The organism is Pseudoalteromonas sp. SG45-2, assembly GCF_014164115.1.
Lineage (GTDB): Bacteria > Pseudomonadota > Gammaproteobacteria > Enterobacterales > Alteromonadaceae > Pseudoalteromonas > Pseudoalteromonas distincta.
The window spans coordinates 1-57,671 of sequence record NZ_JACJEO010000018.1; the positions used below are offsets into that span (position 1 = coordinate 1).

Genomic DNA, 57,671 nt, shown 5'->3' on the forward strand with positions numbered 1-57,671 from the left:
GTTGAAAGTTGAAAGTTGAAGACTAAAAGCCTAATCCCAAGTTTCAATAGTTTTCATTAAGGCAGATATCATTTTTGATAACTGCCTAGACCCTTCTATCCAAGTGCGTACTTTTATCTCAATGCCTTTAACTTTTAAAGCTATGTTTATTTGCTAACGCGCCAGCAAGCAAGGCGCCTACAACAATAACACCGAAAGTATACGGCTGAGTCGTAGGCGTGAAGCTTGCTCACGCGCAAAAAAAGCCTAAACGCGCCAGCAAGCAAGGCGCCTACAACAATAACACCGCAATTATACAGCTGAGCCGTAGGCGTGAAGCTTGCTCACGCACAAAAAACACTAATTTCAACAATAAGCCTTTCACCTAAAAGCTATTATTTTAATCAATCACTACCAAATAAATCGCGTGTATAAACTTTGTCTGCAATATCACTGAGTTCTTCAACCATACGGTTAGACACAACAACGTCAGATATTTGCTTAAACTCATTTAAGTCTTTAATTACGCGAGAGTGGTAAAATTCGCTTTCTTCAAGTACTGGTTCGTAAACTACTACCTCAATACCTTTAGCTTTAATGCGCTTCATAATGCCTTGAATAGCAGAAGCTCTGAAGTTATCAGACCCTGTTTTCATTACTAAACGATATACACCAACCACTTTAGGGCTACGCTTAATTATTGAGTCCGCAATAAAGTCTTTACGTGTCGTATTAGCATCAACAATCGCACCAATAATGTTGTTTGGTACATTTGCATAATTTGCACGTAATTGCTTAGTATCTTTTGGTAAGCAGTAACCGCCATATCCAAATGATGGGTTATTGTAATGATCACCAATACGAGGGTCTAAGCTAACGCCCTGTATAATTTGCTTAGAGTTTAAGCCATGCGCTTCAGCGTAGCTATCAAGCTCATTAAAGTAAGCTACACGCATTGCTAAATAAGTGTTTGAGAACAACTTAATAGCTTCGGCTTCTGTTGAGTCAGTAAAAAGTACTTCAATATCTTCTTTGATAGCGCCTTGCTTAAGTAAGTTAGCAAATACACTTGCACGCTCACTTTGCTCACCAACAACAATACGCGATGGGTATAGGTTATCGTGTAGTGCTTTACCTTCACGTAAAAACTCCGGTGAAAATATTAAGTTACTAACACCTAACGTCTCTTTAATACCTTGCGTAAAACCAACGGGTATAGTCGACTTAATAACCATAACTGCATTTGGGTTATGCGCTATCGCATCTTTAATTACAGCTTCTACTGAGCTTGTATTAAAATAATTGTTTTCTACATCGTAATCGGTTGGTGTAGCAATAATTACAAAATCAGCGTTTTTGTACGCTGCTACTTTATCAGTCGTGGCTGTAAAATTTAAATCACTACGTGTTAAAAATTCACTAATTTCGGTATCAACAATTGGTGACTTTTTATTATTTAAAAGTGCTATTTTGTGTTCGTCTATATCTAATGCGACCACTTCATTGTGTTGTGCTAGCAACATAGCGTTAGAAAGGCCTACATAGCCTGTACCTACTACGGCAATTTTCATATTAATCCTTTAAGATTAGTTAATAATTAATAAAATGATTCTACCAGAGTTATAAATTAGGCTCTAGCTAAAAGACTTTAGCCAAAATGTAATATCAAATGATATTACTAAAGGTTTTTACAGAATAATAAAAATGAGAAAGAAATGAAAATATTGAAATATACACCAATCAATACTCTCTAATTTACTGCGCGGCTATGTAATTTAACATTATAAAAAGCGAGGTATAAAACCTCACCTACGATATATGTCAGCTGTAGGTGCGAATTTACTTCGCGCCCAAATAGTTTTACTTACTCGCAGAATATTGTTTTTCTGGGAGGTCTAACTTACGTCTAAAAAAGTTTATAATTTTACAGTAGTTAATTAGTACAACTAAATAAGCTGCAAAAATAGCTATAAAGCTATAAAACATTAAAAATTCTGGTATTACAAAAATCTCGCCAATTATACCTATAACTGCAAATACAGATGCAATTGAGCATATTAAAATAAGTGTTTGTGTAGGCGAGCAACCTAATCGTTGGCATATATGGTGTAAATGTTCGCGATCGGGCTTAAACGGAGATTTACCTTGCTTAACACGGCGTATCATAATTGCAGCCATATCCATTAATGGTAGTGCAATAAGCCACAATGCGGTTACTGGGCGTATCATAGGATTTCCTGGGGTTTGGCTTGCGCCAATTAATAACCAAATAACAGTAAAGCCAATCATCATACTGCCGGCATCGCCCATAAACACTTTTCGCTCACGACCTATAAGGCCTAGGTTCATAACAATATAAGGGATCATACATACAACCAATAATAAGCATAAATAACTTAAGCTTTGCTCATTAGCCATATTAAGTAAAATACCAATAGCACCAAATGTAACTACTGAAAGGCCACCTAATAGTCCATCAATACCATCAACCATATTAAAGGCATTTATACAGCCTATAACAGCTAATACGGTAATTAGCCCACCTACATAACCATAGCCTAAGCTAATATCACCAAACCCTAATATATCACCAAGCGTAACCAACTCTGCTTTAGCAAAATAAATCATCGCTATAGATATAAGAGTTTGTACCAGCATGCGTATTTTTACACTTAAGTCATACCTGTCATCCAATGCACCAACTATGGTCAAACCAGCAATGCAACACATAAACAAATTAGCATGGTGAATCATACTTGGGTGGGAATATATGTATTGCACTATAGTAATACATATAGCAACTCCTCCAACTAAAGGTATGTTACCTGTATGTACTTTACGGCCAGAAGGTTTATCAACTAAACCAACTTGCCGCGCCACTTTACGCATAAAAAACAACACAGCAAAAGCGATAAAAAAAGTAAAAAGCAGATCTAAAAACATATAAAATCCATATTTTTTAAAACATGCCAATTCTTGCTAACACTATAAGTAAAAACTTGAGTATTTAGCTAACAACTAGCACTTAAACTGCTTACTTTAAATAAGCATATTATTAGTAATATTAAGCAACACTAAAAGTATTATTCGATGCAACTTAAAAGTTCAGTTGTAGTTTAGAGATCTCAATAAGCACTCTCTAAAGTTATAATTTTTTTTCCTATCAAGGGCACTACCGAAAACAAAGTTAGCAAACCTTAAGTATTAGGTATTTTAGCTTTATACTAAACATACAAATAAGCTCAATGATAAAATCAGATTTATCATTGAGCTATATAGTAATAAAAATTAATAGAGCTAACTTTAAACAGATAGTACAAAATCGTTATATCAAAAATCTATTACGACATAAATTCAAGTACGTTTTTGATGAATAATTAGATAAATCAAATAGAATGAGCGGATAAGCTTTAACTACTTTATTATTTTACTTGTTTTAATTTACTTACTAAATTTTTAGCTATAGAAGTAACCGAGAATTCATTTTTAAGTAGCTCATATGCATTACTGCCAACTTTTTTCCTTAAGCTTGCACTTTCATATAAACTTACGGCATCTTTCAATAATTGTTCATCATCACCGTTTATAGTGATATACCCAGCCTGATTTGAGTTAACTAACATTTTTAAGTCATTGCCGCTGTTTACACTACCTAAAATAGGAAGAGACTGAACCATATACCCTAATAGTTTCCCTGGAAAGTTATGAGCAGTGTGTTCAGCCGATAAAGAAAATAACCCTACATCAACTTCAGCTAACACTTTTTTAAATTCATTCTGATTAACTGATGGTAAATAAGTATAGTTTTTTAAATTCCACTGCTCAGCAAGTTGGTTAATAAGTTCCACCTCATCGCCTTGACCTATAAATAAAAAGTGAGCCTGCGTACAGATCTGCATATTTTTGGCTAAGCGCATTAAATTTGCCATATCTTGCGCATGGCCAATGTTACCGCCATAAAAGTAGATAATTTTATTTTGTAATTGTAACTGAGACCGAAAAGAGGTAGCTGAATCCTCAGCGATAACAGGCTTTACATCAGCCCAATTACGCAAAACCTCTATTGGGTATTTATCTCGGTTACTTTGTTTAAATACTTCTATATTTTTTTCTGACATTAAGCCGATTGTATTCGCGACTTTATACGATCGGTGTTCAAAAAACTTAAAATACTTCTCTATCAACGAGCCTTTTTTAATCATCCCTGCATCAATTACCCATTGAGGAAATAAATCCCTCAATACAAGGTATGATGGGCATTTACAGTGCTTTTTAATTTTATTAACCAAACCACCAAAAAAAATAGAAGGCGAATAATAAATGACTCCATCAAATGTGTGCTCGTTAACATTTTCCTTAATAGCTGACCAAGCTTTGAATGAAAGCAAAGTTTCATTTAAAGCCCGAGTTACTTTGCCTACATCTTTGATTGGGCCTGAACTAAAACGCCAAACTCTAACCCCTTCAACACTCTGCTCAGTAACCTTTTTTGCTTGCCCTACAGCAGGCGTAATTACTGTTACATTATGCCCCATTGATATAAGTTCAAGCGCCAAGTCATGAAACATCTTAGCGCCTACTCTTGTGCTATCTGGTAAATAATCATCAATTATTAGCGCTAATTTCATTAATATTTTTTCCAAACCACGCGATTAACATAGTCAGTATAAGAATGAATGATTCTAACCACTTTATCAGCTACATTTGGCATACTGTAATCGTACACTTGGCGTAATAATCGTTGTTCGCCCGCTGGTTGCGACTCAAGTATTTGCAAGCCTTGCATAACACGCTCTACACCTAAACCAACCATCATTACCGAAGCTTCTTCCATTCCCTCAGGTCGCTCATGCGCTTCACGAAGATTCAATGCAGGAAAATTCATTATCGAAGACTCTTCATTAATGGTTCCACTATCAGAAAGTACAGCCTTAGCATTTTTTTGTAAGTTATTATAATCATGAAAACCTAACGGTTTTAATAACCTAATATTTTTATGAAACTCAATTCCTTGTGCTTCTATTCTGTTTCTTGTGCGCGGGTGAGTCGAAATTATTACAGGCATATCATAATGCTCAGCAACTGCATTAAGCGTATTTGCCAAGTTTATAAGCTGCTTTGGAGAATCAACGTTTTCTTCTCGGTGAGCACTCACTACAAAAAACTGGCCTTTTTGTAGCTCCAGCTCTTTTAATACGTTTGATGAATCAATTTGAGGCATATAATGCGTCAGCACTTCAAACATCGGGCTGCCTGTTTTTATGATACGATCAGCAGGTATTCCTTCAGCTAACAAATAGTCTCTCGCAATAGTGCTGTAAGTAAGGTTAATATCAGCAGTATGATCGACTATTTTACGATTAGTTTCTTCAGGGACTCGTTGATCAAAACAACGATTACCAGCTTCCATATGAAATATAGGAACCTTACGGCGCTTTGCTGGTATAGCTGATATACACGAATTTGTATCGCCTAGTACAAGCATGGCCTCGGGCATAACCTCTTCAAGTACTTCATCAACTTTAATGATTACCTGGCCAATTGTTTCAGCTGCATTTTTACCAGCAGCATTTAAAAAATAATCTGGTTTTCTAACACCTAAATCGTTAAAAAAAACTTCGTTAAGCTCAAAATCATAATTTTGACCTGTATGCACTAATATATGTTCACAGTGTTCATCAAGCTTAGCTAGCACTCGAGATAAACGAATTATTTCTGGTCGTGTTCCCACAACTGACATTACTTTTAACTTTTTCATTTTACTCACTTAAAATCTGAAATTTAAAAAAACAGCTTTATAAAGGCATTGCAACAGTGTCTGGTTTGTCTCTGTCAAATATTTCATTTGCCCAAAGCATAACTATCAACTCCTCTGAGCCAACATTCGTTATATCGTGAGTCCAACCTGGTACTGTTTCTACTATTGTACGAACAGCTTCTGAGGTATTAACCTCGTACTCTTCACCAGTAGCAATCTGTTTAAATTTAAATCGAGCTTCACCCTTTAACACTAAAAACTTTTCATTTTTCGAATGATGATAATGCCCACCGCGAGTGATCCCTGGGTGTGCTGTAAAAAATGAAAACTGACCAGAATCAGTTGTTTTAAGCATTTCGCTAAATGAGCCACGTTCGTCAGTGTAACTCGGTACATCGTAAGTAAATTGCTCAGGCTTAAAATAGCTTAAATAAGTAGAATAAAGCGCGCGCTCAAAACCAACGCCTACCTTGTTAGTTATTAAAGAGGTGCGGCTTTGTTTAAAGTCACTCAATAAGCTAACAACTTTACCTACTGTAGTTTTGTAAACTGGCTCCACTTGACTATATTCTTTTGGCTCTGAAGGCGTATTGGTTAGTAAACTGACAAACTCATGGCAAACATCATCTATATAAACAAGACTAAGGGGTGCATCAGCATTGTGTACAGTAATTGGTAAGTTGTTTATTGTGTTATAACAAAAGGTAGCCACTGCAGAATTGTAATTAGGTCTACACCACTTACCAAAAACATTCGGTAATCTGTAAATATAGGCAGCACTACCTGTTTTTTCTCTGTAAGCAGTAATAGCTGATTCTGCGCCCGCTTTACTTACCCCATAAGGATTATTTAATTCAGCTTGAATTGATGACGTAAGTAAAATTGGCGTACTACGCTTGTTGTTAACAAGTGTATTTACTATTTTTTGAGTTAAATCTGTATTGCCTTGTTTAAACTCATCATCATTTTTAGGTCTATTTATACCGGCTAAATGATATATAAAATCAGCATTTTTTACTTTTTCATCAATACTTATGTCGTCATCATCGCGGGTGATTTTTTCAACATCGTCAAACCCTGCTTCTTTTAAATGCACACATAAGTTTCGACCAATAAAACCGTTAGCACCAGTTACTAAAATATTCATTACACACCTTCTGGTACTATTAATTTACCTGCTTCAATATCACGCATAAAATCAAGTTTACGTAGTAGCTGCTTCATCCCTTCAACATCTAAGCGCTCTGTATTATGAGAGTTATAGTCTTCAATAGTAGACAAATCTTTATCGCCTTCGTCTGTATATTGTGCATAATTTAAATCGCGGTTATCTGCAGGAACTCGGTAATATTCGCCTTGATCTTGTGCAACAAACATTTCTTCACGGCTGCACAATGCTTCAAATAACTTCTCACCGTGGCGTGTACCAATAACATTAACTTTATGCTCTGGCTTGCCAATCATTTCAAGTATTGCTTGTGTTAACACTTCAATAGTCGCTGCTGGCGCTTTTTGTACAAAAATATCACCATTAGTGCCATTTTCAAAAGCATGTAGTACTAAATCAACGGCATCATCTAATGTCATCATAAAGCGAGTCATTGAAGGGTCTGTTAATGTAATGGGTGTATTTTCGATTACTTGTCGAATAAACAAAGGAATAACAGAGCCTCGAGAAGCCATTACGTTACCGTAGCGTGTACCCGAAATAACTGTGTTTGTACCTTCTAAATTGCGGCTTTTGGCAACAATCACTTTTTCCATCATTGCCTTAGAAATACCCATTGCGTTAATTGGGTAAACGGCCTTATCGGTACTTAAACATACAACGCGGCTAACACCATGAAAAATAGCCGATTCAAGTACATTTTCAGTACCTAACACGTTAGTTTTAACGGCCTCTAACGGGTAAAACTCACATGAAGGCACTTGCTTTAAAGCTGCAGCATGAAACACATAGTCAACGCCACGCATTGCAGTAGAAATACTTTGTGGATCGCGTACATCACCAATATAAAATTTTAATTTTTCATTATTAAATGCTTTACGCATGTCATCTTGCTTTTTTTCATCGCGAGAAAAAATACGAATTTCTTTAATGTCAGTGCCTAAAAAACGATTTAAAACAGCGTTACCGAAGGAGCCTGTTCCTCCGGTAATAAGTAATACTTTATCTTTAAACATAGTTATTTTTACCTTTTTTTAAATGAAGTAGAAGCTCTTCGATAGTGAATGCTCTTTTTATCTGATCATCACTTAATGATGGAAAAACATAAGTAGCATAATAATCATCTTTACTATCAATAAGAAAAGCAATTGCAGTCGAATTATTGTATAAAGCCTCTAATAAAACGGTAGACTTTCTTGCAATACAAACAGAGTTCGTTAACGACGTATTATAGTCACTCTCAACCTCAATATTTAAATCACTATAATTAGTAATCGAATCGGCAGGGTGTAATTTTACTTTGAACTCAACCCCGTTTTTATTTAATAACGATATAATATTTCTATTGACGTTTATATCTCGCGATTCAGTGAAAAAATATATTTTCTTTTCTTTATTTGATATACCTTTTTCACCACTAGAATAAATCGATTCATTTAAGTCAGCGTCAAATATAAAATTTTTATCGTCATAAATTTGATTGAGGAGTATATAGCTAGCGTAACTTGTACAATAAAATGTATCACCCGCGATTCCGGTAGGGAACTTAAATGAATATTCTAAGCCATGAGGTATACATATTAATTCACAATGTGTTTCAGTTGCTATTTTTTGCTCTACCATTGCAAAACGGTCTTCTTTATTGCCTGTAAAAATCTTTAAATCAGCATTGACCTTCTTTTGCTTTTTTACTACAAAGCAAATCATTAATTCATAAATAGATTTCAATAAAACTCTTTGAGTATAGAATTTCACTACTTTATCAACGCTACTTTCTTTAAAGAAAAAACTTAATTCTCGCCTAATTAGCAATAAATCTTTACATGAAGATAATAATAAATATGGAAATTTTAATACAAAAAAATAAAAAGGAATGCAATTAAATAGTGAAAGCATCGATTCATCTCTAAAAGTAACCCCCTCAGAAATACAAATAAAATCAAATTTATCTTTTACTTTATTAATTTTGCTTGATGTTGCGCGACTTCTTACAAAAGCTATATTCTTAGTTAAAGGTAAAGTGATTTTTTTTGAAAATAGTGACTTTATTACACAAAAACCCATTAAAGCAATAGCTGAGACAACAAGAGAAAAATGCATAAAAAAAGAACTTAAGAATGCTATTTTTTTAGTCTTGTTTTTACTTGCTATATCATTCCAGATTAGGCCATCCATACCTGCCATATCGGTTTCTATTAATTCGTCTTCTTTCTCTACAAGGGTCTCCCATTCTTTCTTTTTTATATAAAAATTGACGAACAACTCATTCGAATAGCAACTACTTAAACTGAAAGACGAGTAATCTTCACCTAGTTTTTTAATAAAACGATTATCCCGTAAACAACTAAAACCTAGTGAAGTATTTGTCTTTAAATCCACTATCTCAGAGAGTGAATTTAAACTTACTTTTCTTTTACTGCTCATATTAAACTAAAACTTCTTAATTATTACTTTTAAAAAACCGATATAAGGAAAAAGTAAGGTTTTTAAAAAACTGTACTTACTTTTAAAATACTTATCCATATATGCTGCATCTCTTTTTGGTTCAGAGCCTATGCGGATACTATCTTTACTAAAAGAATTTCGACTCTCAATATCGGTAACTCTACCGGTTTTGGTATGAGTGCCAACACCTATTCCTACGTTGTGAATATAATTATAAGGTGGAATTATATGCAATTGGCTTTTCTCCCTAAAAATAAGATCGTAAGAATAAGCCCATGAATTAACAATCCTATTAATCATCATATTATGAATACCTTTAACATGCTGTTTTTCACAATAAGATAGGTTACTTAGACACTTAGCAGGGAAGGATTTTTGATATCCAAATTCAATATCATTGTTCAACACTCGGTCTGACCAACTAGCCCATCCCCAACAAAAGAACTTAGATGAAAAAGCGATGTTACCGAGCCCAAAGTCACAAACATCTCTTCTTCCTGCTATAGTTGCTACTCGATTGTCATCTCGATAAGCACTTAACATATACTCTACATAATCAAAAAAAGCAGACGACGGAATACAATCGTCTTCTAAAACTATGCCCTGATCGACATTATTAAAAAACCACTGCACAGCGCTATGTACAGCAAGTTTACACCCCAAGTTTTTATTTAAAAAACGTGTCTCAACCTTACAGTCCCAGTTTATTTTATCGAGTACTAATTGTCTTAAGTCGTCAACAATTAATAACTCTTCTGAATTTCTTGCACCATCACATGCTAAATATATCCTTGTAGGTTTTATGGCTTGCAATGATTCAATTAACTGTATGATTGAGTCTTTTCGATTGAAGAAAAGTAGTAATATAGGTATTTTCATATAATTTGATTAAATATAAATTTAGTTAGAACCCTAGAAACAAAAAATAAATTAGAAATTAGAAAAACAAAATAAACACCAATATTTAAGGGTTTAAAATTTCCAAATTTATCTCTTTCGCAGGCAAAAATTGTAACTATTATAAAGTTGAAAACTACAAATGCATCTGTAATTCTATCAACCCATAAGAATACTGAGAATAGTGCAGTTAGAAATAACCCTAACAAGCATAGCTTGACCAACTCTTTCATCTCATCAAACTCAGTTGTAAACCTTAAGATTAAGAGCATTGTGATTAAATTCATTAAATACCTAGCTGAATAACCTGTATCAAATTTCGCATTTTCTACATAATATAAATATTTGGAAAAAAAACTTATACTTTTTATAATTTCAAAAACTTGAAAAACAAGGAAATCAGTTGCACCACTTATATATAAAACAAAAGATACGAATAATATATAGATCGCTAGATTTCTTTTTATATCCAACTTTAAAATTGGAATAGCTGCAATGGGAAGAACAATACTTTTATGGAAAAGGGGAGCTATAACAAGAAAAAATATAGCTTTAAATTTTTTGCTAGTTACTATTAAACTAAAACAATAAATAAATAGAGATATTGCTAAGCCTACTCTAAGAAAAATAAAATTAAAAGAAAGACCATAATATGAAATATAGGCTATTAGCCCTAATGAAATATTGCACTTCAAGTTTTTAAGAGAACTTCGAATAAGAAAAATATTTATAGAAGTAATAGTAATAAAATAAAAAATAGAACTATCAAAAAAAGCCTTTATCAACTTCCCTAATAAAATAAAACCAAACTCTTGCCCTATATGCTGGTCATCAAATAAAGAATCATTATAACTTTCAAATAAGTAAATATATTCAGGTGTATCAGGCACTGAAATATCTCTAAAACCTGCTGAAATTATAAAAGAAAACATTAATATAATTTGAAATATAAGAGAATCTTTACCAGAAGTAAAAACAAATAAAGCAAGTAATGCTAGAGAGAATGAATACAATAAAAAAAATAAATCTTGCAAATTAACACCTAAGTCATTTTTGACAAGTTAAAGCCTAAGATATAAAAAGATGAAAATTTGATATCATCTCATCCCTACTAAGCTCTTTTTTGGCTAAAATATAACTTTCTGAATCTATTACAATAGAATCAATATCAGAAAGCGTTCTTAACACTTCATGTCTATCAATAGAAGTACAATAACTTCCAACTTTAAATTCATTTATAAAATTAATGACAGTCGATGTCATAGGCCCATGGAATAAAACTTTCAAATCTGATGCGACATAAGACGATACTTTACCAGGAAACGAAGTTTGAACGACATTGCGCTTTGACTTGTCAAACCAATACGGAACATACCCAATGTCACATCCAGACAAAATATTTAAAACTTCATGGTTAGGTAAATAACCAAGAAAGTTGATACGTGAGTCTTTTTTCACACCGAAACGAGGAAGCTTCCCGATACAAATTAGCTCAACCAATTTATTATTGATAATAAAATCAGTTGAAATTAAACTTTCAACTAGGCAATTCCATTCTTTTTTAGCGTAAATAGAGCCTGCGAATACTATTTTTATGCTTTTTTTACTTTTAATTTTAATTTTTTCAATATTAGACTCAGGGAAATCTATACCATTTCTGATTATATGTATTTTCGAATGGAGATTATTGGGTAAAAAGAGTTTCATCCCTTCATCAATTACTGATACTTTCTTACTTTCAAGTAGTACTTCATTAAACTTTTTTTGTATATATTTAGATAGAAAGTAATTAATATTATTGTTTTTTAATAAATACTCAGGAATATCCCAAATAGTACTGTATAGGTCTATCTGGGCTTGTTTAAAAAGTTCTTTTGCTATTAATATCAACTCTGGACTCGAAAGTGTTATCCAAACTTTTTCGATATTGTTTTCTTTTATTATATCGACTATTTCATTTGCTACACTGGTAGAATATTTGTTGTTAAATTTAATCAATTTATATGATGATAAAAATGGTAGATGAGTTTTATCTACCCTTATTACATGAGACTTCATACCACACCAAGTCTGCGGGTATTGCTCTTCACTATTTTTGATAACAGAAACGCGCATGATATTTTCAGATGAAATATCTTTAATTGCATTTTCTAGGAATATATCACCAACACCTTTATGGTTTGGTGGAGTACTAGTTATAATTAATATTTTTTTCATGGAGTGTTATCTTTATGAAGCGTTTAACCTGTATAAATTCAAAAAGGCTAAAAAACAAAATGAAAATTAAGAATGGGTTTACCTCTATATTTAAAAAAGTAAATATAAAAATAGCTGATATTGAACAGAGAGATTTCACTAAAAAAACATGTGACAGATACTCTACTTTTCCAAAAGCAGATAATATACAGTAACTATAATTACTCCATACAAGTGTAGCGAAGTAAATAGAAGCAACTCCAACAAAATAGTAGTTGTATTCTATATTTTCATTAAATAACTTTGTAAGTATATAATTTGCAAAAGTCCATCCAATAGCCGCGGCTATAAAAATAATAAGCAAACAATATTTTCGCAATCTAGAAATAGCAACGTTCAACCATTTCGTATCTTTTTTTACAATAGAGCTTCTTAGCGCTGGAATTAAAGGTAAGCAAAGCATTGATACCAAGCTGCTTGCTAACACAATGAAACTGTTAATACTCACATATTGAGAAGAAAAACTTTCTGAGTATGCTTTACCAATGATGACTACAGGAAGCACGTGCAATAAAAAATTAGTTAAACTCCCAGCTTTAAAAAAGCGCAAACCATTTTTCACTAAAATTTTCATCTTAATTATTTTATATTGATTAATAACCAACAATTTATTCTTAATTAAAAATATACTCCCCAAAATAAACCTAACTGCAATACTGGGAATAAATACTACAAGTACAAAGTCACTAGGAGAGGTTAATTGCGCACTAAATATATACAAATAACCTATTGAAAATATAGCAGAACAAGAAACAGATAAGTTAGTAACATATTGTTTTTGTTCTGATAGTATAATTGCATCTGAAACGATACTTAAGCACTGTAAGAAAAAACCCGCTGAAATTATTATAAATGCTAATTGTATATCATTACTAAAACTACTATTTACGTACCCAAGTAACGCACCTAAATCAAAAGCGGCGCTAAAAAAAACACTTATTATAGCAACGACAGCACCTATTAAAAAAAACAAAAAGTAGCCACTGGCTATCCAAGAGCGCTTTCTAGCTATTGAGTTTATGCCAGACAATTTCACCATAACAGCCGGTGATAAACCAGCTGTAGATAATAAAAGCCATGAGTTAATGCTGAGCAACATAGCATACAAAACAAATCCACTTTGCCCTAACTGCTCGACAACTATAGGCATAGCTAACACTTGCAAGCTTAAAGTTAATACTTTACTAATAAAAGAGCTTGCGAGTGATAATTTTAACCGAGCATTCTTATCCATTATGCCTCAATCGACTAAGAACTTTTTCAACATCCTCTGGAACATCAATTGCAATTGAAGATGCTTCTACCTCAATCATTTGCACCGCAATATCACTCTCTAAAAATCTTAATATTTCAATATCTTCTATCTGTTCTATTTCAGTTTTAGCACTGTGTGCAGCAAAAAACTCAAGGTGACGTTTTGAAAACGCATAAATACATACTTGTTTATATGCAAAATGAAACTGATTAGCTTTGCTAAGAGGAATCGCAGAGCGACTCATGTATAGTAGTTTATTCGATTTACTAACTACAACCTTAGGAACTGTAAATGAGCGAAACTCTTCTTCGCTTTCAATTTTACACATAGCATTGACTATAGTATTTGGCTCTTTTTTATAAGCCTCTATAACTTTACAAATATCATCTGGCTCAATTAGAGGCTCATCCCCTTGGACGTTAATGATGAAGTCAGCATTTAATTTTTTATTAGCCTCAGCTAATCGATCTGTACCCGTCATGCAGCTTGACGATGTCATGATCACTTGACCGCCAAAACCAGTACATACCTCTTCAATTATTTCGCTATCTGTAGCAATGTAAACAAGCTCTTGACCTACAGCTAAACAGCATCGCTCCCAGACATGCTGTATCATAGATTTACCATTTAAATCGATTAATGGCTTCCCTGGAAAACGGCTTGACTGGTACCGAGCCGGAATAACAACAGCATACTTCATATTTTATCCTCTGAGAGCTCTGACCATGTTTTTATTACTTTGAAATTAGCCATCTGACTTCTTTTAGCTAGTTCAATAGGCACATTAGAAAAAGGAATATAAGCAATAAATTCGATATTATTAACTTGTGAGGCCTCTAAATCAGATATAGCATCACCAAACATAGCTGCATTTAGGCTATTATTTGATTTAAGTATACCCGCTACTAAATCAGACTTTTTGGTTGGAGAGCCGTAAATTTCATCAAAATATACATTCAACCCTCTCGCTTTAAATACATCTCGTAACTCTTGCTGCTCAGAACCACTTGCAATATATTTTTTTCCACTTAATTGATTAATAAATTCGATAAACCCAGGTGTTATATCTGATTGTAAATAAAGGGATTTACACTGGGCTGAATACTCTTTAAGAATATTTTCTTTAGCTTCATTCTCAGTTACTTTATCAAGCTCTAAAAACTGCTCAATAAATACATCTACATGATGAAAACGAGAACGCCCAAAATTATTACGAAAATAATCAACACATGCCTTAACTTTATCTAAATCACTAATAGTAGATTCTAGCGCACGCTGCATTGCATCTATTTTTAGTTGATTAGAGTCTAAAATCACTCCATCACAATCAAATATATATATATTGAATTTAGAGATCTGGTGCATACACAGACCCTTTAGTTAGCGGATATGTTGTTGGTGTTAAAGAGGTAATATCTAAACTTGATTCATGCTTAGTATATAAATCTAAAATTTTAATCATTTCTTGCTGACGAGAATCATTTTTATCATAACCGTCAAAACCAATGGATTTAATCGACCGTGGCTTTGACTCCATCAATATAGCTAGCACGTAAGCTGCTGTTATATCTGAAGGAACTATCGCATGTATTTTATTAGCTGATAACTCTCCATTTTTAACTTCTAAACCATAATCAAGCAACTCAAGGTTATTAATGAGCGTAAGCTCATTTTCAGTAAAACGGTGTATTGGTAGTATTACTGGTTTATTTAATACTTTATAACGGTGTGCATCAGCTAAAAATTTAGAGTTATGGGAAATCACATAATAATCAATTAAATCAGCTGGAATAACTTCGCTGATATTAATTGATATAACCACTGGTTTATAATTTTTAATATAAAGTTTTATCGCATTTAAATATTTTTTTGTGCTTGGCCCATTGGCAATAATAAGTACATTTTTATTATTAAATATCCCACTTACAGATTCAGTACCTGAAATTTCAGCATTACTTGCATTAAACGATAACGCAGTATTTAACACCGCACCATTATATGAAGTCGTACTTTCTAATTTACTCAAGTAATCAATCGCACCTACAATTTCATCTGTACCGTAATGAGTATTAGATAATAAGTTTTGAATGTAGGTAGGGTGTACGTTGTTTTGAGCCCCTAAGAAGTACAGTAAATTACTACCCCAACCATATTTTTTTTGCATTGGCTCAAAATGGCGTATTACTAATTCGTAAACAGGCTTTGATTTATATACAGAGGTTTCTTTATCAAGAACAGCTAATAAGCTTTCTGTTGGTGTATTACCTGCACCTCGGCCCATACCTGTTATGGTAGTATCAAGCCATGTAACTCCTAATGCTTTAGCAGTAAGCGTATTATCAAGGCCTTTACCCATATTGTTATGAGTGTGTATACCTAACGGACCATCCCACTGCGTACGCAATGCATTAACTATACGCGTTACTTCGTCTCCGTCCATATTACCTAATGAATCAGCAAAGTATAACGAGTCTAACACTCCCCACTCTTTTGCTTGGCGTGCTTTTTCAGCAATTACATCATCAGCCTTACCGCCTGCTTGCATTAGATTATAGCCTACTAAGTAGCCTAATTTTTTTAGCTGCTTAACTATTAAACCTGACTCTTCAACTTCATGGAAGTGGGCTGCAATACGTACAAGACCAATTTTACTCTCACTAGCTGGCACAAATAATTTACTGACTGCATTTTCAATGCTAAGACCTGATTCTAAAATAGTTTTAGCGTCAACCATCACACCATAAACAGGCCCTTGTGGCAGGTCTAAGGAGTTAATATGCGACTCGGTTGTATAAGCATACGCACCTAAAAAACCTTCTTTAGGAAAATTGCGCAAACCAAGTTCAACGTAGTCTATATTTGCGCCACTGACTGCATTTAAATATGCCTCTACAACTTCAGACTCAAAATCCCAATTATTGTAATAGCCACCATCTCTTAATGTGCAATCGAGAATTTTCATGAATTTCCTTTATTTATCCGATTTATATTCATAATTGTAATAACCGTAATACCCATAAGCATTACTCGCTTTTTTAACAACACCGTTAAATACTACGCCTTTAACGTCTATGCCGTTTTGTTCAAAGCGATTGCGGGTTAGGTCGATTTCGCGTAAGTGGTTTTGCCCAAAACGTGCCACAAGTAATGTGGTGCCCGTATGTGCACTTACTATTGCAGGGTCAGTCACTGCAAGTATTGGAGGGGTGTCGATAATTATAATGTCGTAAGCAGCGCTTACCTCTTCAACTAATTTGCTAAAGTTGCTATGCATTAATAGCTCAGAAGGATTGGGCGGTATTTGACCACGCGTAATAACGCTTAATCCTTCTACTTTGGTTGATTTAGTAACTTGCTCTAGGTTTAAACGGCCCGATAGATAATCACTTAATCCATCGTCCCACTTTAAACCAAACTGTGTTTGTAAGTAGCCTTTGCGCATATCGGCATCAATAATAAGTACCTTTTTACCGCTTTGCGCAAGTACTGATGCTAAGTTAACCGATATAAATGACTTACCCACACTTGGGCTTGGGCCCGATATAGCAATAATGTTGTTTTTAGCTTCCATCATCGCAAAGTGCAAACTAGTACGTAAGCTACGTAGTGCCTCAATTGCTAAGTCGGCTGGGTTATCGAGCGCTAATATACTTTTAGGCTTACTTGTTTTATTTTTAAGGGCTCGCTCGGCAAAGCCACTTAGTTTATCTTGATAATCTGAGTGCGGTACACTCGCGTATACAGGTATGCCTAGCGCTTCAATTTCGCTTGGGTCTTCAACCCCTTTGTGCATTGCTTTTTGTATAAGCACAATTGCCACAGCTAACATACCACCCAGCATAGTAGCCATTACTACAATTAATGCTTTTTTAGGTTTAACTGGCTTGCTGGTATTTACCTCGGCGTAGTCAATAATACGTACATTACCTACGGTGCCTGCGCGTACTATATCTAGCTCTTGCGTTTTACTAAGCAATAGTGTGTAAATTTGGTTACTTACCTCAACATCGCGCTTTAAGCGTAGTAGCTCTTGTTGAGTTTCTGGTAGGTTACCTACCTCACCAACAAGCTCTTGTTTTTGGTTTTCAACCGCTTCTATTTGCTCAAGTATACCTTGGTATGCTGGATGATCTTTTTTAAACTTTCGGCCAATATCTAAACGTTTTAAATTTAGCTCTTGTAACTTGGTTTCAAGCTTTACAACTTGCTCAAGCACGCCTTGCGTTTCTAGCGTTATATTTATTGATTGGCGTTTTATTTGGTAGTCGTTAAAGCGTTGCTCTGCGTATTCAAGCTGTTTTTTAATTTCAGGTAATTGTACTTCTAAAAACTCCAGCGACTTTTGCGCCTCAGCACTATTGCGCTCAACATTACGGCGTACGTAAATAGCGGCTACTTTATCAAGTACTTTTTCAGCGTAGCTTGGTTTAATACTTTGTAAGCTTAAGTTAATTATGCCTGAGTCTTTACCTTTTTCGCTTGCACCAATTGCAGTTTGAAGATCTAAAATAGTATTAAGGCGATCTTTACGGGTAATTGTAAACTCTGTACCAGGGCGTGCGTTTAAAGTACGTATTGTTAGGTTAAATTTACCGTTAGTGAGCTCTTCGCCTACTTTACCTGATAATATTTGCTCGCCATCTGCATTTAAAAGCATAAGGCTATTATTAGCTTGTGCTACCAATGTAAATTCTTTATTAATTGCAAAGCGTGGTACATCAAACCTAAATACATTTATGCTCTCACCGCCCCATGCGTAGCTTTTAGCGCCAAAACTTGGCTCTGCTAAATCGCCATCTTCTATTGGGGTAAAAGTACGGTAGGCCCGGCTACCTACAAACGGGAATAACTTAGGCTCTGCTATTATATCAAGCTTTAAAGTGTCTACTGCCTCACCTATTATACTGCGCGACTTCAGTAATTCTATTTCGGTTACTGCGGCCGATGTACTTTCGAACATGCCTGCCATATCGTCAAAGCCTGGGACTGATGCGCCGCCGTCTTCAACTTGTATCATGGCTGTTGCTTGGTAAACAGGGGTACTTAATACTGCATAAATAACACCTACAAACATAAACAGCGCAGTTATGGCTACTATAAAATATTTACGATCGAGCAGTGCGCCTATTAGCGCCATTAAATCAATTTCTTGCGTTGGTTGCGTATTATTAGTGCTTTTACTATTCGCGCTACTAGCGCTGTTATTCGGCTGGGTATTCATTAAATTAGCCATTCCTTATAAATACTTTTGCCAAGCGCTACACGCGCTGTCGATTAATGTATATACGTGTTCAAAAGCCTCTTGGCTTTGGCGGTAAGGATCGGGTATTTCGGCGTTATTAATCCACTTACCGAGTAAAAACGTTTTACCGCGCGCCTCTGGGTAGCGAGCATGTACATCGTTTAAATGGCGTTCTTCCATTACGAGTATTACGCTGTTTTGCGCTACTAAGCTTGATGTAAGCTGTTGCCCTTGGTGGGCATCCATATTAACGCCATGTGCGAGTGCTATTTGCTTTGCTTTTGCATCTGCTGGTTTTCCTTCAAGTGCAGTTAAACCAGCAGACGATACTTTAATATTTTTGCCTTCAAGCTTTTGCTTTAAAACATACTCACCTGTTGGGCTACGACAAATGTTGCCTGCACACACGACTAAAACTGAATCAAACATTTTTAAAACTCCTTAGTTTGCAGTTATATCGTCAACACTATCTACAGTAGCAATAGACGGTAATAGTAAGCTAATTACACGGTTCCAACGGGCAAGCGGTGCCGATGTTACATATACAATATCGCGCGGTTGTAGCTCAAACTGCTCAGCTAATACCATTGCCGCTATATTTTTAGCGTGTAATTGGTATACGTTTGCAATAACACCGGTTTGCTCTACGTCACTTTTACGTAGTACAAATACGCCGTTAGCGTCTGCTGTTGCTTCGTTTAAGCCGCCCGAGTCGCTTAGCGCTTCGGCCAAGTTTAAACCATAACGGTTAAGCGTTACTGAACCTGCTTTTTTAACATCGCCTAATACAAATATTTTTTGTGCATCGTTACGATTTACATGCACTATGTCGCCATGTTGCAATAAACGATTTTGCGAAATGTCACCATGGGCATAAAAGTCATCAAGTTTTATAACTTCTGTTTTGTCGCCACGGGTAAATGTTACTGTGCGCCAATCGGCTGCATCTGTTAAACCGCCGGCTTGGTTTAAGGCATCAATTAAGGTAAGTGGTATTTCGGTTACTGGGTATACACCAGGCTTGTTTACTTCGCCGGTAACGTAGGTTTTTTGGCTTCTAAAGCCAACTACTTTTACATCTACTTGTGGGTCTTCTATTACTCGGCTTAGGCGTTTAACAAGCTCATTACGTACTTGGCTTATTGTTTTACCAGCAGCGGGTATATTTGGTGCGTAAGCGTAAGTAATGGTGCCGTCTCGCTGTACTCTAAAGCCGTCAAACTCTGCGGTACGTTGTACTGCTGCCGGTATTGTTAGCTCTGGGTGATCCCATACGCCTATTGTTAGTACGTCGCCAACACCTAGTTTGTATTCGTAGTTACTTACGTTTAAACCAGCAGTGCTTGAAATTGGTTTAGCTGCTATACGCGCTTGATTTTGTTTATTTATTAGTAGAGAGTCGATTATTTGAATGTTTACTTTTTCGAGATCTTGTTCAAGGTTTTGTGTTTGCTCGCCTGAGTCTATACCTTCAAAGTGGCTGCCTGGTACTATTGTACAGCCGGTCATGCTTAGTATTGCGAGTATTGATGCGAGTGATTTACAGCTTAACGCCATTGTAGAATCCCAAAATTATTTTAATATTGCACTTACTCACCAACCTTGGTGAGCACTTGTATTTTAGCCGACTAATTAAAGCATGCGCACTATTGTGAAGCAATAGCCTTTGCTTTGTAAAAGCTTTGTAACTAAGTTTTTAATTAGCACTAAAATTATATCAGTGTTTTCACAAGTTATTTATGAAAAAATTTAATTGAAAGCCGTTTTAGTTAAACACTTAACGCATTCATCATCAATTGCACAAAGAGAAGTGAATGAGAAGCCATTTAAACAAGTGCTTTAGGCTGTTTACTTCTCTAAAGCTCAGCATGCTCTTAACCCTTTTGTGAATAACCCTTATTACGAGCTTTGCTCGTCACGCCAGCAAGCTACTCGTCTACGAGTGACCGTAACCACGGTGTTAAACTTTGCCACGGGGCTTCAACGTTAAAAGCGCAGCGTGCTCATAACTTCTTTTTGAAATACATTTATTGATAATTGCACAAAGAGAAGCAAATGAGGAGTAAATGAGAAGCCATTTAAATAAGTACTTGTGGCTGTTTACTTCTCTAAAGCGCAGCGCCCTCTTAACCTCTTTGTGAATAAATCACTTAAAATATGATTGCACAAAGAGAAGCGAATGAGGAGTAAATGAGAAGACATTTAAATAAGTACTTTATGGCTGTTTACTTCTCTAAAGCGCAGCGCGCTCTTAACTTCTTTTTGAATAAATCACTTAAAATATGATTGCACAAAGAGAAGCGAATGAGGAGTAAATGAGGAGCCATTTAAACAAGTGCTTTATGACTGTTTACTTCTCTAAAGCGCAGTGGCCTTTTAACCTCTTTGTGAATAACCCTTGTTACGAGCTTTGCTCGTCACGCCAGCAAGCTGTGCGTCTACAAGTAAACTTAACCATGGTGTTTTAGGCACGCTTCCGCCCTTAGGTTACAGTTCCTATGTACTGATATATAGCTATTTTTTACGGTGTTACGCTTTTAGTTATTATTGCTTAATATCTTTATTATCTACACTTACTTCAATTTTTTGATTGAGTAAGTTAATTAGTAAAATACTGCGCAGGTCGCCGTCTGGCTCTTTGTATATTGCTTGTATATTACTAAATGAATCGTTATTCACACTTACTACATCACCTGCTTTTGGTATTAGTGACTCAGTGGTGTGTGAACGCTCACTTTTTAGCTGATTAATTATATGTGTAGAAACTAATTGATACTGTGCCCCATAGGATACAAAGCCACCAATTCCACGTGTATTTTTTACAGCAGAAAAATTACCGTTTTTTGACTCAAGGCATACAAATAAATAATTAGGGAATAAAGCAGTTTGTTTGACGGTACGCCGACCTTTAACCAACCTTTCGGTAGTTAATTTGGGGTAAAACGCTTCAATCCCTTGATTTTGCAAGTTAGTTTTGGCTCTCTCTTCTTGCTTAGGTTTGCATACGACTAAATACCAACTTTCCATAATAGTCCTTAACACATAACTAAGTTGCAAAAAACACAACGCTAAACTAAATAACGGCGGCATTATAACCACCATAGAGTGCCTATGTAAATAAGCCTTAGTGGTTAATAGCCACTCACATTAGTAAACAATGTTATTGAATTTAAGAGAAATAAAGGCTTTAACGCTGGTTTAGCGCTTATAAAGCAATGTTTAGAACGAACTAAACAAAAGTTTAGGAAAAGGTAATAAATTTATTAAAAACCTGAATTTATATGATTAAAAAATTAATATTTAAGTAAGAACGCAAAGTGATAAAAATAATAAAATCGCAAAGTAAATTCGCACTTACAGGTTGGTTCATATTTGCAGGTGGGGTTATTAATTTAGCTCAAGCGTTATAACCTTGAATATTTATGGCTTTGCTTCTACCTTAAAATTCAATGTAACAACTTGATAACAAGGAAGCGCAATGCAAATACTTCACCACGGAGCGGTTAATGGAGTTACCGGTTCGTGCCACGAGCTGGTAGTTAACGAGCAAACAAGTGTGCTTATTGATTGCGGGTTATTTCAAGGCGAAGACTCTAAAGTCGATCTTTCAATTGAGTTTAATATTACCCATGTTACTGCCCTTATTGTTACCCATTGCCATATTGACCATGTTGGTAGAATTCCTTACTTATTAGCTGCCGGTTTTAAAGGCCCTATTTTTACAAGTATTGCATCAGCCAGTTTATTACCTTTAGTAATAGAAGATGCTTTAAAAGTAGGTGTAACCCGCGACCCTAAAATTATAGCTGCCTGCTTAAGCTTATTAAATAAACGCATAGTTGCTGTTGATTATAAAACGTGGTTTGAACTGCCTTGCAAAGCGCCCGATAAAGCTAAGGCGAGGTTTCAGCGTGCTGGGCATATATTAGGTTCTGCCTACGTTGAAATTGACGTTACAAATAATGATAACAACAAACACCGTGTTGTATTTTCAGGAGATTTAGGCGCGCCATATACCCCGCTACTCCCTTCGCCTAAGCCGCCCTACAAAGCCGACACTCTAGTTATTGAATCAACCTACGGCGATAAAAACCATCAAGGCCGTAAAGAGCGCACTCAAACGCTAAAAAACATTATCGAACGCGCTGTTAGCGATAATGGCGTGGTGTTAGTGCCAGCTTTTAGTATTGGGCGTACACAAGAACTGCTATATGAGCTGGAGCAACTCATACATAGCTCATCTAAAAAGTCTAAGTGGCGAGACATTCACGTAATACTCGACTCCCCTATGGCAGCCAATTTTACTGAGCAATACAAAAAGTTTAAACACCTATGGGATAGCGAAGCTAAACGCAAAGTTGCAAACGGTAGGCACCCGCTCGATTTTAAAAACCTAACTACGGTTGATTCACACAAAGAGCACATGGCTGTTATCAACTATTTAAGTTCACGGCAAACACCAGCCATAATATTAGCGGCAAGTGGTATGTGTACTGGTGGGCGAATAGTTAATTATCTTGAGCGATTTTTAAGTGACAAAACCACCGATGTATTGTTTGTAGGTTACCAAGGTAATAAAACGCTAGGCCGCGAAATTCAAAAATATGGCCCACGTAATGGATATGTTTTTATAAATGATGCTCGCATTAATATAAACGCCAAAGTACATACAATTAGTGGCTATAGCGCCCATGCCGATCAAAACGGATTAATTAAGTTTGTAACAGGTATGCATAAAAAGCCAAGCCATATAAAAATTGTACATGGTGATGATGATGCAAAAAACGCCTTAGCAGCAAGGTACAAAGAGGTATTAAGTAGTGAAGTTAAAATAGAGATTGGTAAATTGTAGGCGTGAAGCTTGCTCACGCTATTTAATAAATACGTAAAAGCTGCGCTTTTAGTGCGCCAGCAAGCAAGACGCCTACATGGTTACATACACCGAGGATAAAAATCCACGTAGGCGTGAAGCTTGCTCGCGCAATTTAATTTATTCAAATGGAAATTAATTATATGGCAAACACACATAAACGTTTAAAAGGACGCTGCACTTCGGTAAACGCTTATTACTCTATTACAATTTGTTGTGATTTTCGTAAGCCATTATTTGCTAACTTTTTATGTGCACGGTTAATTGCGAGTGAACTCATTAAATTTTCAAAAAACAATTCACTTAATACTATCTGCTACGTAATCATGCCTGATCATATACATTGGATTTTACAGTTAAATAGTAGCCTTGACCTTTCAAACCTAGTTAGGAATTTTAAAAACATTACAACTTATAGACTTAATAAACATAGCGGTACGCATGGAAGGATATGGCAATCAAATTACTATGACCACAAAATAAGAAATAATGAAGATTTAATAGGTCAAGCGAGGTATATAGTCGCAAACCCTTTACGTGCTGGCTTAGTGGACAACATAAAGAAATATCCATATTGGGATTGTGTTTACTTGTAAAGCGGTGGCTTTAAAGCGCCAGTAAGCAAGGCGCCTACATGGTCATTACATCGAGGATGAAAAATTCGCGTAGGGGTTAAGCTTGCTCTCGCTATTTGATGAATACGTAAAAGCTGCGCTTTTAATGCGCCAGCAAGCAAGACGCCTACATGGTCATTACATCGAGGATGAAAAATTCGCGTAGGCGAGAAGCTTGCTCACGCAAGTTAATAAATACGTAAAAGCTGCGCTTTTAATGCGCCAGCAAGCAAGACGCCTACATGGTTACATACATTGAGGGTAAAATACACGTAGGCGTGAAGCTTGCTGGCGCAATTTAATAAATACGTAAAGCTGCGCTTTTAGTGCGCCAGCAAGCAAGACGCCTACGTGCTCACTACACCGAGGATGAAAAATTCGCGTAGGCGTGAAGCTTGCTCACGCAATTTGATAAATACGTAAAAGCTGCGCTTTTAGTGCGCCAGCAAGCAAGGCGCCTACATGGTCACCATACACCGAGGATAAAAATACACGTAGGCGTGAAGCTTGCTCACGCAATTTAATAAATATATAAAAGCTGCGCTTTTAGTGCGCCAGCAAGCAAGGCGCCTACATGGTTACATACATCGAGGATGAAAAATTCGCGTAGGCGTGAAGCTTGCTCACGCAAGTTAATAAATATGTAAAAGCTGCGCTTTGTAGTACGCCAGCAAGCAAGGCGCCTACATGGTCACTACACTGAGAATAAAAATACACGTAGGCGTGAAGCTTGCTCACGCAATTTGATAAATACGTAAAGCTGCGCTTTTAGTGCGCCAGCAAGCAAGACGCTTACATGGTCACCATACACCGAGGGGTAATCCACGTAGGCATGTCATTCCCTACAAACATCAAACTATTGCAATCTATTCGCTTTAGGAGCCACTTACGTTTGGTAAAACTGTAACATTCGTTTGATTATTAAATTTTTGTTTCCAGTTTAAATCACAAATACCGTCAGTTGGTGAAAAAGCAGTAGGTGCGGTTAAAAGTAATCTACGTATTTCTTGATGATCGGTTTCGTCACAGGCTAACTTAAGCTTATCTAAAAATGGAGACAGTTCGCTCCATGGCATTTTAATTTCTTGTGCACTTAGGATTCTTGGATGGTCGGTGCCAATAACGTTGTCTCCAATAAGGAGCTCTTCAAAAAGCTTTTCACCTGGGCGTAAACCTGTGCATTGTATTTCTATATCGCCATTTGGTCGTTTTGCGTGTTTAACTTCAAGCCCTGATAAGTGAACCATTTTAATAGCTAAATCTTTAATTTTAACAGGCTCTCCCATATCGAGTACAAACACATCACTTCCTACACCCATTGCACCGGCTTGAATAACTAGCTGAGCTGCTTCTGGAATTGTCATAAAGTAACGGGTTATGTCTTGGTGGGTTAGTGTTATTGGACCACCCGCTTTAATTTGCTTTCTAAACAGGGGGACAACAGATCCTGAAGATCCTAAAACATTACCAAATCGAACCATAGTAAAGCGTGTTGTGTCTTGGATTTCAGATAGCCCTTGTAATACTAATTCAGCCATGCGCTTAGTAGTACCCATTATATTTGTTGGGCGTACAGCTTTATCTGTTGATATAAGAACAAAAGTTTCTACCTTTGTATATATGGCCGCAGTTGCTAAGTTATAGGTGCCGTAAACATTATTACGTACGCCTTCTACAACATTGTGTTCAACTAAGGGTACATGCTTATACGCTGCGGCATGGTAAACAGTTTGAACACTAAAAGTAGAAAATGTTGACTCAACTAATTTTTTATTTTGAATAGAGCCCAGTATTGGCAGTATTTCAATATTTAAGTCATTTTTGGCACAAAACTCTGATAACTCTTTTTCAATTGCGTAAAGCGCGAACTCAGAAAGCTCAAATAACACTAACTTAATCGGACTATTTTTTACTATTTGCCTACAAAGCTCAGAACCTATAGAGCCGCCTGCACCTGTAACCATTACAACTTTATCGGCTATATTTGCCGACATTAAATCTTGGCGAGGTTGAACTGAATCACGGCCTAGCAGGTCGTCAATTTCAACATCTTTTACTTCATCAAGATTAGTTGTCCCTGCAACAATATCTGCCATTCCGGGAACAGTCATAACTTGTAATTTAAATTTTTCTATTGCGTTAAGTACTTCTTTTCGACGACTGCGAGATGTACTTGGTAGTGCCAACAATATTTTATTTGCACATTTTTGCTTTGCGATTTCAGCTATTTGCGACGGTGCGTGCACACAAATACCTTGAATTAACGATAAATGCTTTTTAGGGTCGTCGTCTATAAATGCGACTGGTGAGTATTCAGGGCCATTTGCTAAGGCTGTTGCTAATTGGCGGCCAGCAGAACCTGCTCCATAAATAATTACGCCTTCTTTGCGGCGCATAGTTATTTGGCCAACTACAGCTCGCACGGTTAGCCTTGCACCACCAACAAATAAAATACAAAAGCTGGCATAAATAAAAGGAACTGTGCGTGGTACTGGCGCACTAAGAAAAAAAGATAAAATAGTTAAATAAACGGTCGAAAGTACAACACCGGCAATAATGGCCCACATAGCTTGAGTGTTCATATAGCGCAGCACAGCCCTGTAGAGCCCAAGCTTTACAAAGGTTAGTAAGCTAAGCGGCAATAATGCTGATAATAAAATCCAAGTATGTGTATTTTTTAAAACGGCGGTGCTGTCTAGCCTTAATAAAAAAGCCAGCCAAAAAGCAACAATTATAAATACGCTATCGATGAGGAGAGAAATAATTCTTTTTTGAGGACGAGGTAAATTAACTAAAAATTTTAAAGACACAATACATTTCCCTGAAGCTAGCAGTAAGGCTACTATTCTATTGATTACAATTTTACTACAAGATGAACAACTATTGCACTTAATAAATAAAGACTATATGTAAATATTTATATAGTCTTTATGTATTTGGTTATTTTTTGTAATTTTTTGTACTACTGCAGCTTACTATTTTACTCTGTCACCGCTTCCCTTACCTGCAACAGTTTGGAATATATAGCTAAAGTAGTTTTTTAAATTTAATGTGCTAATCATTTTATAATCAGTCTCAGCTAATAGCTCTGGTGTAGACATATCAATCTCGTTAACTTGAGCTAAACCTGTAATACCAGGGCGAACATTATATATATTTTTAGCATCACGAGCTTTTGTTAGCTCGTCTTGATTAAACAGCCCTGGGCGAGGTCCAACTAAACTCATTTCACCTTTTAGTACATTCCATAGCTGTGGTACTTCATCTAATTTTGTTTTACGCAAAAAGCCACCAAATGGCGTTATAGATGATGTACTTGCTAAGTGACTAGCAACTGATGCAGTATCCACGGACATTGTTCTGAACTTTATCAAGGTAAAAGGCTTTTTATTCTTCCCAACACGCTCTTGCATGAATATAGGCGAGCCCGTATCGAATAAACCAATAAGGTATAAAATCACTAAAAACGGCATCGCAAAAAATAACCCTAAAAGTGATAACAAAAAGTCGAGTAAGCGTATCATTTATAAATCCATTAATTATTTTTTAGCCGCAAGCTTAAAACCATGCTCAACTGAGTATGGCGGCTTCCAATTAAGTGTCTCTTTCGTATGCGTGATATCTAATTGCAATGAGCCTATAAGTCTATCGACCATATCACTTTTATTGAGCAACTTGCCCACTAATTTAAAGCACCAAACAGGTATTGGCAAAGCAAGGTTTTCTCTATTTTGCACTTTTGCCATTAGAGCTGCCATTTCAGCTGTTGACAAATCATTATCATCGCTCGCTAAAAATATCTGATTCGCAGCTTTTGGGTGTTCTATACATATTTTAAGCAGATCAACTAAGTTATATACTGACACTAGACTACGTTTGTTGCCTTTAATCGATCTAAAAGGTAATGGAAAACCTTTTCCTATAAAACGCATAAGTGAGGCAAAGTTTGCCTTTACGCCTTCTCCATAAACTAATGGTGGACGAATAATTACAATCTCCATCCCCGTAGTTTCACCAAGTTTAATTAGACTTTGCTCCGCTTCAGCTTTGGAAACACCATAAGGATCTGCGGGCAAACGTTTATCAAACACAGAAAAAGGCAGACCGTTTGATGTAGACTCACCATTTACTTTGATAGAACTTAAAAAAATGAATCGCTTTACGCCCGCATCTGCGGCCTGACGCGCTAAATTTAACGTGGCGTGGGTATTTACAGCACAAAACTCAGAAAGTGGATCAGAAGATGGGTCTTTCATAACGTGTACTCTGGCAGCGCAGTGAACAACATGAGTAACTCCATTGAGAGCTATTGTATAGTCTGCGCTATCACTAAGTTCGCTTTGAAAAAACTTATGCTGACTATGTAACAAAGGAGTTCTACCTAAAATAATAACTTCGTTATCATTGAGCTCTGTTAAAAGCTGCCCGCCTACAAAACCATTAGCTCCTGTTAATAAAATACGCTCAACTGACATTAATGTTTCCCCCTAGGATCGAAATTTTTAATCAACCCCTCTAGCACCTTTCTAGCTTTCAATGGCAGTAATGCTTTAAAAACAGGATAAAAAACACCAATGTGTGCTTTTAAACCTAAAGATAAAGCTCTACAACCTTTATAACCAATCATTGCTTGTTGCCATGCTACTTTTAAACTATTTCTAGCGTAGGTGTTATCTGTAATTCGATAGCGAATTAACGGCTCACAAATGTTTGCAAAATGTGCACCTTGTTGAGCGCAACGAAACCACAACTCATAATCCTGTCGCCGTTTCAGACTTTTTGTGTAAGAACCTGCATTAAGCACAACATTCTTTTTAAACATAACAGATGGATGAATAAGTGGACAGGTCCACATAAGCTTGTATATGTCATCGTGTTCTGAGGGTACAGACCTCACCGCTATAGATTCACCATTTTCATTAATATCCTCGGCAGGACTGCCTAAAATATCAACGATTGGGTTATCTTGCATAAAAGCCAGTTGCACCTTAAAACGGTTTGGCTGAGCAATATCATCAGCATCCATTCTTGCTATTAAGTCATACTTACATATTTTTAAACCTTCATTTAATGCATAGCCTAACCCATAGTTTGAAGATAAATGATGAACAACAAAAGTTTCACTATATTGAGATTTATACTTTAATATAACAGCTTCCAGCTCATCAGTTATGGGGCCATCAACAACCAAGACAACTTCGCTAGGCAACACACTTTGCTTAACAAGTATGCTATCTAATGCCTCAGCTAGCCAATTGGGTTTTTCTTTAGCATAAACTGAGACTAATACTGAAAATGGTGTCATTTTAACAATATATCCTCAATATCAGAGCTCGCCATGCCTTGAGCTATACAGAAGCCATATAAATTTAGCAGCTCTAAATATGCTCGCTGCTTAACGTAGCTAGGTAATAGTTTATTGCTCTTGATTATTTTCGTTATCTTCTCGGGAATAATCTTATCTAATACGTTAATTTTAAATGAATCTAGATCCAAATCGAAATATAAGTCCACACCTCTTTTTTGCTGGTGCCAACCTAGCTTATTTTCTAGTAACTCCCTAAGTAAGACTTTATTCGTTAAGGAGTTAAAATCAAATTTTTTATTTTTAGGAAGATTAAACACATATTTAGCTAAGCTTGATGCTAGCCAAGGGAAGTTTACATCGGCACCTAAGTGCTTTGTAGATGCAACCGTTTTCCCCATCATACATTGGTGATCATGAAAAGCACCACGTGAAAAAGCTCTAAAATCTATAAAAGATAACTCTTGTGTTTTGGCTTCTATTTTTGAAAAATACTTATTAAGGTCATAGCTTGAACCAATTGGAAAAAAACACGCAAGTGCTGACAAATCACCATGAGACTCAGCTGGTGAGCGTAAATACCATTTTAAACTGTGACAAGATTTAGGGAGCATCTTCCAAATACCCATTTTTGCCAACTTAAATGAGCGAATCTGATGTTCTGATGGCAAGTACCCGAATGTTTCATCATTTCCGAGACCATCAATTATGACATAGTCGCTAGGGTCAAAGTTAGGGTTGTTAAAGAAAGTTCGCAAGCCAAATAAAAAGAATAAAAAACCTTGATCTAAAACCGGAGTATTCATATTTTCACAAGCTGAAAGAAAAATACTTTTATCAAAGCTAGTTATAATTTCGTCTACTTCTACAAAGTGTGCAGTGTGACCAAGTTTATTACAAATATTTGTAATATACTCTTTTAGTTCGCTGTCATCGCGCCTTAAAAAAGTTAGAGTATCAATTTTCATCCCTAGGTGTGAGTAACCTAAAGCAAGGCCCATTGAGTCTTTTCCATCGCTCAATAACAATAAAGGACGTTTACAACTATCAACATTTTTTAATGACTTTGCAATTTCATCAAGCAAAATGTCTTCACTAGCATCACTATCAGCTTCATAGGAATCAGATAGCATACGATAAGGGTACTTAGTAAAATCTTCCAAGCCCTGCTCTGATAGCTTGGTATTTTGATTTGGGTACAATACACTATAAGGGCAAAGCATATGTTTTGCGAAAGTCGCAATATGTGCAGTACTTAATTTATTTCTCAATTCAGGATCACCCATTACTGTTTACCACTTCATGGTAAGCTTTTTGATATTTCTTTGACATTGTACCACTACTAAAGTGTTGGTTTACAACGGCAATCGTAGCGTCAGCCATGCATTGCCTGTCGAACTTTACTAGCTCTACGAGCTTACTATATAAATCAGTGTCACTTTCTGTTTTGAACGTTACACACCCATTTGGATTCAAAGCATAAATTTCTTGATGTGGTTCTATATCTGACAAAACAGATGGTAACCCGCATGACATCGCCTCAAGCACGGCATTAGGCATACCTTCAGCACGAGAAGCTGATATGAAATAATCTGCCATTCGTAAGTAATCAGATACGTTACTTACTTTACCAAAAAATTTAAACTGTGAACTCTCAGCGGCAATTTTTTGACACTCACCTCTTTGCTGTCCATCTCCTATAAAAATCAACGTATCGTCAGGATATTCGGTTAAAAATAGCTTAAAAGCAGCCGCAACAGTTACTGAGTTTTTTCTATTATCTTTGCCCAAAGATGATATCCACACATTACTATTTTCGTTAATACCGTACGTTTTTCGAAGAGACGATTTTTGTTTTGAATCAGCAGGGTAAAAATTTAGTGTATCAACCCCATTAAGTGCTGTAACAGCATCATTTATATTGTAAGTTTTTTCAAGATTATCTTTTACAGCATCAGATACGCAGCATACTTGTGATACTTGTCGCAGTGCTCGGATTTGCTGGTAAGCCATAATACTGCCGATAACACGGCCATATGTCATTGGAAAATCTAATTGGGGAAAGTTTCGTATAGTACACAAGACAGGCACTTCATCTGTGAACTTGGATGCAAGCACATCACCACGAAGGCCTTGTGAGTGGATTACGTCAGGTAGCTCTTTTTCAATTATACTCTTCACTTTGCCTTTGGCTAAAAACACCCCCTCTAACCGTGACAGATTAAGCTGATAATGTTTAATACCCAACGCCTTAAAGTCATTTAACCTACTTTGAGCAGGCTCTTGTGAAAGTGTTACGAGTACTGGCGTTATATTCGCAGGGAGGTTACTAATAATATAGTAAAGCTGAGATGTAGGGCCTGCTTTTTGTAATGTTGATACCAAATAAAGAATTTTCAATCTATTCACCGTAAAAAAAATAACTGATAGTTATAAGGGAAGTCGCTCATCAATGCTAAGAAATACAATAAGCAATAACCAGAAATAGCTAAATAACCAAGGATTTTATCTTGCCCTTTAAAAAGAAGCAAAAATGAGGGGAGCAAAACCGCATTTGCCGGTAAGCAAATCATTTCTCTAACCCTTGCTGATACTATACCAAAATCAATTAATACCAGCATAATACAAGTACCATATACATAAATAGGAATAAGAATATCATTATATGACCATTTATTTTTCAGTAGGTGGTAATACTTAATGTAAAAAAAGCACCAAAAAATATGAAATAAAACCGTCCCACTTAGCACGCTTTTACCGTCAGCATACTCGCTATTTGTGTACTTGATTATTCTTGATGTATTTTCTAAACCGAATCCGCTGGCTACTTCAGGGATCATCATACCAACACCGCCCAAAGCCGCGATGATAAAAGACACAATGGCAATTAAAGTCATGACAGTTCTGGACTTAAAATATCTTACAAAGTAAAGAAAAAGTGCTATAAAAGCGAAACTATGAAACATACCAGCTAAAAAAACCACTGCTACGTGTCGGAAAAACCACCCGTGATAAATACAATAAAAAGAATAAAGTAATATACCGGAGGCCATAGAGTTTCTAATTTGCCCCATATCCTTAAAAAAATATTCATCTGAAATATAAACTAAAATACTTACTAAAAAAAAAGGCGATAACTTGCGAAAAGCTCTAAATTTCAGATAAATAGAAATAGAAGAAAAAGCAAAAATAAATAGGAAAAAATCTCCGCCTATAGCTTTAATAAATAGAGCAAATAATGCAAAACCAGACTCAATTGGCGTTGTTATAGAAACTGGATATATAAATAGACCTAATTTCGAAATATCGGTTATGTTTTCATATATGTACTGATACTGAAAATAATCTGTAGAAGCATACCTTGACCCAACTAGAAATGTAAAAAAAAGTAATGTAACGAGATAGAGATAAGACTCTTTTGAATGCCTGTCGATTGATAAAAGTGAAAGCAGAACAAAAACAAAAAAAACGATATAAAAAATCATAAAAAACTCAAAATGGGAACATAATATTCAGTTATATTCGAAAGGTTAAATCTAAGAGAGAAATTACAGAGAGTCTCAGGCCTTTTAGTTAAATTTACCGTTTCGAAGTAGCATTTGCAGTATAACTGCTTCTCTACTAACCAAAGCCAATAAGTAAAATTATTTTTCCTGTACATATTAATCAACGCTGCTTATATCCAGCCTTTCACTAATAATTATCAAACCCTAATTTATATTCCCTAAGCTATCAGCTTCAGCTCATTTACCAAACAATGTCTATTAACACTTAATAGACAGCGCCTAATAAAAGTTTTTGCTAATAATTTATTAAATCTCCCATGTAGAAAAGTTTAAAGCCTATATGAGTAAATTCATTGGAGGCATGGGTAGTTAAGATATTAAAGAAAAATTAGCTAAAGCCCTGCCTTTCTTAAACCGAACTATAGCTTTCATATAATTCCTCTTAAAGTGTAAGACTTATACCCTTTAACGTTTATTTAGTTTAAAAATACGAACTCTTAAGTACAACTATTAGATGAGTCAAGGCAAAAACCTTAACGAAGAGTTAAACCATTATTGCTAATCAATCTTCATTAATATTTCTATAGTCTTCAAACTGGGTTCTTCTCGGATGCTTGCTATTGAACTTTATGTTGAACCAGTCAAAAATTCTAGATAACTCGTAAAAGTATTTATTAAATTTAAAGTCATCTAAAGGCATTTCAATGTGTTTCAATACGTCCATTGAATTTTGGCAGCTTTCATTTGTAAACATATTAATACTATCGAGATGTTTCTCCTTTAACTCTACCCTTTTATCTTTTTCCATACTAATAAATTCATTAATAATATCTTCAATCTTAAGTAGTGGTAAATTTAGCCCTTTTAAATTGTACTCATGCTGCCAAACGTCACAGAAATATCCATAAGTATTCGGCTCTACCATGTTTTCTACACCAACTATACTAGGGACGCCTAATGATGATGCTTGGATAATCGCAGTACCACTACCGATAAATAAATCATAGTTCGATACAGTTGAATCAAAACTTGAATAATCTAAGGTGCCTTTTAGAGCAATGCGATCTTGTAAATTAGCTTTATTTATTTTTTCTTGAATTTGATGCTTTAATTGCCCACTTCCATATATATCGAACTGTATATCAACACCTTTGAGTCTCAATTCTTTTATCACATCAATCATATAAAAATTATAGGTTTTGAATTCAACCAATCGCCCGACAGCTGCAATTTTAACGGGGGCTACTATATCACCAGATAGTGTTATCATCTTTTTATCTATAACACCTAGTCTAAATGTATTTGATTTCTCAAACTTCTGTTTTTTATGCTTAATATACAGCTCTCTATTACCTTCTGAGAAGAAAGACAATGATTCCTCTGGAAGATATTTAAATATGAATTTCCTGTTTAACTTTTCATGCCAAGCAACATCATCACCGCCCCACAGGTACTTAATATAATGATAAAAGCCAACTGTAACTGGAATGGTTTTTTTTAATTTTTGAGCTAACCTGTAACCAAGTAAAGCATGCATACCATGATAGACATGAATTTGATCAATCGATTTTAAATTAGCTACAAGCCTTTCTTCATCCACTTGACATAATAGTGGTAAGCGACGGCATAAAAGTGCTGGGCCATGAAAAATATCCTTTGGAAAAATCACATTAGCGTATTTTTTCATTTCAGATAGCAACTCGGCATTACTTAGTTCGGGTTTCGATAGCAGCAAAATAGATGTATGTAAGTTATTTTTAAATCGCTCTTTTGCCATTCTTACGAAAAAAGTCTCGATCCCACCTACAGTTAGGGCTCCATAAATAAATAACATTGACTACCTTTTTATTATTAAGTTTTTTAATATTATTGCATTCTCAAAAACTCTACTAACATAAAGTAAGCAAGTAAAAGTGAATAAAACAACCCATATCAAATAGAAATATTCTAAGCTAGCACTTGTTAGCACCATTATAGATGTAGCAACAACATACGAAAGTATGATCATATACATTTTTAATCGTGGTATTTTACGCCATAAGCTCATACTAGCTTCTGTTTTAAAAGTAAAAAAAACAAAAAATGCTAATACCGTAGCTAATGCAGCTCCAGCTGCGCCAAAGTTCGGAATTAACAAGAAGTTCAGCAAAAAATTAACCAAAAACGCTGAAAGTGAAGCATACATTGAATACTTTGAGCGTCGAGTTATACCAATACCAACACCTGTTGTTTCACTTAACATATAAAATAACGGCATCGCTATACAAGCTACAAGTAAATACTCAATAGCTTGGTACTGCGGTGGTAAAAACCAAGGTACTAGAAAGGAGCCAATCCCAGCTAAAGACCATATGAACGCTACCAGAATAATCATATTATCAATTACACGTTGCACTTTTGTTTGATCAACCTCGCTCTTAGCCCATTTATATAAAATTGGATGCCAAAGGTTAGAAAAAATACTAGATACAACAGATACTGAACCAGCAATTGAAGCAGCTAATGCGTAAACACCTAATTGATCAAAGCCGGATAAGCTTCGTAAAAAAAACCGGTCCATTGTCGTCAGCCCCCAATATGCTATTCCACCTGCAACTAATGGAAGACTAAAATGAAGCATTTCTTTTAAAAGCACAACATTTATACTTTTCTTAAGAGCTGGCAGCCAAGTATCTTTAGTCAAGCATAAAAAAACCAGCAATGATGAAAAAACAGCGAGAATATTCATTAACATCAATGTTTCAAAATCAGCTTTTAAGTTCAATATCATTATTAAACTAATAAATATAAATAAAAATAATTTTGGAGCTAATTGAGTTGCTGAAAAGACTAAACCACGTTCTTGCATCCTTACAACATGCACTAAAAAGTTAATAAAAAAACTAGCTAAGACTCCTACCAACAACAGAAAAGTAAGTAAAGCTGAGTCAATCCCAAATAGCAGTTTGGACATTGAAAATGGCAGTATAATTATAATACCACTCACTAGAAGTAAAGCTGCCAAGCCTGGGATAACACAAGCTTTAAATAAGGCTTGCTTATCATCCTCTTCATGATATTCACGTACATAAGCTTGATGCATAGCTAAGCTAAACAATGATACTGATAGGCTTAGCACAACTTGCAGCATAGTTAAGCGACCAACATCTTCTACCGAAAAAAACCATGCCACAAATGGTAGGGTAACTAAACTTAATAAAGCAGCGCCTATGGGCCCTATAGAGAATTGTAATATTGTTTTTGCCTTCAAACAAAAAACTCCAAAGCTATTTTTATAACCGTGTCTAGGTCCTCATTTGTCATGCCATAATAAAGAGGTAAACGAACTAACTTTGAACTTTCAACCGTTGTGTAATTATCACAACCTAAAAACACACCAAACTGCTTTCCTGCTGGGCTTGAGTGTAAGGGTATGTAGTGAAACGGCGTAGTAATGTTGAATTTTTTCATATGGCTTATAAAGTCATTTCGCTCTTTATTGGAGCTCAATTTTATATAAAACATATGCGCGTTATGTGTTAATGAATCCGGAATATGAGGTAGCTGTTCAGCCTTTAGTTTTAGGCTAAGTTTATTGTAATAACGTTCCCATATTGATAAACGGAAATTATTTATCGTGTCTGCTGCTTCCAGTTGAGCATATAAATATGCCGCTTGTAACTCGCTTGGTAAAAAGCTCGAGCCTATGTCTTGCCATGTGTATTTATCGACAATACCATGTAGGAACTGGCTACGGTTTGTTCCTTTTTCACGTATAATCTCAGCTCGTTCAACTAGCTGAGGGTCATTAATTAAAATAGCCCCACCTTCACCACCCGATGAGTAGTTTTTAGTTTCATGAAAGCTATAACAGCCTATATGGCCTAGAGTTCCTAGTGCTTTACCATTATAGGTAGACATTACGCCTTGCGCTGCATCTTCTACTACCCACAATTCATATTTTTCTGCGATAGCAAGTATTGTATCCATTTCACAAGCTACACCTGCGTAATGTACTGGCACTATTACTTTTGTGTTAGCCGTAATCGCAGCTTCAATGAGTGTTTCATCAATATTCATTGTGTCCGGACGAACGTCAACAAATATAATTTTTGCACCACGTAATACAAACGCATTCGCTGTAGATACAAATGTGTATGAGGGCATTATAACTTCATCACCAGGCTGAATATCAATCAAAATAGCGGCTAGCTCTAACGATGCTGTACATGAGGGAGTTAGTAATGCTTTTGTTGTGTTGAAGCTGTCTTCAAACCATTTTTCGCATTTTTTAGAGAAGTAACCATCGCCGCATAACTTGTCTGATGCAATCGCTTGCTCGATATACGCTAATTCTGTACCTACTTTAGGAGGTATATTAAAAGGAACCATTGTCATCTCTTAAAAATTCAATTTCTAGTTCAAGTAAATTTTTCTTTCTTTCTTTTACACGCTTTGCTGGATTTCCAACGTAAATCCCCCAAGGCTCAGTCGTTTTGTTTACTAGAGACATGGCACCTACAGAGCAGCCCTCTGCAAGCTTTACTCCTGGAAAAACAATTGATCCAGCACCGACAATTACATGCTTAGCTAAATGCACATGTTTTTTTGTCTCTTTTTTATATTTAGTCGGTATCGTAGGGTTTGTTAAAGTTCGACCAGAGTAATCATCCGACTGACTAAATACTTGTACTTGATAAGCTAAACCTGAAAAGTCATCCATTTGAATACCTTTCTCACCGCCAGCAACTAGACAAAATGGTGCTATATGGACATATTGACCTATTTTTACATTACCTGAAATAACACAAAAATCATCAATTCGGCTGTTATTACCAATCTCAATTTGGTCAGGATTATATATTGCAGCTTTGTCGCTAATTTTGACATTCTTACCAAGCGCTTTAAAGCCAACGCTTTGTAATTCAATATCTGTTAAATATGCCATTTTATAATTACCCTATGAATAAACCACCATTTACAGGAATATTCGCACCTGTAATGTATGAGCAACAATCACTCGCAAGAAATGAAGCTACATTAGCAATTTCTTTTGGCTCAGCCAGTCGTCCTAGTGGAATGTTATCTTTTATGTCTTGCAATATATCAACTCTAATATTCTTCATCATTTCGGTGTTTGTATAACCCGGAGATATTGTATTAACTAAAATATTACTTCTAGCACCTTCTTGCGCTAATGCCATTGTAAATCCATGGACACCAGCCTTCGAAGATGAATAATTTACTTGACCTGCCTGCCCCTTTTGACCGTTAACAGATGAAATATTAATTATTTTTCCACCGCCGTTCTCTTTCATTATTTTATATATTGGTTGTGTAATATAAAATAATGAATTTAGATTAGTATCGATTACACTTTTCCAACTTTCCAATGACATTTTATGAAAAAAACTATCACTTGTAATACCTGCATTATTTACAAGTAAATGAACTGAACCTTCAAGCTCACTAATTTTAGCAATCATCTCTTCAACAGCTAATAAACTTGTGACGTCGCACTTAAATAAGCGACAATCATTTGATAGAGAATTTACCCAAGAATCATTTGCTTCTTGATTATCAGCCCTTGATATACCAACAATAAAAAAACCATCCTGGCTTAGCTTCTGGGATATAGCTAAACCAATACCTCTTGTAGCACCAGTCACTACAGCTATTTTTTTCATAACTAACTCACTTTATAATTTCAGCTGGCAATACTTTTTAGATACTGCCCGTAACTATTTTTTTCTAGTGGCTTAGCTAGTCTTAAAACTTCTTGCTTTGTTAACCAGCCATAATTTAATGCAATTTCTTCTAGGCAAGCTATTTTATACCCTTGTCGCTTTTCAATAGTCTCTACAAATTGAGCCGCTTCAAGTAAGCTTTCATGCGTGCCAGTATCAAGCCAAGCAAAGCCGCGACCAAGTATTTCAACATTAAGCTTATTTTGCTTTAAATAAATTTCATTTAAGCACGTTATCTCTAGCTCACCTCTATGCGAGGGCTTAACTTGTTTTGCTATTTCTACAACAGAATTATCGTAAAAATATAAACCGGTTACTGCTAAATCAGACTTTGGTTTAGCTGGCTTTTCTTCAATGGAAATAGCCTTTTGGTTCTCATCAAATTCAACGACACCAAAACGTTCCGGATCTTTTACTTGATAACCAAATACAGTCGCCCCTAGTCCGTTCTTAGCATTCTCAACCGCATGCTTTAACTTAGGTGAAAACCCTTGCCCATAAAAAATATTATCACCTAGCAATAAGCAAACGTCGTCAGAGCCAATAAACTCTTCACCTAAAATAAACGCTTGAGCCAAGCCATCTGGGCTTGGTTGTATTGTGTAACTAAGCTCAACGCCAAAGCGTGAGCCATCACCTAATAATCGTTTAAATGACTCTTGATCCTCAGGTGTAGTAATAATTAGGATTTCACGTATTCCCGCTAACATTAATACAGAAAGTGGATAGTAAATCATTGGCTTATCATAAATTGGAAGTAACTGCTTAGATACACCCATAGTAATAGGATAAAGGCGTGTACCGGAGCCTCCGGCAAGGATAATTCCTTTCATGCTATTTTCCTTTAGCTGTCATATTTATTTCCCCAAGACGTTCACGCTGATATGAACCATCTTGTACGTTTTGACACCACGTTTGATTATCTAAATACCATTGAACGGTTTTAAGTAGGCCTGTTTCAAAGGTTTCGACTGGTGTCCAGTTTAGCTCTGTACTCATTTTAGATGAGTCAATCGCATAACGTCTATCGTGACCAGGGCGATCTGCCACGTACGTTATCTGTTCTGAGTACGGGGAGTCCTTAGGCACTAAAGTATCTAGAATACTGCAAATACTTTTAACAACTTCAATGTTTTGCTTTTCATTATGACCACCAATATTATATGTTTCACCAATTTTACCTTCAGTCACTACCTTATATAAAGCTCGAGCATGGTCTTCTACATATAACCAATCACGAATTTGATCACCTTTTCCATAAATCGGTAGTTTTTTACCTTCAAGGGCATTAAGTATTACTAATGGTATTAATTTTTCAGGGAAATGATATGGCCCATAGTTATTTGAGCAATTGGTTACAATTGTAGGAAAGCCATAAGTACGTAGCCATGCACGAACTAAGTGATCGCTAGATGCTTTACTTGCTGAATAAGGACTGCTTGGTGCATAAGATGTTTGTTCAGTAAACAGAGGTAGCGCTTTACTCAACGCATTACCCGCTTGCTCATCTGGGTGAGGTAAATCACCATACACCTCATCAGTAGATATATGATGAAACCTAAAAGCGAGCTTTGCGCTATCTTCGAGTGAATTCCAGTACTCGCGAGCAGCTTCTAATAAAGTGTAAGTTCCTACAATATTGGTTTGAATGAATTCAGCGGGGCCTGTAATTGAGCGATCAACATGGCTCTCTGCAGCTAAATGCATTAAAGCATCTGGCTTGTGCTCGGCAAACACACGGTCTAGGGCTGCACGGTCACAAATATCAACTTGCTCAAATTTATAACGCTCATTATTTACAATAGAATTTAATGATTCTAAATTACCAGCATAAGTTAATTTATCGATATTAATAACTGAATCATTAGTGTTTTCTATGATATGGCGAATTACAGCAGAGCCTATGAAGCCTGCGCCACCGGTAACAATAATTTTCACGCTAATCCTTAAATTTAAAATTTAATTTATAACTTTTAGGTAAATAATACTACCTGCGACAGTTTAATCTTTTTGTACAGCTCGCTTTATAAGTACGAGTACTACCCCCAAGAAAGCACCAAAAAAAACACTTAAAATACATATTAATGCACGCTTAGGGCCTGATTTTTTCTCAGGCACTATAGCTGGGTCAACTGTCTTAAATACATATTCATCACGCACATTAGCAAACATAATAGTTTTTGTTTGTTCTTCTACTAAGTTATATAACACAGCACGTATGTCGGAAATTTTAGTCAGCTGTATTTGTTTTGTTAAAAACTCAGTACTTTTATTTGCTTCTAAAACGTCTCGCTGCTTCATAGTCTGATTTATATCTTCTATTAACCAATTTACCCATTGCTGAGCTATATAAGGAGACTTATGCTCTATAGCAATTATTACCATACCAGTTTCTTCCTCAGGTTTGACGGTAAGGATTTCACTAAATTCTATATAAGCTTCTTGCATAGAAGGTTTTGGTTTAAATGGAGCATCAACTTCGCGCACCCATTTATTTTGCTCTACAATATAAAGCTCTTCATCATAAGTAGTTATGTTAATTTCACTATTCCAAGCTTTAACAGCCATTAAATCGGGCAATATGTTATGTTTTTGAATAAAGTCTTTAGTAAATTGTCTCGATTTTAATATCTCTATAGCTAACTGGGCTTTATTACTGGAGCTTCCACCTAAATTTACCCCAGCTAAACTAGCTAGTCCGCCAAACTGGCCTGTTAATGCACCTAAGCCACCAGTATCATCCTGCTGCGCTGGTGCAAGTAATGCTTCAGACTTATAAATATCAGGCTGAGTAATGGCATAAGCAACTGATGCTACGGCAAATAATGCCGTAATTACGATAATGATCCATTTACCCTGCCAAATAACGGTAAATAGTTCACGAAGATCAATTTCGTCATTAGCGATGAATTGCTCTCTTACTTGTTTTGGGTTATTTATACTATTTTCCATGTAAATCTCATGTTCATTCTGCGCGGCGTAGAGCCTCAGCTACAAATAAATGCGCGATGTAAAATCCCGCCTATAAACAAAGCACGGCGTAAAGCCGCGCATTGTTATTAAATACCACTAATAGCGGCAACTGCTACACCAAGCTGATAAAGGATCTGAGTTGCGGTGCTCCAAAGTGTGAGTCGATCCATGTGATCTGCATTCATAGGAATAACAATAGTGTCACCAGGTTCCAATTGGTCTTCGTTGTTTGCTGCAAACCAACCATCTGTATTTGGTATTTTCACTGAACCATTGGCTTTAATAATATAAATTCGATCTTCAGCAGCACGCTCTTTAAGGCCACCACTTAGCGCTATATAATCGTCAACACTAACCCCTGATTTATATAGATGTGACGTTGAGTAGTTAACTTCACCAATTACGCTGATTGAATCGCGCTTACTTGGTACATAAAGTGTATCGCCATCTTGCAATACTAAGTTTTGTTGATTATTTACAATTAAAGGTAAATCAATTACTAAACGTCCTACAGCTTCAACACTTGCGAGGTCGTCTAACAGCATATTCATTTCTTCATAAGAAAGTGTGCTGCTACTCACCGAGTTTTGGAAGCTTTTAGAAGCTATATCACGGCGAAGCTCTGTGGATAAACGCGCTAGTTGTTTTTGTTCCTGTTCTTTAATTGATGTACGGGTAAACACAGCTGCTTTTTGCTCTGCAAATTGTGAAAAACCACCCGCACGCTCAAGCAATTCTGTTAATGTTTCACCACGGCGTATAGTGTACGTACCTGGAAATTTAAGCTCGCCTTTTAATTCTACTTTTACGTTTTCTTGCCAATTTGGAATAGCGAATACGTTTATGCTGTCTTTGCTTTGTAGCGTAATATTACTTTGAAGATCGCCCTTCATGGCGCTTTCAAGGTCAAATCTTAAATGTTCTATTTTTGAACCATCGTTGGCTACAATACGTGTAATTTCAGCTTGTTTTACGTAGGCAGACTCTAACAGGCCACCGGCTGCTGTTATTAAATCACTTACCTCACCACCAATCATTAGTGGATAAACACCAGGAAAAGTAACATTCCCGCTGATTTCAACTAATTGCATAGCTTGTTGCACTGATGCTTGCTGCTTAAATTTAGCAATAATTGGCGCTAATAAGTTATGGCGGCTAAATAATGCGTAATCTTCAGGTTTGAGTTCTTGGTCTTCTTCTTTTGCTTTGCGTTTAGAAATTTCAGCAATTGTTAGTATTTTATTGTCTTCAAGAGCAAGTTCTTCATCTTCTAGATTAACACCAATATATTTTTCGAACTCTTTTTGCTCAAACTTGTGCCATTGCTCTGCTTTTTGTTGCTGCTCTTGTTGCTCTTGGCTAAGGGCCATATTTGCTAGAGCTGATTGCTCTGCTTCTTTTTCTTCAAAACGACTAAATACAACTATCTTGTCATTAGCTTTAAGTTGTAAGTTGTTTTCAGGATTTTTAATAATCGCTTGAGCAACGTCGAACTGATGCGCTTCTATATCGCCGTTTACATTTATTTCGCGGATTACGAGGCCGTAGCTTAAATCGGCTTGCGGTAGTAGGTCCCCGCGTATAGATTTAAGTACATCTGAAATTCGCTTGCCTTGGTGCCATTGATAATTACCTGGGCGCGCTACTGCACCAATTAAGCTAATTGAATTTTGATATTGCGAGCTAACCGAATTAAAGCGAATGCGGTCGCCATCTTGTGGGATATAGTTAATTTGTGGTTTTGAAAAATCGACCGAGAGTACTTCTTTACTATCGAAGTTAAAGCGCTCTACAATTGCGCTTTTAGCGTATGCATTGGGTTTAAGGCCTCCGGCCATTGCTAATAACTGCTTAGCAGACTCACCTTTTTTAAGTTCAAAAATAGCGGGACGTTTAACTGCACCTTCAACTGTTACTTGAGCGCCAACTGACGGTATAAATACAGCATCACCCGGCTTTAATACGATGTCGTTGCTGCTATCGCCATTAATAAGTAAATCGTAAAGGTCAAAATTTGCTACAACCTTACCTGCGCGTTTAACTTGAATATTACGAAGAGAAGCAATATCAGACACGCCACCGCTTACAAATAATGCGTGCGAAACGGTTGTTAACGAAGAAACACTGTAGCTACCAGGCTTGTAGGCCTCACCTAGCACTAAAATACGCATGCTACGAAGCTGACCAAGCGATACAAACGCTTTTACACCTATTACCTCTTGCTCTACTTTTACTTTGACTAATTCTTTAATTTCAGCAAAAGTCAAACCGGCCACTTCTACAGGGCTTAAATCTGGAATACTAATACGTCCTTCACGGTCAACTATGACTTCAAAACTGTCACTTTCTTTACCATAAAAGTTTATTTTTAATTGATCGCCAGGGCCCACAATATATGTATCTGGTACTGCGGCATTTTCGCTTGGCATAAATGTAGTTGGTTCACCTGCAAACAATTCGTAACCGTATGGCTTTAATTCGTCTGTTTTTGGTTTAAAGCGCTCTTCATCTGTAAGCTTTTCTTTTTCGGGTTCTGCGCGTTCACCAATACTATTTTGCTGCTGTGTATTATTTTGATTATTAGATTGGTTTGTACCAGTGATCGTTGCTATATCAACACCGTATTGTTTTGCGAGAGCTTCTTGTTGAGCTTTAGGTAACTTTTTAAATTGCTCAATTTGAGACGCTGTTGGCGTAAAAGCCAAAGTACTAAAACTACAAAGTAGAATAAAAGCACTAATAAATTGTGTAAAAACTTTCACGAGTAGGTATATCCCTAGGTCTACAACCAAAATTGGCCGCTATAATACCTTAATTTTAGGCAAATAAAAAAGGGACTTTCGTCCCTTTTGTCACTTTAGTGTAATTAACTTAACTACATTGGTTAAAAACTGTAAACCAACGTGAATGACGTTTCTGTGTCAGTGCTTTCTTTATCGTCAGCAACATCTGAGTTGTTAGTGACATTAAAAGCGACTTTCATTTGTAACGAGCCGTTTATTTTTGCAAGTAATGCAGTTTCAGAACGAGTTTTAGTGTTTGTATCACCGTACTCAACAGCAACTAATTGAGTAAAACGTGCATTCTCAGAAATTTGCCAGTTGTAATCTAACTTACCCAAGGCAATTACTTCGCCTTCAAATTCACCAGCAAGAGAGTTACCGTTGTCATCAACTTCAGTGCTGTCATCTGGGTATTCAAAGTATTTATAACCAGGACCAATTTCAGCACTTAGCCACATAGTTTTTTCGTTTAATAAACGTAAACCGTAACCTGCAGAAATTACTGACTCACTTCTATACGCTCCAAAATAATCTGAAACGTGTGAACCATAAATGAATAAATGAGAATGATCTTCATTTAATTTGTAATTACCTTGTGCAGAAATTGAATACTTTTCGTTAGTGCGCTGCTTGTTTTTGTCACCATTAGCATCTTCAACTTCATCTTCTTTGTAGATGCCGTCTAGCTTGTATTCGTTGTTCCAGTGTTCAAGATTGTGCTGAACTTTGATGCCACCTTTAAGTGTGGTCGTTTCTGTATTACCACTTGTGACAATAGCACCTAATTCACTGGTAACTTCCCATGTTCTTTGTTCTGCGTCTGCAGCAAATGCGTTTGTTGCAGCAGAAGCCGCAACTAAAACTGATAAAAGCTTTAATTTCATTAAAAAATAACCTTTGTATAAATGTACATCTATTTTATTAAAGCTTTACTTGTTAGAGCAAGCTAAACAGCTAAGTAATAATGTAAAAAATTTTCATGCAGCAAATACCGCATGAAAATTTTATGTTTAATAGCTCTTTAGCACTATAACAATTAAAGATAACTTTAATTAAATAACTATTTAAAATTAGTCTTGCTTGTGAAAGTGAACATCCATTTGTGGAAATGGGATAGTAATATCTGCATCATCTAATGCGATTTTAATATTTTCCATTAATGACCAGTAAGTAGGCCAATAATCAGCAGCGTTAACCCAAGGACGAACAATAAAGTTAACACTTGAATCGCCTAACTCATTTACAGATACATTGTAAGCTGGATCTTTAAGTATGCGTGTTTCTGCATCTAATACAGATTTTAATACTTCTTTTGCGTGACGTAAATCAGCATCGTAGCCAACACCAATAACTAAATCGATACGACGAGTAGACTCTCGTGAGAAGTTAGTAATAGCACCAGACATTATTTGAGAGTTTGGTACGATAATTACTTTGTTATCTGGAGTACGTAGTTCAGTTGAGAATATTTCGATTTTTTTAACCGTACCCATTTTATTACCTGCTTCAACAAAGTCACCAGACTTAAATGGACGAAGTAAAATAATTAGTACGCCTGATGCGAAGTTAGATAATGAACCTTGCAATGCTAAACCAACAGCTAAACCGGCAGCACCTAAAATAGCAATGAACGAAGTTGTTTCAATGCCAATTTGCGAAAGTGCCATTAAAATAGTTACAGCAAATACAAGTGTGTACACAATACTTGAAACAAATGAACCGACAGCTTTATCTACTTTCTTTTTAGCAAAACCTTTTTCAGTTAAGTTAGAACAAAACTTAGCAACACGACTACCAAGTAAAAAGATAACAAGCGCAACAACTGCTTGTATACCGTAGTGTAAAATTAGGCCTGAGTTATCGTTAAGCCAATTAAGTACTGAATCCATATTTACTCCAAATGTTTTTTATTAAGCGTTTTCGGGCATTATTATACATTAATTTACAATTTATTCTCATGAAATAATGAATTAATACTATTAAATGCAAGTATATTCGATTTTTTAGAGGTATTTATGCGATAAAACATAGCCTACCTTGAAAAAATATTAACGACTAAATACTAATTATATTTGCCTGATTTAAATTATTTTAATTTATTTCACTTTTGGGCTTCACAACAATTATTATTTTATGTATTATGCGCGCCACACCAAACAAGGTGTGTGTAGTGGCGGTTGTAGCTCAGTTGGTAGAGCCCCGGATTGTGATTCCGGTTGTCGCGGGTTCAAGCCCCGTCAATCGCCCCACTTTTTTCCTAGTAAGCCTTCATATTTATACCCTATCTTTACTCTGTAATATAAACTCTAAAACCTTCTAATATATTAACCTTGCAACACAATTATTAATACTCTAGTTAAACCCACTAATTTACAAATCTCACGCAGCGATTAAATCATCCCTAGATAAAAAATTTCAATCCACAAAGATCAACACGCCCTAATTAGTAATAATATTTAATAAACAAGTATTTAATACCAATTCGCTTAATTAAGTGATCTATTTTGAGGATGGAAAAACATGTTGATAGCTTGGCAAAAAATTCGCTATTTAGTTGTTCTCGGCAATTGCTCCTGCATTGCTCTACCTTCGGCATCCATGCAGTCGTAAATGAGAATTTTTTAACACTGGTAGCGACACGTTTAGCCCCGCAAAATGATTAAGTATTATCGCGGATTGGTACAACTCGTTACTTATCTACAATTAATTAACCAATGTGACTGTATTAACTATACTTAGCTACAAAAAGTGGTAGGTTTCTAATGTTGGCATCACTTTTACAAAACATCAAACTTCTACTGGGATATAAAATTAAGCATGATTAAACAGGTTTTAGGAAATTTACTGTGTAGTTGTTTAGCTGTAATGAGCTTTAACTCATTGGCTCAAAGCAATGATGAATTCAATAAGCTATTGATTGAGCTTCAAAAATTAGTTTCTGAAAAAAAATACACTCAGGCTTATCAAAAAAGTAATAGCGAATACCAGTACCTAGGCGAACCCGTATACGACTTTTTATTAGGGGTCAGTGCACTTAAAACAGGGCATGCGGCGCCAGCTGTATTTGCCTTTGAACGTGTGGTTGAAAATAATCCTAGATGGTATCAAGCTCGTTTGTATTTAGTGCGCGCTTATTTAACAGTTAATAATTTACCTGCTGCTGACACACAAGCTTTAATACTGATTAACTCACCTAATACACCTAATAACATAAAGTCTTCAGCACAGTCGTTACTTGATACAACCACACTTAAAAAACAAGAAGCTAGGCGTTCTTATAAGCAAAATATTGAGCTTGCCCTTGGCGTAGATGGCAACGTAAACGCAGGTACTGCAGAAAATACGATTATAATTCCTAATATTGGTGAATTTTTGTTATCGCCAGAAAGTAAAAGTACGCAGGACAACTATGCACGACTTAATTACAGAGGAAAGTACTCTCACCCTATTGACCAAAAAAGCTTAATCACTTTAAGTATTGATACCGGGTGGTACAAGTTTGCAGAACTCAGTCAATACGATCGTATAAATGCGCACATTAATGCCGCCTATCAATATAAACAAAATGACATAAGTTGGTTTGCACGAGTTGCTACCACTCCGTTGATGCTTGATGGTGAACTTTATCGTACTGAATCAGCTTTAACGGCCGGAGCTAATTTTACGCTAAATAAACAAGTTAATTTATTTAGCTCTTTGACTGCGGGTGTTTTAAACAATAGATTTGATGAAAAGCTCGATAACTCATTTTATGCGATGAATGCAGGTGCTAGCTATGCAGCTAAAAATTGGTTTCAAAGCTTAAGCATTAACGCTAAAAGCGAGGAAGCCGACATTACTGAAGGTGAATTTAATAGCCGTAATATTACGAGCTTGTACTACCAAGTGAATACTCAGTTGGCTCAACATTGGCAGTTGTTATCTCTTGCTGGATACCAATGGATTAATTATAAAGATGATCACCCTTTATTTTTACAAGAACGTGCCGATAACCTCTTTATGTTCTCAACTTCTGTTCGCTACTTAGTTAATCGCGATTTAGCCATACAGTTGGCTGCCAACTATCAAGATAAATCCAGTAATATTTCTTTATTCGAATATGACCGTTTAGATATAAATTTAAGCGCTTCTTACTCATTTTAATTTAAGGTATTTATGAAACATTTACTCCCTGTAATTACCACTTTACTTTGTGTAAGTTTTTATACACAAGCAAACGTTCCTGCTGGTAAAACTATTTTAGCACGAGGCTCTGTACTCGCGGTTGATGGAAGCAATGAACAACAACGACAGTTGCAGCGCAGAGATACTGTTTTTGGCGTAGATCGCATTACGACTGGAGAGAAAAGCAAAGCGCAATTTTCGATGTTGGATGGTGGTTTAATAGCCTTAAAAGAAAATTCAGAATTAAATATTGCTAACTACGAATTTAATGACAATACCCAACAGGGCTCTGCTTCTATTGAGTTACTTAAAGGCGGTTTGCGCTCTATTTCCGGCGTAATTAAAAAAAATGGCGGCTCTTATAGTGTAAAAACTCCCGTTGGCTCTATAGGTATACGCGGAACGCATTTTGAAGTTCAGCTGGTTAAAGGCGATGTATTTTTAGCGGTATGGGATGGCGCAATAGATTTAACGTTAGAAAATAATAGCGTGGTTTCTTTGGGTGATAACGAGGCATTTTCGTTTGCACAAATTACAGCCACTGGTGAAGTATTTAAAACGACACGTGCGGCACGTGTGTTTGATCAAAATATAGTAGCAATTGACTCTAAAGACGACAACGAAGAAGAAACTGAGCAAGCATCGGTAACTGAAGTTGAAGTAAATGCTTTTGAAGCAGATACAGGTGTTATGGATATATATTCTGAACAACAATTTCAAACTGTTAGCAGCGCATCTTTAGTCGATCAAATAGCTCAGCGTCAAGGTGTATTTAACTATGAGGCATCAAGCTTTAATGTAAATTCGAGTGTGGGTGCTGTTACTGGCTTTGCTATGACTATGGCAGTTGACTTTGATAATGGCACCGTGCCTGATGGCGAAATTAGTTTTAATGACGCCGGTGGAAACTGGTATGCAGCTTACAGCGGCTTAATAAATTTAAGCGAACTTGAGCTGGCCGTTACATTTGCATCCCATGGTAACAATAAAGCCGAGGGCGATGTTGATGCAATATTTTTGAATGACCTAGACAATATTACTGGCAACTTTAATCTTAACGAAATAAATAATCCTGATGTAAATGCTAGCGGTTCTTTTAAATTAGAACCATAAACACATTGGATACAAAGCTTTTATTATGGAGTATTTAAAATGACAGCAAAAAATTTATTTTTGCTTGGTTCTATGGTGTTTTTGTTAAGTGCCTGTGGAGGCTCAGAAGAAAGCCCCACTCAAGAGACAATACAATCACCTACGGCTGAAGTAGTACCGCCAACGGTGACTAGCTATATAAATTTGGCTGGTGTTATAGCGAGTAATCAAACCAAGAGTACAAAAGTTTTAGGTGCTGTCACTTCAAGTAGAGGAGTTGTTGGAGCAAGTTTAGCAAATACTCGCGCTAATATTGTTTTTCCACAAACAAACGACACCGTACAAGGTAATGTTTCTTTTTTACTTGAAGCTTCGGATACTGATGGCATTGCTGAAGTTAATTTAGTGCTCCCTAGTGTTAATAAAAGCATATCACTGTGTTCTTCTGATTGTGGTGTTGGCTACGGAAAGTCAATTATAGGCCTCAGCCCTGCGCTTTATGGCGTAACTCCAGGGGAAATACGTCTCGAAATATGGATAACTGACACTTTAAATAATCAGGTACTTGCTGATGCAATCACTTTTAACTGGCAACCATATCAAATTGAAGGTGTTACAGCACAACGAGACGAAGATAATATTAATCTTTCGTGGCAAGCTAACCCTGAACTTAATCGTTACAACGTTTATATTGCAACTCAAGCTGGAGTCACATCTACTAATATTAATGAATTAGAGAATGGGCAACAATTTTTAAGTATTCAAGATACTGCATTAAGCATTACCGAGTCACTTACAGATAAAAGTTACCAAGTACTTATTACCGGTGTTGATGGCAGTGGTGAAAGTGGTTTTGCTAATATAATAAACATAGCACCAGTGGGTGGAGAGCTTGCATTTGCACCAAAGGCAAATGCCGATCAGTTTCAGATAAATGAAGATCAAACTCTGCAAGGTAACGTGCTAACAAATGATACGAATCAATACAGTGGCGATTTACGTGTAAATGCAGATGCATTAATTCTACCGCAGCATGGCACTCTTAATATAAATGAAAATGGGGACTTTACTTATATCCCTATTGCAAACTTTAATGGTGAAGATGCCTTTAGCTATCAAGTTGCTAACGAGCTAGGTATGACAGACACCGCAGTTGGAGAGATAACCATTTTAGCTGTTAACGATGCTCCTATTGCGCTTGATAATACTTACAGCATTACAAATAATGGAACCTTAGTTGTCCTATCGCCAGGCTTACTTATAAACGATAGCGATATAGACTTAGATGACTTAACTGTTGATACAACGCCGGTTAACGAACCAACCAGAGGACAATTAACCCTTTTTGATAATGGTGGCTTTGAATACCAAGGTGAGCAAAATATGCAAGGCCAAGACAGCTTTCAGTACAGAGTTGTTGATGCACAAGGTGCTCAGGCTATTGCAAATGTAACTATTGTAAGCTCAAACACTAACGTAGCCCCTATTACAAAAAATGATAGCTATAGTTTAAGCGAAGATGAAACACTTGTTGTTACAGCAGCCAATGGTGTGCTTAGTAACGATACTGACCCAAATAATGACAGTTTTTCAGTTGATGAAACGTTTATGGTGGCACCAACACATGGCCAACTATTATTAGCAACTGATGGCAGCTTTAGTTATGTGCCGGATGCTAATTTTAATGGTGTTGATCAATTTCAATATAAAGCTATAGACTCATTAGGTGCAACCTCTACAGCCACAGTAACTTTAGTAATAAACAGCGAACCCGATAACCCTGTTGCACAAAATGATGCCTATCAATTTAGTAAAAATAAACTATTTGAAGTAACAGTACAAAATGGCTTGTTAATTAACGACTTTAATATTGAGGCTGGCGATTTATCTGTTAATACCACGGCAATTAATGCAACTCAAAATGGCGAACTTACATTAAATGCTGATGGCTCGTTTACCTATCAACCAGACTTAGGTTTTATTGGTGTAGATAGCTTTACCTATTCAATTTCAAATGAGCAAGGCTTAACTGCAACAGCTCAAGTAACCTTAAGTGAAAGCGGCGTTAATACTTTTCCAGAAGCCAATGACGATCAATATACGTTAGACGAAGACAGCTCTGCATCTTTATTAGATGTGCTAGCTAACGACACTGATGCAGATGGCGATACAATTACTATTTCTAATATAGAAAATACTGCTGGTGAAGCGACTATTGTCGCCGGAAAAATACAGTTTACTCCACCAGCAAATTTTTCAGGTGAGATAGTACTAACTTACACCATTACTGATGGTTATAGCACTGGTAATGAAGGTATAAACGACAGAACAGCAAGTGTGACGATTACTGTTACACCCGTTAATGATGCCCCTACTGCAAATGCTGACTCAGCAACGATGAGCGAAGATGCTCCTGCGTTATTAGTTAACGTATTAGCTAATGACTCCGACATTGACGGCGATACTCTTGTGATAACAGCTGCTACTGCAGATAGAGGTTCTGCATCTGTTGTTGATAATAAAATCCAATATACGCCTGCTCCTAATACAAATGGAACAGCAATTATTAACTACACAATAAGTGATGGTAACGGCGGTACTGCAACTACTAACTTAACAATTACTATTATTCCCGTAAACGATGCTCCAATAGCAAACGCAGACTCAGCTACAATAGATGAAGATGCAGCGCCAATACTAATAAACGTATTAGCCAATGACTCAGACGTGGATGGCGACAGCCTTGCCATAAACGCAGCATCAGCTAATATTGGCTCTGTATCAGTGGTTGGTAATCAAATTCAATACACACCGGCAGCCGACGACAACGGCTTAGCAACAGTTACTTATACTGTAAGCGATAGCAGCGGTGGTGCCAGTACAACAACGTTAACTATCACTATTACACCTGTAAACGATGCTCCAATAGCAAATACTGACACAGCAACGATGGATGAAGATGCAGCGCCAATACTGATAAACGCATTAGCCAATGACTCAGATGAAGATGGCGACAGCCTTGCCATAAGCGCAGCCTCGGCAGATACTGGTTCGGTCTCAGTAGTTGGCAATCAAATTCAATATACACCGGCAGCCGACGACAACGGCTTAGCAACAGTTACTTATACTGTAAGCGATAGCAATGGCGGCGCCAGTACTGCAACGTTAACTATCACTATTACACCTGTAAATGATGCTCCAATAGCAAATGCTGACACCGCAACGATGGATGAAGATGCAGCACCGCTACTCATTGATGTTTTGATTAATGATTTAGACGCTGATAGTGATAGCCTAAGCATAACAGCAGCGTCAGCCGATAGCGGTTCAGTATCCGTTATTGATAACAAACTACAGTACACACCGGCTGTAAATACCAACGGTATTGTTGTTGTCAGTTATACTGTTGATGATGGGAATAACGCTACAGATGCTGGTAGTTTGTCGATTACGATTGCTCCTATTAACGATGCTCCAGTTGCGTCAAACCAAGGTTTTAATATTAGCGAAAACGCAACCGATGGAGACACTATTGGGACTGTTAGTGCCTCAGACATTGAGAACCAAAATTTAAGTTACACCCTACTCAGTGGTGCCCCCATATTCGAAATAAATAATGATTCTGGCTTATTAACTGTAAAAGGTGAAAGCCCGTTTGATTTTGAAACAACTCCTCAGTACATATTGAGCCTAGCTATTACTGACGACGGTACGCCTAACGAAACAACTACTATTAATATAATAATTGATGTCACTGATGATGCGGAGCCTCTAGTTCCTGTTGAAGATGAAACATTTGGTCGTCCTATAACAGGTGAACTTGAGCTTTCGGGTGTTTTTTCAAGTGGTAAATTTAATGACAGTATTGAGCTAAATAATAACCTTTACTTTGTAGGTTTTAGTAATAACAGCGACAAAGATATTGTTATTGTATCCTATACAACGAGTGGTGTAATAAATACAGCATTTAACAGTGATGGCGTTAAAGTATTAGATTTAGAAAATGATGAACAAGCAACAGCTATCATCTCTGATGGTACAAGCCTCTTTGTTGCTTACACTAGTTTTGATGGCACAAATACCGAAGCATGTTTGTTGAAAATGAATACCGCTGGCGTATTAAGTAATAACTCTGGAGATAATAATTCAGGTATTCACTGTACCGCATTAGCAAGCACTCTCGTTATTAATGACCTTGAGTTTAGCGACAATAAAATTCAAGCTGTTGGTAAGTCATTTAATGGTAACGACGACGATAGCTTATGGATAAAATACGATATATCTACACTCGCTTATGAAGCCGGAAGCCCTAAAATAGTCGATGTGAGCGGCGCTAATAGAGATGACGAAGCGTTTGCTATTAAAAACTTTAATAGCTCTGATCTTATGGTTGCTGGCAGTGTAACAAGTGCAACTGGCGATAAAGACGTACTTATTCGTTATTTAATTTCTGATGGTGAAAACAACGGAAGTTTTAATGGTAGCGCAGCATTATCGTTCGACTTGTCTGAGAATAATAAAGATGACGAATTATTTGCAATTGGCGGTGCTAAAAACACCGACTTTACAGCTTTTGCAGGTGGTTACATAACTCGTAACAGTGGTGAAAAAGAAGCCGTGGTTTTGGCTATTGATAAAACGGGTACTCTTATAACGAGTTTTGGTGATGCAGGTACTGCTATTTACGATATTGATGGTAACGGTGGTGCAGGTAATGGTGGCGCGAACGTAACAGGCGTAAAATACGAGCCAATTAAAAATGGAATTACTTTATCTGGCACTACCGGTGTTTCAGCTAACGAAAAGTTATATTCTGCCCGTATTTTAACTTCAGACGGCTCACTTGATAGTACTTATGGCACATCTGGAATTAATATTATTTCGGGTATTAATGGCAAACAATTTGCCAAAGCAGCAACTATAGACTCAAACGACACCGTATGGATAGCTGGCGTTAATGACGACTCAAACACAAAACCTTTCGTTACTGCGATAGACGATCAAGCTGCATTATTTACCAATTTTGCTGATGTTGGCTACCTTACTTTTGATACTATAAGCGCAGAATCTGACGATCAATCAATGCACGTTTTACAACTGAGCAATGGCCCTCATGCCGGTAAGTACATTCTTGCATCAACGGCTAAATCGGACTCAGTTACTAAGTTAGTATTAACACGTTTTACGAGTGCGGGTGATATCGATACTAGCTTTAGCGAAAGTGGCCATAAAGAAATCGCCATAGATTTGAGTAAGTCGCGTGTTGCTTTAACCGAGCAAAGCGACGGCAATTTAGTTATTACAGGCTCTAAAAATAGTGAAAATGGTGAAGCGGGCTTTGTAGCTAAAGTTGATCAGTCTGGTAATTTAGACTCTTCATTTGCTACAGATGGTGTATATACAACTTCTGTCAGTGGCGCAGAATTGGTAAACCTGACAGATATTGCACTTGATAACAGCGGTAACATTATTACTGTTGGGTCAATAGTAACAAGTGGCACTCCTAGCCCAATCGTTATAATGTTGACGCCAGAAGGTACTTTAGAGCCTAACTTTGGCACTGGCGGTAGTATCATAGGCTCAGCTTTTGAGTACTATAACCGCGTACATACCGACAATGCAGATATTTTCATTGGTGGTAAGTCAGTATTAAGTGGCACTTCAAAGCTAATCGCATTGAAGTTAAGCTCAAACGGTACTGAGGTCTTTAAATATGTAGGTGAAGAAACTACAGATACCGACAATAAATTAGTACAAATTTTAACTGACACGACAGGTAAGTTATATTTAATAGCGAACCTTATTGATTCACCAAATAAAGCCAGTATTACGCGATTACTTGCATCCGGAGTAATTGATGACAGCTACCCTTTAGACCAATATACATTAGCTTCAACGGGGGATACCGAAGTAAAAAGTGCCGTTTTTGATAGCAACAACAATATTGTTTTAGTTGGTATGGGCAATAATAAAGGCATGTTAGCGCGCATTTTAACTGACGGTACTTTAGATAATACGTTTGGAGCCAGTGGTGCCGGATTTTATGAAGCGAGCCAATGTGTCAGTACGCATGTGTTTACTTCAATCATTCTGCAAAATGATACCCAAGTTGTTGTAAGTACCACCTGTAATGACACTAACTCTAACAATGTTAGTATTTCTAAATTCAATTTTGAAGCAGATGGAGCTTAGCCTTAAATTATGAAAGTTGAATTTTTTGGTGTTAGAGGCTCGATGCCTTCAGCTGGAAGTAATACACACATTTTTGGGGGAAATACCTCATGTGTGTACATTGAACAAAACAACGGTAAAGATCTTATTTTAGACTCTGGTACCGGTATTGTAGAACTCGGTACACGTTTACTAGAAACACAAAGTCCTATCAATATTTTGCTAACGCACAATCATTGGGATCATATTCAAGGGTTTCCTTTTTTTAAACCTATCTACCAGCCCAACCGCAATATAACCATTGTAGCTGGCAACGTTGATGATAAAAAAAGCCAAGATGCCATATTAAAGCAAATGAGTGGTTCGTACTTTCCTGTGTGTTATCAGGATTTACCTGCCAATATTACGCTTAATACTGATTTATCGTCTCAAAAGCAATTTACACTTAACGGTTTTTTGGTTTCTACTGCTCCACTGAATCACCCTGGTGGCGGTACTGCTTATTGCATTAAAGCAGATGAAAAAAAGATAGCTTACGTTACCGACAATGAGCTAAACCCACCAGACAAGCTAAACACAAGTATTTGCGAATGGAGTAATTTTATTGAAGGCGCTGATTTACTAATTCACGATGCTCAATTTATAGATGCAGACTTGCCTCTTAAGCATGGTTGGGGTCATAGCACCATAGATCAGGTTGCTGAGCTTGCTATAAAAGCGAGTATTAAAAATGTGATTATTATTAGCCACGATCCATCAAGAACCGATGAACAGTTAGTCGCTATAGAAAAGTATTTACACACGCAGTACGCTCAACAGGTAAAAATAGAATGCGGCCGAGAAGGACGAGTTTTTGATTTTTAGTCTATCAAGGAGCGTTGCTCATTAGCTTCTTAAAACCCATTACCTCAAAGCACTTTTTTATTGGCGCTGTTATTACGTTAATAATTGCATCAATAGAGTTATTTTCAACTGGGTCGCTTGCAAAGTTAGTTAACCGTGTAGAAGGTATAATATACGACTCTCGGTTATTACTGACGCTTTCAGAGACGCCTAGGCGCATAGATGAAACCGTTGTAATAATTGATATCGATGAAAAGAGCATGCAAGAACAAGGACGCTTTCCTTGGAGTCGCTCAAAATTAGCAGACCTTGTTACAAAGCTTAGTGATGCAGGTGTTATTGTTATTGCATTCGATATATTTTTTTCTGAACAGGAAGAAAACCCTGTTACAAAAATTATGTCTGAAATTCCTGATTTATCAAAAAAGTACACCATCCCCTTTGCTGAAATTACTAAACAAGTCGATGCAGACACAAAACTAGCAAGCGCATTATCTAAAAATGATACTGTTCTTGGTTTTTTACTAATTGATGAACAACTGACTAATCAAAACTTGCCAGCTAAAAACAGTGTTGTATGGGCAAGCGAAGAGCACACTAATTCACAAATAAACCAGTTTCCTG

Annotated in this window: 44 protein-coding genes, 1 tRNA gene and 1 pseudogene (1 of these 46 running past the window's edge); 9 read left to right on the forward strand and 37 right to left on the reverse strand. The window is 36.3% G+C overall.

Annotated features, from left to right (window positions below; translation table 11 throughout):
- Positions 1-383 precede the first annotated feature (383 nt).
- The 18 genes from H5116_RS13700 to rfaH form a co-directional block, all read right to left on the reverse strand.
- The gene (locus tag H5116_RS13700) at positions 384-1,550 is read right to left on the reverse strand and encodes a nucleotide sugar dehydrogenase (protein ID WP_182716409.1); all 1,167 of its coding nucleotides are present in this window, start codon (positions 1,548-1,550) and stop codon (positions 384-386) included.
- A 289-nt stretch (positions 1,551-1,839) separates the two neighbouring features.
- Positions 1,840-2,922 carry a UDP-N-acetylglucosamine--undecaprenyl-phosphate N-acetylglucosaminephosphotransferase gene (wecA, locus tag H5116_RS13705; RefSeq protein ID WP_182716410.1) on the reverse strand — a complete coding sequence of 361 codons (1,083 nt, stop codon included), beginning with the start codon at positions 2,920-2,922 and terminating at the stop codon, positions 1,840-1,842.
- Between the two features lie 479 nt (positions 2,923-3,401).
- Positions 3,402-4,607 (reverse strand): glycosyltransferase family 4 protein, encoded by a 1,206-nt coding sequence (locus H5116_RS13710; protein WP_182716411.1) that lies wholly within the window; start codon positions 4,605-4,607, stop codon positions 3,402-3,404.
- A complete protein-coding gene (gene wecB, locus H5116_RS13715; RefSeq protein ID WP_182716412.1) occupies positions 4,607-5,737 on the reverse strand; it encodes a non-hydrolyzing UDP-N-acetylglucosamine 2-epimerase in 1,131 nt (376 codons plus the stop codon). Before wecB ends, H5116_RS13710 begins: the two co-directional genes overlap by 1 nt.
- Positions 5,738-5,774: 37 nt before the next feature.
- Entirely contained in the window at positions 5,775-6,884 is a 1,110-nt protein-coding gene (wbjC, locus tag H5116_RS13720; protein ID WP_182716413.1) for a UDP-2-acetamido-2,6-beta-L-arabino-hexul-4-ose reductase, read from the reverse strand.
- Positions 6,884-7,921, reverse strand: coding sequence for a polysaccharide biosynthesis protein (locus H5116_RS13725; protein ID WP_182716414.1), 1,038 nt, complete (start codon positions 7,919-7,921; stop codon positions 6,884-6,886). Before H5116_RS13725 ends, wbjC begins: the two co-directional genes overlap by 1 nt.
- On the reverse strand, positions 7,914-9,329 hold the full coding sequence (locus tag H5116_RS13730) for a hypothetical protein (RefSeq protein WP_182716415.1): 1,416 nt from the start codon (positions 9,327-9,329) through the stop codon (positions 7,914-7,916). Before H5116_RS13730 ends, H5116_RS13725 begins: the two co-directional genes overlap by 8 nt.
- A 6-nt stretch (positions 9,330-9,335) precedes the next feature.
- Positions 9,336-10,229, reverse strand: coding sequence for a hypothetical protein (locus H5116_RS13735; RefSeq protein ID WP_182716416.1), 894 nt, complete (start codon positions 10,227-10,229; stop codon positions 9,336-9,338).
- Positions 10,226-11,281, reverse strand: a complete 1,056-nt coding sequence (locus tag H5116_RS13740; protein ID WP_182716417.1) for an EpsG family protein — start codon at positions 11,279-11,281, stop codon at positions 10,226-10,228. The genes H5116_RS13735 and H5116_RS13740 overlap by 4 nt, the downstream gene beginning before the upstream one ends.
- Before the next feature lie 34 nt (positions 11,282-11,315).
- Positions 11,316-12,464, reverse strand: a complete 1,149-nt coding sequence (locus H5116_RS13745) for a hypothetical protein (protein ID WP_182716418.1) — start codon at positions 12,462-12,464, stop codon at positions 11,316-11,318.
- The gene (locus H5116_RS13750) at positions 12,439-13,737 is read right to left on the reverse strand and encodes a lipopolysaccharide biosynthesis protein (protein ID WP_182716419.1); all 1,299 of its coding nucleotides are present in this window, start codon (positions 13,735-13,737) and stop codon (positions 12,439-12,441) included. Before H5116_RS13750 ends, H5116_RS13745 begins: the two co-directional genes overlap by 26 nt.
- The gene (gene kdsB / locus H5116_RS13755; RefSeq protein WP_182716420.1) at positions 13,730-14,458 is read right to left on the reverse strand and encodes a 3-deoxy-manno-octulosonate cytidylyltransferase; all 729 of its coding nucleotides are present in this window, start codon (positions 14,456-14,458) and stop codon (positions 13,730-13,732) included. Before kdsB ends, H5116_RS13750 begins: the two co-directional genes overlap by 8 nt.
- Positions 14,455-15,123, reverse strand: a complete 669-nt coding sequence (locus H5116_RS13760; RefSeq protein ID WP_182716421.1) for an HAD family hydrolase — start codon at positions 15,121-15,123, stop codon at positions 14,455-14,457. The genes kdsB and H5116_RS13760 overlap by 4 nt, the downstream gene beginning before the upstream one ends.
- A complete protein-coding gene (locus H5116_RS13765; RefSeq protein WP_182716422.1) occupies positions 15,107-16,720 on the reverse strand; it encodes an aldolase catalytic domain-containing protein in 1,614 nt (537 codons plus the stop codon). The genes H5116_RS13760 and H5116_RS13765 overlap by 17 nt, the downstream gene beginning before the upstream one ends.
- Positions 16,721-16,729: 9 nt before the next feature.
- Positions 16,730-18,979, reverse strand: a complete 2,250-nt coding sequence (locus tag H5116_RS13770) for a polysaccharide biosynthesis tyrosine autokinase (RefSeq protein ID WP_182716423.1) — start codon at positions 18,977-18,979, stop codon at positions 16,730-16,732.
- 15 nt (positions 18,980-18,994) lie between these two features.
- A complete protein-coding gene (locus H5116_RS13775; RefSeq protein WP_007582278.1) occupies positions 18,995-19,429 on the reverse strand; it encodes a low molecular weight protein-tyrosine-phosphatase in 435 nt (144 codons plus the stop codon).
- 12 nt (positions 19,430-19,441) lie between these two features.
- Positions 19,442-20,557: a polysaccharide export protein gene (locus tag H5116_RS13780; protein WP_182716424.1), complete on the reverse strand. Its 1,116-nt coding sequence runs from the start codon at positions 20,555-20,557 to the stop codon at positions 19,442-19,444.
- 987 nt (positions 20,558-21,544) lie between these two features.
- A complete protein-coding gene (gene rfaH, locus H5116_RS13785) occupies positions 21,545-22,027 on the reverse strand; it encodes a transcription/translation regulatory transformer protein RfaH (RefSeq protein ID WP_182716425.1) in 483 nt (160 codons plus the stop codon).
- Positions 22,028-22,478: 451 nt separating this feature from the next.
- Here rfaH and H5116_RS13790 point away from each other — a divergent pair, with 451 nt between their 5' ends.
- The 3 genes from H5116_RS13790 to H5116_RS20385 all read left to right on the forward strand — a co-directional run bounded on the left by H5116_RS13790 (position 22,479) and on the right by H5116_RS20385 (position 25,008).
- Complete coding sequence (locus H5116_RS13790; RefSeq protein ID WP_182716426.1) at positions 22,479-23,852, forward strand: MBL fold metallo-hydrolase RNA specificity domain-containing protein; 1,374 nt, start codon at positions 22,479-22,481, stop codon at positions 23,850-23,852.
- Between the two features lie 161 nt (positions 23,853-24,013).
- A complete protein-coding gene (locus H5116_RS13795; RefSeq protein ID WP_182716427.1) occupies positions 24,014-24,466 on the forward strand; it encodes an REP-associated tyrosine transposase in 453 nt (150 codons plus the stop codon).
- A 413-nt stretch (positions 24,467-24,879) separates the two neighbouring features.
- Positions 24,880-25,008, forward strand: coding sequence for a hypothetical protein (locus H5116_RS20385; protein WP_259398828.1), 129 nt, complete (start codon positions 24,880-24,882; stop codon positions 25,006-25,008).
- A gap of 351 nt (positions 25,009-25,359) precedes the next feature.
- On the opposite strand, the gene H5116_RS20535 is transcribed toward H5116_RS20385, so the two are convergent.
- From H5116_RS20535 to H5116_RS13885, 19 genes and pseudogenes are all read right to left on the reverse strand, one after another.
- Positions 25,360-26,448, reverse strand: a complete 1,089-nt coding sequence (locus H5116_RS20535) for a UDP-N-acetylglucosamine 4,6-dehydratase family protein (protein WP_404936420.1) — start codon at positions 26,446-26,448, stop codon at positions 25,360-25,362.
- A gap of 147 nt (positions 26,449-26,595) precedes the next feature.
- Positions 26,596-27,294: pseudogene (locus H5116_RS20540) on the reverse strand (nucleoside-diphosphate sugar epimerase/dehydratase); the annotation flags it as partial.
- Between the two features lie 165 nt (positions 27,295-27,459).
- A complete protein-coding gene (locus H5116_RS13805) occupies positions 27,460-28,008 on the reverse strand; it encodes a sugar transferase (protein ID WP_182716429.1) in 549 nt (182 codons plus the stop codon).
- Between the two features lie 15 nt (positions 28,009-28,023).
- The gene (locus H5116_RS13810; protein WP_182716430.1) at positions 28,024-28,959 is read right to left on the reverse strand and encodes an SDR family oxidoreductase; all 936 of its coding nucleotides are present in this window, start codon (positions 28,957-28,959) and stop codon (positions 28,024-28,026) included.
- A complete protein-coding gene (locus H5116_RS13815; protein ID WP_182716431.1) occupies positions 28,959-29,789 on the reverse strand; it encodes a glycosyltransferase in 831 nt (276 codons plus the stop codon). The genes H5116_RS13810 and H5116_RS13815 overlap by 1 nt, the downstream gene beginning before the upstream one ends.
- A complete protein-coding gene (locus H5116_RS13820) occupies positions 29,786-31,075 on the reverse strand; it encodes a hypothetical protein (RefSeq protein ID WP_182716432.1) in 1,290 nt (429 codons plus the stop codon). The genes H5116_RS13815 and H5116_RS13820 overlap by 4 nt, the downstream gene beginning before the upstream one ends.
- Positions 31,068-32,189, reverse strand: a complete 1,122-nt coding sequence (locus H5116_RS13825) for a glycosyltransferase (RefSeq protein WP_182716433.1) — start codon at positions 32,187-32,189, stop codon at positions 31,068-31,070. The genes H5116_RS13820 and H5116_RS13825 overlap by 8 nt, the downstream gene beginning before the upstream one ends.
- A gap of 5 nt (positions 32,190-32,194) precedes the next feature.
- Positions 32,195-33,274 (reverse strand): EpsG family protein, encoded by a 1,080-nt coding sequence (locus H5116_RS13830; protein WP_182716434.1) that lies wholly within the window; start codon positions 33,272-33,274, stop codon positions 32,195-32,197.
- A gap of 583 nt (positions 33,275-33,857) precedes the next feature.
- Complete coding sequence (locus H5116_RS13835; RefSeq protein ID WP_182716435.1) at positions 33,858-35,129, reverse strand: glycosyltransferase; 1,272 nt, start codon at positions 35,127-35,129, stop codon at positions 33,858-33,860.
- 3 nt (positions 35,130-35,132) lie between these two features.
- Positions 35,133-36,545 carry a lipopolysaccharide biosynthesis protein gene (locus H5116_RS13840; protein ID WP_182716436.1) on the reverse strand — a complete coding sequence of 471 codons (1,413 nt, stop codon included), beginning with the start codon at positions 36,543-36,545 and terminating at the stop codon, positions 35,133-35,135.
- On the reverse strand, positions 36,542-37,666 hold the full coding sequence (gene rffA, locus H5116_RS13845) for a dTDP-4-amino-4,6-dideoxygalactose transaminase (RefSeq protein WP_182716437.1): 1,125 nt from the start codon (positions 37,664-37,666) through the stop codon (positions 36,542-36,544). The genes H5116_RS13840 and rffA overlap by 4 nt, the downstream gene beginning before the upstream one ends.
- Complete coding sequence (locus tag H5116_RS13850; RefSeq protein ID WP_182716438.1) at positions 37,653-38,222, reverse strand: acyltransferase; 570 nt, start codon at positions 38,220-38,222, stop codon at positions 37,653-37,655. The genes rffA and H5116_RS13850 overlap by 14 nt, the downstream gene beginning before the upstream one ends.
- Positions 38,223-38,229: 7 nt before the next feature.
- Positions 38,230-38,961: an acetoacetyl-CoA reductase gene (gene phbB / locus H5116_RS13855; RefSeq protein ID WP_182716439.1), complete on the reverse strand. Its 732-nt coding sequence runs from the start codon at positions 38,959-38,961 to the stop codon at positions 38,230-38,232.
- A 20-nt stretch (positions 38,962-38,981) separates the two neighbouring features.
- Positions 38,982-39,854, reverse strand: coding sequence for a glucose-1-phosphate thymidylyltransferase RfbA (rfbA, locus tag H5116_RS13860; protein ID WP_182716440.1), 873 nt, complete (start codon positions 39,852-39,854; stop codon positions 38,982-38,984).
- A 1-nt stretch (position 39,855) separates the two neighbouring features.
- The gene (rfbB, locus tag H5116_RS13865) at positions 39,856-40,959 is read right to left on the reverse strand and encodes a dTDP-glucose 4,6-dehydratase (protein WP_182716441.1); all 1,104 of its coding nucleotides are present in this window, start codon (positions 40,957-40,959) and stop codon (positions 39,856-39,858) included.
- Positions 40,960-41,022: 63 nt separating this feature from the next.
- On the reverse strand, positions 41,023-41,973 hold the full coding sequence (locus tag H5116_RS13870; protein ID WP_182716442.1) for a Wzz/FepE/Etk N-terminal domain-containing protein: 951 nt from the start codon (positions 41,971-41,973) through the stop codon (positions 41,023-41,025).
- 107 nt (positions 41,974-42,080) lie between these two features.
- Positions 42,081-44,756: an SLBB domain-containing protein gene (locus tag H5116_RS13875; RefSeq protein WP_182716443.1), complete on the reverse strand. Its 2,676-nt coding sequence runs from the start codon at positions 44,754-44,756 to the stop codon at positions 42,081-42,083.
- Between the two features lie 122 nt (positions 44,757-44,878).
- Positions 44,879-45,661 (reverse strand): YdiY family protein, encoded by a 783-nt coding sequence (locus tag H5116_RS13880; RefSeq protein ID WP_024596589.1) that lies wholly within the window; start codon positions 45,659-45,661, stop codon positions 44,879-44,881.
- A 186-nt stretch (positions 45,662-45,847) separates the two neighbouring features.
- Entirely contained in the window at positions 45,848-46,666 is an 819-nt protein-coding gene (locus H5116_RS13885; RefSeq protein WP_002958438.1) for a mechanosensitive ion channel family protein, read from the reverse strand.
- A 284-nt stretch (positions 46,667-46,950) separates the two neighbouring features.
- Here H5116_RS13885 and H5116_RS13890 point away from each other — a divergent pair.
- The 6 genes from H5116_RS13890 to H5116_RS13915 form a co-directional block, all read left to right on the forward strand.
- A tRNA-His gene (locus tag H5116_RS13890) sits at positions 46,951-47,026 on the forward strand.
- A 568-nt stretch (positions 47,027-47,594) separates the two neighbouring features.
- Entirely contained in the window at positions 47,595-48,920 is a 1,326-nt protein-coding gene (locus H5116_RS13895) for a surface lipoprotein assembly modifier (RefSeq protein ID WP_182716444.1), read from the forward strand.
- A 12-nt stretch (positions 48,921-48,932) separates the two neighbouring features.
- Complete coding sequence (locus H5116_RS13900; RefSeq protein WP_182716445.1) at positions 48,933-50,054, forward strand: FecR domain-containing protein; 1,122 nt, start codon at positions 48,933-48,935, stop codon at positions 50,052-50,054.
- Between the two features lie 39 nt (positions 50,055-50,093).
- Positions 50,094-56,225 carry an Ig-like domain-containing protein gene (locus H5116_RS13905; RefSeq protein ID WP_182716446.1) on the forward strand — a complete coding sequence of 2,044 codons (6,132 nt, stop codon included), beginning with the start codon at positions 50,094-50,096 and terminating at the stop codon, positions 56,223-56,225.
- Between the two features lie 9 nt (positions 56,226-56,234).
- Positions 56,235-57,068 (forward strand): MBL fold metallo-hydrolase, encoded by an 834-nt coding sequence (locus tag H5116_RS13910; RefSeq protein ID WP_024605050.1) that lies wholly within the window; start codon positions 56,235-56,237, stop codon positions 57,066-57,068.
- A 14-nt stretch (positions 57,069-57,082) separates the two neighbouring features.
- A protein-coding gene (locus H5116_RS13915) for a CHASE2 domain-containing protein (protein WP_182716447.1) crosses the window boundary here: on the forward strand, positions 57,083-57,671 show its 5' end (the start). 1,637 nt of this gene lie beyond the right edge of the window; only the first 589 of its 2,226 coding nucleotides appear in the window; its start codon is at positions 57,083-57,085; its stop codon lies off the right edge, out of view.

Bases quoted from the DNA above. Each gene is read 5' to 3' on its own strand.
- H5116_RS13835 (WP_182716435.1), bottom strand. From the start codon at position 35,129: ATGTTATTTATTTATGGAGCCCTAACTGTAGGTGGGATCGAGACTTTT.
- H5116_RS13770 (WP_182716423.1), bottom strand. From the start codon at position 18,979: ATGAATACCCAGCCGAATAACAGCGCTAGTAGCGCGAATAGTAAAAGC.
- H5116_RS13775 (WP_007582278.1), bottom strand. From the start codon at position 19,429: ATGTTTGATTCAGTTTTAGTCGTGTGTGCAGGCAACATTTGTCGTAGC.
- H5116_RS13795 (WP_182716427.1), top strand. From the start codon at position 24,014: ATGGCAAACACACATAAACGTTTAAAAGGACGCTGCACTTCGGTAAAC.
- H5116_RS13750 (WP_182716419.1), bottom strand. From the start codon at position 13,737: ATGGATAAGAATGCTCGGTTAAAATTATCACTCGCAAGCTCTTTTATT.
- H5116_RS13870 (WP_182716442.1), bottom strand. From the start codon at position 41,973: ATGGAAAATAGTATAAATAACCCAAAACAAGTAAGAGAGCAATTCATC.
- H5116_RS13810 (WP_182716430.1), bottom strand. From the start codon at position 28,959: ATGTCAGTTGAGCGTATTTTATTAACAGGAGCTAATGGTTTTGTAGGC.
- H5116_RS13725 (WP_182716414.1), bottom strand. From the start codon at position 7,921: ATGTTTAAAGATAAAGTATTACTTATTACCGGAGGAACAGGCTCCTTC.
- H5116_RS13730 (WP_182716415.1), bottom strand. From the start codon at position 9,329: ATGAGCAGTAAAAGAAAAGTAAGTTTAAATTCACTCTCTGAGATAGTG.
- H5116_RS13850 (WP_182716438.1), bottom strand. From the start codon at position 38,222: ATGGCATATTTAACAGATATTGAATTACAAAGCGTTGGCTTTAAAGCG.
- wecA (WP_182716410.1), bottom strand. From the start codon at position 2,922: ATGTTTTTAGATCTGCTTTTTACTTTTTTTATCGCTTTTGCTGTGTTG.
- H5116_RS13885 (WP_002958438.1), bottom strand. From the start codon at position 46,666: ATGGATTCAGTACTTAATTGGCTTAACGATAACTCAGGCCTAATTTTA.
- H5116_RS13710 (WP_182716411.1), bottom strand. From the start codon at position 4,607: ATGAAATTAGCGCTAATAATTGATGATTATTTACCAGATAGCACAAGA.
- wbjC (WP_182716413.1), bottom strand. From the start codon at position 6,884: ATGAATATTTTAGTAACTGGTGCTAACGGTTTTATTGGTCGAAACTTA.
- H5116_RS13830 (WP_182716434.1), bottom strand. From the start codon at position 33,274: ATGATTTTTTATATCGTTTTTTTTGTTTTTGTTCTGCTTTCACTTTTA.
- H5116_RS13765 (WP_182716422.1), bottom strand. From the start codon at position 16,720: ATGAAAATTCTCGATTGCACATTAAGAGATGGTGGCTATTACAATAAT.
- rfaH (WP_182716425.1), bottom strand. From the start codon at position 22,027: ATGGAAAGTTGGTATTTAGTCGTATGCAAACCTAAGCAAGAAGAGAGA.
- H5116_RS13805 (WP_182716429.1), bottom strand. From the start codon at position 28,008: ATGATACGCTTACTCGACTTTTTGTTATCACTTTTAGGGTTATTTTTT.
- rfbA (WP_182716440.1), bottom strand. From the start codon at position 39,854: ATGAAAGGAATTATCCTTGCCGGAGGCTCCGGTACACGCCTTTATCCT.
- wecB (WP_182716412.1), bottom strand. From the start codon at position 5,737: ATGAAAAAGTTAAAAGTAATGTCAGTTGTGGGAACACGACCAGAAATA.
- H5116_RS13880 (WP_024596589.1), bottom strand. From the start codon at position 45,661: ATGAAATTAAAGCTTTTATCAGTTTTAGTTGCGGCTTCTGCTGCAACA.
- H5116_RS13700 (WP_182716409.1), bottom strand. From the start codon at position 1,550: ATGAAAATTGCCGTAGTAGGTACAGGCTATGTAGGCCTTTCTAACGCT.
- H5116_RS13780 (WP_182716424.1), bottom strand. From the start codon at position 20,557: ATGGCGTTAAGCTGTAAATCACTCGCATCAATACTCGCAATACTAAGC.
- kdsB (WP_182716420.1), bottom strand. From the start codon at position 14,458: ATGAAGTATGCTGTTGTTATTCCGGCTCGGTACCAGTCAAGCCGTTTT.
- phbB (WP_182716439.1), bottom strand. From the start codon at position 38,961: ATGAAAAAAATAGCTGTAGTGACTGGTGCTACAAGAGGTATTGGTTTA.
- H5116_RS13820 (WP_182716432.1), bottom strand. From the start codon at position 31,075: ATGGGTGATCCTGAATTGAGAAATAAATTAAGTACTGCACATATTGCG.
- rffA (WP_182716437.1), bottom strand. From the start codon at position 37,666: ATGGTTCCTTTTAATATACCTCCTAAAGTAGGTACAGAATTAGCGTAT.
- H5116_RS13760 (WP_182716421.1), bottom strand. From the start codon at position 15,123: ATGCACCAGATCTCTAAATTCAATATATATATATTTGATTGTGATGGA.
- H5116_RS13905 (WP_182716446.1), top strand. From the start codon at position 50,094: ATGACAGCAAAAAATTTATTTTTGCTTGGTTCTATGGTGTTTTTGTTA.
- H5116_RS13815 (WP_182716431.1), bottom strand. From the start codon at position 29,789: ATGACACCATTTTCAGTATTAGTCTCAGTTTATGCTAAAGAAAAACCC.
- H5116_RS20535 (WP_404936420.1), bottom strand. From the start codon at position 26,448: ATGGTTACAGGTGCAGGCGGCTCTATAGGTTCTGAGCTTTGTAGGCAA.
- H5116_RS13735 (WP_182716416.1), bottom strand. From the start codon at position 10,229: ATGAAAATACCTATATTACTACTTTTCTTCAATCGAAAAGACTCAATC.
- H5116_RS13790 (WP_182716426.1), top strand. From the start codon at position 22,479: ATGCAAATACTTCACCACGGAGCGGTTAATGGAGTTACCGGTTCGTGC.
- H5116_RS13895 (WP_182716444.1), top strand. From the start codon at position 47,595: ATGATTAAACAGGTTTTAGGAAATTTACTGTGTAGTTGTTTAGCTGTA.
- H5116_RS13745 (WP_182716418.1), bottom strand. From the start codon at position 12,464: ATGAAAAAAATATTAATTATAACTAGTACTCCACCAAACCATAAAGGT.
- H5116_RS13910 (WP_024605050.1), top strand. From the start codon at position 56,235: ATGAAAGTTGAATTTTTTGGTGTTAGAGGCTCGATGCCTTCAGCTGGA.
- H5116_RS13900 (WP_182716445.1), top strand. From the start codon at position 48,933: ATGAAACATTTACTCCCTGTAATTACCACTTTACTTTGTGTAAGTTTT.